This is a genomic window from Phocaeicola vulgatus ATCC 8482 (genome assembly GCF_000012825.1).
Lineage (GTDB): Bacteria > Bacteroidota > Bacteroidia > Bacteroidales > Bacteroidaceae > Phocaeicola > Phocaeicola vulgatus.
Genome location: NC_009614.1, coordinates 2,018,495 through 2,075,048 on the forward strand (window position 1 = coordinate 2,018,495; position 56,554 = coordinate 2,075,048).

A 56,554-nucleotide genomic window follows, 5' to 3' on the forward strand; every position below is an offset into this window, starting at 1 on the left:
TCCGCTCGAAAGATCTGTTTAATTCACCGGTGTATTATCTGAAACAGAATGATGTGGTGTATGTACAGCCCAACAAGGTACGTGCCGGACAAAGCACCATTAATGAGAACAGTGTAAAATCGGTATCGTTGTGGATCAGTATCGGTTCGCTCCTATCCTCGCTGGGTGTTTTGCTGTTCAAGTAATGTATTGAATTTTATTTTATAAGATATTAAAGAGAGCCAAAATGATAAAGAATAGAACGAACACAGGCAAACCTACCGATGATTTTATACGGATACAAGATTTATGGGGTATGTTTATCCCGAAATGGTATTGGTTTGCCACTTCCTTGTTCGTTGCGTTGGCAACGGCATCATTATATTTGTTGAGTACTCCTAATGTCTATACCCGGACGGCTGCCATTTTAATTAAGGATGACTCCAAGAACAATTCTCCGGCAAGTGCAATGAATGAGTTTGCAGATATGGGTATTTTTAAATCAAACACCAATATCAACAACGAACTGCTCACCTTGAAATCCCCTACGCTGATGACAGAGGTGGTGAAGCGTTTGGGGCTAAATGAGATATATACTATTCGTAGGGGCTTAAAAAGAATAGAATTATATAAATCAAGCCCGATATTGGTGACTTATCTTTTTGATAATAAAAAAAGTGTAAGTTTTGATATAGAAGTTGGTGCACAAAACAAGTTTTATCTTTCAAACTTTATCGTTGCTGGAGAAGAAACTGGGGAACGGTTTGAAGGAATTATAGGAGATTCCATTCAAACATCAGCAGGAACATTGGCCATCAGCTTAACTTCTCAATATGAGAATTTTTTTACAGGCAGCACTATTCAATATAGTAAAGAACCGGCTGATATGGTGGCAGACAGCTATACGCAAAAATTGTGGGCTGAATTAGGCAATGAAGATGCCACCATTATTAATTTGAGCATTGATGATGCTTCTGTGCAAAAGGCAGAAGATATTTTGAATACACTGATTGAGGTTTATAACGAGAAATGGATCCAGGACAAGAACCAGATAGCAGTAAGTACCTCACGGTTTATCGGTGAACGTTTGGGCGTGATTGAAAACGAATTGGGTCATGTGGATGAGAATATCTCCAACTACAAGAGTGAACATCTGTTGCCGGACGTACAAGCCGCTTCCAGTCTGTATATGAGCCAGTCTGCTGAGAATAAAAAAGAAATTCAGACACTCACCAACCAGCTTGCGACGGCTCAATTTATTCGCCGCGAATTGGGGGGGAAAGAGATGAACCAGCCTTTGCCAACCAACTCCGGTATAGCCAACGTAAATATCGAAAGTCAAATCGGAGAATACAACAAGATGGTGTTGGATCGCAACCGGCTGATAGCCAACAGTAGCGAGAAAAACCCGTTGGTGAAAGATTTAGGGAACTCAATGCAGAGTATGAAACGTACGATTCTTCAATCGGTTGATAATCTGATCGTATCGTTAAATACTCAGATACGCAGTATTCGCCAACAGGAAGCAACAACAACTCAACAGTTGGCTTCTAATCCGAGTCAGGCCAAATACTTGTTATCGGTAGAACGTCAACAAAAAGTAAAGGAAGAGTTATACCTATATTTGCTCCAGAAGCGTGAAGAGAATGAACTGTCACAAGCGTTTACCGCTTATAATACGCGAATGATTACAGCTCCACGTGGCAGTGCTTTACCAACGGCACCAAATAAGAAAAACATTTTATTGGTGGCTCTTGCTCTCGGGCTTTTAGTACCGGCAGTTATTATCTTTATGCAAGAAAACATGAACACCAAGGTTCGGGGTAAGAAAGATTTGGAGAATTTGAGTGTGCCCTATTTGGGTGAAATACCGTTATATTTCCGAAACAAAAAAAAGAAGAATAAATTTTCGGAATATGCAATTGTGGTGGAAGAGGGTAACCGGAATATTATCAACGAAGCTTTTCGTGTGCTTCGCTCCAACGTGGACTTTATGAAAAGCAAGAATACCGAGCAGAAAGTATTTATAGAAACCTCTTTTAATCCGGGTAGTGGAAAAAGTTTTCTGTCCATGAACATCGCCATGAGTTTTGCCATTAAGGGAAAAAAAGTATTGGTGATAGACGGGGACTTGCGACATGGAACGGTTTCGGCTTATGTAGGGTCGCCTAAGAAAGGTTTAAGTGACTACTTGGGAAACAAGGAAGTCGTTTGGAACGAGTTGCTTGTGATAGACAAAAAGTATCCTAATCTGCATATAATTCCAGTAGGAACCATTCCTCCTAATCCGACGGAATTGTTGGAGGATGGAAGTCTGGCAACCTTGATGCAAGACTTACGCGATGAGTATGACTATATCTTTATTGATTGCCCGCCGATTGATATTGTGGCAGATACACAAATAATCGAGCAATATGCCGACCGGACACTCTTTGTGGTACGGGCGGGATTATTGGACCGCTCACTGTTACCTGAATTGGAAAGTATTTATCAAGAAAAGCGGTTCAAAAACCTTTCGGTGATATTGAATGGTACGGAAAGTACAGGTGGACGCTATGGTTACCGCTATGGTTACCACAATGGGTATGACTCTTATTACGGCAACACAAAATAGAGGGGTATTCCAAAATAAACAAGGAAACTGTTTGCTATTATTCCCAACAGTCAACAGAAATGTGTTTTTTCCGACAGAAAAAAGTATTAGCGGAAAGCGGTTTTTTCCGTGGTTTCACTGATTGCCACAGCCATCTTCTTCCCGGGGTAGATGATGGGGTGAAAACGTTGGAAGAGTCGTTGGCGATATTGGAAGAAATGGAACGTTTAGGCGTTCGTAAGGTTTGGCTTACCCCCCATATAATGGAAGACATACCCAATGAAACAGTGGATCTGCAACAGAAGTTCCAAGAATTAAAGCAAATGTATCATGGAAAGATCGAATTGGCTTTGGCAGCGGAATATATGATGGATAACCTTTTTGAGGAACGGTTGGAAAAGGATGACTTGTTACCCTTTGAGGAAGGAAAACATTATCTGTTAGTGGAAACCTCTTATTTCAATCCACCAATGGGATTACTGTCTATTTTGCAACGCATCCAAAAGAAAGGTTATCATCCTTTGTTGGCCCATCCGGAACGATATGAGTATATGCAAATGATGGATTATAAAACGTTAAAAAAGAACCAAATTTCTTTTCAATTAAATATACCGTCATTAGTCGGAATGTATGGTAAGCACATAGAGAAGAAAGCGAAGATATTATTAAAAGCAGGAATGTATGATTTAGGAGGAAATGATGTTCACTCCCTTATTTTTTATGTGACAACTTGTAAGCAAAAAATAGACAATCTGTCTTTCTTGAAAAATGTGTGTAAAATATAGCGTATTTACATTCGGGAAGACTTTGCCCTAATATGTGTTTTTTTATGTAAATGAATGATTTAATATTTAATACAAAGATAAATGAAAGCATGTTTCATGGGCTTGGGTTACATCGGACTACCTACAGCCATTATTGCCGCAAAGCACGGCATTCAAATAACAGGAGTTGACATTAATCCTCATGTAGTGAAAATGACCAATGCGGGACATTTGCACATCATTGAACCCGGCATGGAGGAAATGTTACAGGAAGTAGTGAAAGCTGGCATGTTGAAGGCTTCGGTTACACCGGAAGTCAGCGATGCATACTTCATGGTGGTCCCAACCCCGTTCAAGGGAAACCACGAGCCGGATGTGAGTTACGTGGAAGCGGCTACACGTGCCGTATTGCCGTTACTGAAAGAAGGGGATCTTTATGTAATAGAATCCACTTCACCTGTAGGAACTACAGAGGCTATGGCACGCATCATTTTTGGTGAACGTCCGGAATTGGAAAGTAAGATTTTCATAGCCTATTGCCCGGAGCGTGTATTGCCAGGTAATGTGATCTATGAATTGGTACACAACGATCGGGTCATCGGTGGTTTGAATCCTGAATCTACCGAAAAGGCAATAGCATTCTATTCGCAATTTGTGCAGGGCACACTTCACAAGACTAACTGCCGTACAGCGGAAATGTGTAAGCTGACGGAGAACTCCAGTCGCGATGTACAGATAGCTTTTGCCAATGAACTTTCGCTTATCTGCGACAAGGCTGGTATCAATGTTTGGGAACTTATTAACCTTGCCAACAAGCATCCGCGTGTAAATATCCTGCAACCCGGTTGCGGTGTAGGAGGTCATTGTATTGCGGTAGATCCATACTTTATCACTGCTGATTTCCCGGCAGAAAGCAAGTTAATCAGCGATGCACGTGATATTAACAACTACAAGAGTTTCTGGTGTGCTGAAAAGGTGAAGAACGCCATGTTGAAGTTTGAGTTGAAGAATCATCGTAAACCAGTTATAGCCATGATGGGATTGGCATTCAAACCAAATATTGACGATTTGCGTGAAAGTCCGGCGAAGTATATTACCACGAAAGTGATGCAGAGCTGCAACAATGCCGACATTTTGGTCGTAGAACCGAATGTAAAAGAGCACAACGTGTTTAAGCTGACTAACTACTGCGAAGCCTACGACAAGGCAGACATCGTGGTGTTCCTTACGGCTCACAACGAGTTTAAAGAGCTATCTTGGAGGAAGGATAAAATGATATTGGACTTTTGTGGAATATTCAAGAAATAATGGATATTTCTAAATAAGTGCAAATACAATTATCACCGAAACTAATGAAAATTGCACATAAAATAGTTCAAGTACCGGAAATGAAATTTTTATTAAGACCTTTTATACACAATGTAAAAAGGAATAATCAAAATATACATGAGATTTTCCAGGAAAAATCTCATGTATATTTTCGGAGTTTGATAAGATTTTGCCACAAAACAATATCTTTTGCAGCGTATTTACCAATATATTATTGGGGGCGGTTCGTAAAAAAATATCAAAAGCGTTTCGATATAATAATCACCAGTGCCTGATACAAGAATTATGCATCCAAATTAAAATATATACTCGAAAAAATAGGAATTTATGTTTATCCGAAGATTTGAAGTGTTAGCTGGAAATAAGACTTGTGAAGAAACATACAGGAAACGTCATATCGACATAGAATATATCTTACATATATGAAGACTATCCATCATGTCTGTGTGATTTTGGTTACGTTGACGGTACGGTATCGCATTTAGAATTGATGAAAAAAATTCGGTTGGGCAAAATTGGAAGAATCGAATTCCCTATCAGTCACGAAATAACACATTTTTTCGAAAACATAGAATCAACGTATTGGCTAATACAAATGAATGGATCTTGCAAGATATGAACTACTATATAACTTCCTATTCAGACTTTCACGACGATGACACAAAGCCAAGGATGTTTGAATAGAAAGAGGGTAAGGCGATATTAATGCATAGTGAGTATGAGGAGAAGTGGAATATTATTCCTGTATAAAATTCTTTTAGATAATCCTATTATTAGGTGATTTTAGGTTTCAAGATATGAAAGGGTTGAGTTTTATTAAGTCATCTTCAGGCAGAACTCAAAAGGCACAAAAGAATATTTTGGGGATGTTGCTCATAAAAATTTGCAACATCATTATTAATTTGGCTTATGTTCCATTGTTGATTAATAGTTTGAATCAAGATAGATATGGAATATGGTTGACAATTACTACAATTGTTTCTTGGATTGCATTTTTTGACATTGGGTTAGGTAATGGTCTGAGAAATAAATTGGCGGAATCAATTGCTTGTAAAGATGAAATAAATGCTCGAAAATATGTGAGTACTACTTATGGTGCAATGGGAATCTTATGTTTCTTGTTCTTTATCATAGAGGCCTGCATTGTTCCATTTTGCAATTGGAATAGTCTGCTAAACGCTCATTCGATTCCTAATGGTGAACTTACATTATTAATGTTATGGGTTCTTTCAAGTTTAGCATTTCAAATGCTACTAAAACTTCTAAATTCTGTATTGTACGCTTTACAAAAGCCGGCATTATCCTCATTGATATTGATGCTTAGTCAATTGTTCGCTTTCATTGGAATTTTTATTTATACAAATGTTTGCAATGAAGTTTCTCTTTTGAAATTGGGAATGATTATATCAATGGCTCCAGTCGTTGTATTGATGATTTTTTCATTGATACTGTTTAGAAAAATGATACCCCAATATATGCCAACCCCCTCTTTCTTTGAGCGTTCTAAAATAAAAGAGATTGTTATTCTTGGGAGTAAATTCTTTTGGATTCAATTGACGACTTTATTATTATTTCAGTCAAACAACTTGATAATCGCCCATACTTGTGGAAATACTTCTGTGGCTGAGTATAATATTGCCTACAAATACATTGGTTTGATAGAGATGGCCTTTATGATTATCATGACTCCTTTTTGGTCTGCTGCCACTGATGCTTATGCGAGAAAGGATTATCAATGGATTAAAGGAATATTAAAAAAACTACAATTCATTTCATATATAATGATTGCCGCTGGAGGAGTTTTGATTTTATTATCAGATTTTGTATACAAATGGTGGTTATCATCAACTATCAAACCCGATAAATCATTAATGTTTCTTCTATTATTGTATTTCTGCATCCAATTATCATGGGCTAGATATGGGAGCATAATCAATGGTATTGGGTGTGTAAAGCTCCAATTCTATATTACAATGATAGAGGCTTTTGTGCATATTCCATTGGCTTTATTGCTTGGTACTTATTGGGGTGTAAAAGGAGTAATTATTTCACTTATTATATCAACATTTGCCAATACTATTTGGCCTAAGATACAGATCAAAAATATTTTTTTAGGAAAACGAAGTATATGGGTAAAGTAAATTCTATTACAAAGCTAGAAATAGCGATATTTGTTTTTCTCACTATGATGATATCAGGAGCATCGTCCATTGCTAGTAATGATTTTATTAGAATTATAGTTGTGGGATTATTAGCTCTTTATAGCTTTATAAATCATAAGAATTTATATAATAATATTCTTTTTTATTTATTAAGTGGATGGATTTTAATAAACCTAATATCCTCATTATATTTTGGTAAAAATATAGATTTTTTTCCTTTTATAGGGAAAATTGTTTTGATCTATCTTGCATATTTATGTTTATCTTGTTGCAAGGATAACTTTTGGGATAAATATGAGCAATTTTTGTATAAACTGGCGTTAATTTCTACAATATTTTATATCTTATCCTTGTTCTTTCCCAGTATGTTTAATAGCCTTACTTCTGTATTCCGTCCTTTTACCGCTGATATTTTTTATCAGAAGGAGTCTCAGAAATACTATTTCTATGCTTTCTTTTTTACATATATGGGTAATGGAAACTTCAGGAATAGTGGTTTTATGTGGGAACCGGGTGCATATGCGATGATTTTAAATATCTTGATTGCATATAATATATGTCGACAAGGTTTTCAATTGAATAGACACATTAAGGTATATACTATAATCCTTTTAACTACATTTTCCACAGCAGGATATTTGGCATTTTTTATCATTTTGCTACTGTTTCTTTTGAAAGGACAAAATATTTATATAAAAGCACTTATTCTTATCTGTACTGCTTTTTCAATAGGTTGGTTGATGAATGCAGACTTCCTTCTTCCAAAAATCGAAGAATTTATATCCTCCGCACAAAAGGGAATAGTACACCATCAAGGTTACAGGAAACTATATGAAGCCAATAGAATCCTTTCTTTCAAATTGTTGACGGATAAATTTTTGATGTTTCCAATAGGTTGGGGTTGCGTCCAAGATACAACTTCATATATGGCTTTGAAACATATTGTTACTGTTAATGGCTTGGGAAACACATTAGTGACATGGGGTATTTTCGCATTCTCTTTTTTTATGTACTCGATTGGTAATTTTTTCTATCAATATAGGCAGTCAATTATTATTGTTACACTTTCATTATTAGTAGTATGTATTAGTTTTTTTAGTAATCCTATAGAAAATAACATACTACTCTATTTGTTAATTTTATCTCCTTATATCGTAGAATTTAATTGATAAAACATGAATATTGGCATTATTTGTAAATACCCTATTCCGTATGGAATGGCAGCCACAACACGTATCTTCTCATATTCTAAGGGCTTATTAGAATGTGGTGATAAAGTTGATGTATGGTCAATTGCACCTAATAATTTTAACGCGAATAATAATAATGAAGGCGTTTTTAATGGTATATCATATTTTTATTCATTCAGAAGCAAACGATTTAGTAATAAGCTATTCCATGCATATGAAATGATTTATTCTCTTTTTATCTTAGGTGTAAAATTACATAAAAGAGATAAAATTAGAAGATATGACGTGTTTATTATAAGCTCAGATAGTCTCATTTGCCTGCTGTATATGAGGGTATTAAATATATTATTTAAGAGAAAACTTATTTTTATTTTTGATGAGTATCCAACACCTATTAGAGGTAAATTAAAGAATAAAATACCATTTTGGAAAGAAGTGATTTATCGTGTTATTTTAAGTAAATATTCAGGATATATTTCCATGACCGAAAATTTATTGAAATATTATAAAAAAATCACAGACAATCCAGGTATTATAATTTCATCCATTACCGATGTCAATCGATTCCATAATATAATAAAAAAGCCTATAAATAAAACTAAGAAATTAATTTATATGGGAAATATGGAATTATCAAAAGATAATGTAGACAATATTTTGTACGCTTTATCTATCTTGCTAAGAGATAATTATGATGTTCATTTGTATCTTTTTGGAAAACCAAATTTAAAAGATAAATCTATATTGGAAAGGATTATTGAGCAAGAGGGATTAGCAAACAACACAAGTTTTAGATTTGCTCAATATAATGATGTTCCAAAGATTCTATCAGAAGCAGACATTTTAGTTTCCTCCCAACCTGTGACTGTTCGTGCAGACGGAGGATTCCCAACTAAATTGGGAGAATATTTAATGTCGGGTACTCCTGTATTATCAACCAATGTTGGAGAAACATCAAAATACTTTAAGGATGGCGAACATATGTATTTTGCAAAACCAGAATCGCCATTGGATTATGCTAACAAGCTCAAATATATCATAGATAATTATGAGAAAGCATTAGCTGTTGCTAAAAAAGGGAAAATGCTAATAGAGCAATCGTATTCTCATATATCTGCTGGAGAAAAGATGCATAAATTTTTAAAATCATTATAAATAGTATGTCAGTATTCAAAGACAAAGTCCTGTTAATTACAGGCGGTACGGGTTCCTTTGGGAATGCTGTGCTACGTCGTTTTCTTGACAGCGACATCAAGGAAATCAGAATTTTCAGTCGTGATGAGAAGAAGCAGGACGATATGCGTCACCGCTTGCAGAATTCTAAGGTGAAGTTCTATATCGGTAATGTCCGCAACAAGACTTCTGTAGATATTGCTATGCGTGGTGTTGACTACGTTTTTGCCGCCGCCGCTCTCAAGCAGGTGCCGAGTTGTGAGTTTTTCCCTATGGAGGCTACTCGCACTAATGTTCTCGGTACTGGAAACGTTCTTCTTTCTGCTATCGAGCATGGGGTAAAAAATGTTGTGGTCCTTTCTACTGATAAGGCAGCTTATCCTATCAATGCTATGGGTATCAGCAAAGCACTTATGGAGAAGGTTGCGATTGCTAAGGGTCGTGAACTTGGCGAGGGTGCGGCTACTACCATTTGTTGTACTCGTTATGGTAACGTTATGGCAAGCCGCGGTTCTGTTATCCCTTTGTGGGTTGAGCAGATGATAGAGGGTAATCCTATTACTATCACTGATCCGAATATGACCCGCTTTATGATGACTCTTGATGATGCTGTTGACTTGGTTATATACGCGTTTACCCATGGTCATAATGGTGATCTTTTTGTCCAAAAGGCTCCTGCCGCTACTTTGGAGACTCTTGCTACCGCACTGAAGGAAATATATTCTAAGGTTGATCCGAAATATGGAGATACTGAGGTTCGCGTTATTGGTACTCGCCACGGTGAGAAACTTTATGAGACTCTTGTCACTCGCGAGGAGATGGCTAAGGCTATTGATATGGGCAATTATTACCGTATTCCTTGTGATAACCGTGACTTAAATTATGACAAGTTCTTCTCTGAGGGTGATGAGGTGGTTTCTCGTATTGAGGATTATCATAGCCACAATACTCAGCGCCTTGATGTTGAGGGTATGAAGAAGCAGTTGATGCGTCTGCGCTTTATTCAGGAGGATTTGGGCTTGATTGAGAAGGCAAAGGCGCGCGAAATCCGTTCCGAATAGCCGGTGTGTGAAAACCGGCAATCTACTGCGTTGCCATCGACTTCGCAAAGTATTTTTTTGGGGGGGGGAACAATTATTCAAAGTGTTCCCGCTATTGAGAAATCACCAATAGGAAATCTTTTACACACAGGAAGACATTATCTTTCTTTTCCATCATAATTAAATTTTATCTCAATGAAAATATTAGTTACCGGAGCCAAGGGCTTTGTCGGTCGAAATCTTGTTTCGCAACTTTACAATATCCGCGATGGCAAAGCTCGCAATTACGGCATTGACAGTGAGGACTTGGCCGTTTATGAATATGATATTGACAGTGACCCTGCCGACCTTGAGGAATATTGCAAGAATGCAGACTTTGTTTTCAATCTTGCCGGTGTTAACCGCCCGAAGGACAATTCTGAGTTTCTGAAGGGCAATTTCGGCTTTGCGTCGGTGCTTCTTGACACTTTGAAGAAGTATGGAAACACTTGCCCTGTTATGATTTCATCATCTATTCAGGCGGTTCTTGACAATCCTTACGGTGAGTCGAAGCGTGCTGGCGAGCAGTTGATGTTTGAATATTCGGCGGAAACTGGAGCGAAAGTGCTTGTCTACCGCTTCCCGAACGTTTTCGGAAAGTGGTGTCGTCCAAACTATAATAGTGCCATTGCAACTTTCTGCAACAATATAGCGAATGATCTTCCTATTAGCGTCAATGACCCGAGCATTGTTATGAATCTTGTTTATATAGACGACGTTGTTGATGAGATGATAGCGGCACTTAACGGCAACGAGCATTGCAATGAAAACTTCTGTGAAGTTCCAGTCACTCATACCCGCACACTTGGCGAGATTGTTGAGATTATCCGCTCGTTTAAGGATATGCCAGCAAATCTCGGCGTTGCAGATATGGGCGACGGTTTGGCTAAGAAACTCTATTCAACATACCTTACTTATCTGCCGAAGGAGCGTTTTGCGTATCCTTTGAAAATGAACGTCGACGAGCGCGGCAGTTTTACTGAATTTATCAGGACAGCCGATCGTGGTCAGGTTGCGGTGAATATATCCAAACCGGGTATTACCAAAGGTGAGCACTGGCACCATACAAAGGTGGAGAAATTCGTTGTAGTCAGCGGTCACGGCCTTATTCAGATGCGTAAGGTCGATTCAGACGAGGTCGTCAATTTTGAGGTTTCCGGCGATAAAATCGAGGTTGTTGAGACTATCCCGGGATACACTCATAACATTGTAAACCTTTCAGAAACAGAGAATCTTGTAACTCTGATTTGGTGTAACGAGTGCTTTGACCCGAACCGCCCAGATACTTATTTCGATAAAGTAGTAAAATAGCAGGTTATGTTGGTTATCGACAAAGAATTGCTTGACGGGGTAACGGCACAGGCAAAGGCGAGTCCCCGTTTGCGGATGAACTACAATCTGCATGACAGTCTTGAGGCAAAGGCGCAGAGACTGATGAACGCTATGGAACCCGGAACCGATTTGCCGATTCACCGCCATACCCATACTGCAGAAACGTATTTCGTTCTACGCGGTAGAATCAACGTGCTGTTTTACGGTGAAGATGGTCAGTTGGAAGAAAGCCGTGAACTTGACCCCTTGAAAGGATGTTACGGCGTTCAGATTCCTATCGGTCAATGGCATACGATTGAGGTCCTTGAAAGCGGAACGGTAATCTTTGAAGTTAAGGATGGACCGTACACACCACTTACTCCTAAAAATACAATGACAAAATAAAATATTATGGAATTAAAAACTGACTATTCAGATATAAAATTTGCGGAAAACGGCAAGTTGAAACTTTTGATAATTGTAGGAACAAGACCTGAAATTATCCGCCTTGCAGCCGTTATCAGTAAGTGCCGCATCTATTTCGACACAATCCTTGCTCATACAGGCCAGAACTATGACTATAACTTGAACGGCATCTTTTTCAAAGACCTGAAGTTGAAAGAACCAGAAGTGTATATGGATGCCGTTGGCGATGACCTCGGTTCAACAATGGGAAATATCATAAGTGCTTCCTATAAACTCATGTCGCAGGTAAAGCCCGATGCTGTACTTGTTCTTGGCGATACAAACTCATGCCTGTCAGTTATCGGAGCAAAGCGTCTGCACATACCTATCTTCCACATGGAAGCAGGTAATAGATGCAAGGATGAGAACCTTCCGGAAGAGACAAACCGCCGTATCGTCGATATCATCAGTGACGTCAACCTTGCCTATAGCGAGCATGCTCGCCGCTATCTTGCAGAATGCGGATTGCCGAAGGAGAGGACATACGTTACCGGTTCACCAATGGCGGAAGTCCTTCATAATAATCTTGAAGAGATTGAGGCAAGCGACATTCATAACCGTCTCGGCCTTGAAAAGGGCAAATATATCCTTCTTAGCGCCCACCGTGAGGAGAATATCGACTCAGAAAAGAACTTCACTTCATTGTTCCGGGCAATCAATGCGATGGCAGAGAAGTACGATATGCCGGTGCTTTATAGTTGCCACCCAAGAAGCCGCAAACGCCTTGCCGCAAACGGATTCCAATTAGACAAAAGAGTAATTCAGCACGAGCCTCTCGGATTTCATGATTATAACTGTCTCCAGATGAACGCATTTGCCGTTGTCAGCGACAGTGGAACATTGCCAGAGGAGAGTTCATTCTTCACATCAGTAGGCCATTCGTTCCCGGCAATCTGCATCCGCACGAGCACAGAGCGTCCGGAAGCCCTCGACAAGGCATGCTTCATATTGGCAGGCATTGACGAAAAATCATTGCTTCAGGCGGTTGATACAGCCGTAGAGATGAACAAGAATCAAGATAACGGCATTCCAGTGCCAAACTATGTTGATGAGAACGTATCAACAAAGACCGTTAAACTCATCCAAAGTTACACCGGCGTTGTCAATAAAATGATATGGAGAAAATAATTAAGAATTTTACCTAAATCATCAATAAATAATGAAAGTTCTTTATTCTCATCATGGCATGAAAGGAAAAAATGGATGGGGACGAACCTTTTATATGGCACAAGGATTAGCAGATTTAGGACATGATGTGACCTTATTAACAATCAATCCTAAATGTTCATTCTTTAAGATAAATACTATTATCTATCAAGGTGTTAAAATAAAAGTACTACCAGACTTTTTTCCTGCCAAAATGAAATCCTCAGGTTTTGCTATTTGGAGTACTTTATTTGGATTGATATACTCGATGTTCCATAAATTTGAAATATGTATAGCAGATTGTGGACATAGATTTACTTCCTTACCTTGTAAATTAAATAGATTTATTTATCATTCTGTTTATATTTCTGAGTGGTGGGATTTCTTTGGTAAAGGAGGTTATATTAAAAAGAAAAGTAGATTGTTTAGGTTAACATACGGTAGACTGGAATGCTATAATGAACTCAACGATAAAAGAAAAGCTGATGCTATAGTCGTATTATCTACTTTTATGAAAGATAGGGCTGTTGAAAATGGAATTGACTCAGAAAAAATTTTTATTGTTCCTGGTGGGTCTATAGTGAAAGATGTAAAGCCGTTATATCCATCCTATTCATCTGTTGAAAAACGAAAAATAAATATAGCATACATTGGCATTAATAATCACGAAATTGATTTGATAGCTCCGTTTATAGAAGCATTGAAATGTGAAAATGTTAAAAACAGTTACAGGTTGATTCTATATGGGAATACTATCTCAAACGAAAAGTGGAATCAATTAGGATTGTCTGAAATTGCTGAATATAGAGGATGGTTAGATTATTCTAAAGATGTTTCTACCTTAAAAGATATAGATGTGTTTTTGCAATTATTAGATGACAACAATGTTTCTAAAGCTGGATGGCCTAATAAATTAGGTGATTATTTAGCATTTGGGAAGCCCGTTATATTGTCACCTTATGGTGATATAATTGATTTTGTAAAAAATGAAAAAGGTTTTTTTATAGTAGAATACAATAAATACTCGATATTAAAAATTTTACAAGAAATTAAAGATATACCTTATAGCGATTTAAAGACCATGGGGTACGCTAATAGGCAATTAGCGGAAAAAATCTCATGGAAAAATAGAGCAAAAAATATAGAATATATATGCAATAAAATTAGATTTAATAATGAAACTGTCAAGAATTAAAAAACTTGTCTTCCTTCATTTACAGCATTTGCCAATGAAGTCAAGGGGTTGGAGACCAACGCTTTGTAAATGGGGGGGGTAAACATCAAATGCCCTAAAAAGACCTTCATCGGAGAGGACGTTATTTTCGACACAAATTATCCCGAAGATATTGTCATTGAAGAGGGCGTGCGCCTGACTGTCGGCGTCCGGATTGTAACGCATTTCATGAACCCGAAGACAGGCAGTTATGACCGCGGTCAAGTGCATGTTGGCAAAGGAGCCTACATTGGCATGGGAACAATGGTTGTCAAGCCGGTCACAATCGGAGAAGGGGCAATCGTAGGCGCCGGGGCAATAGTGACGAAAGATATACCGTCAAACGAAGTATGGGCAGGAAACCCCGCCCGCTTTATCAGAAAACGATAAAATTATGCCAAACGCAATATTTTTTTACAGAATACAGAGGTGGTTATACTTACACCACATTCCATTTTTACCTAAATTAATTCAACTATTAATTTTTCTGATTTACAACACTAAAATTACTGCTGATTCAAAAATCGGTAAAGGATCTTATTTTGTTTGTAAAGGAATTAGCACTGTACTAATCCCAGGAACGGAAATTGGAGAAAACTGCGTATTAGGTTTACGATTCTCAACAGTAAGAAAATTTCCATATAAAAACGTTCCTAAAATTGGCAATAACGTTTTTATCGGTCCAAACGTTGTAATCTGTGGACCAGTAGAAATTGGTGATAACTGTATTGTTGCAGCTAATTCGTTTGTTGATAAATCATTAAGGGGGGGGTAATTGTTGCAGGCTCTCCTGCTAAAATAATCGGATATACTAAAGACTTAAACTATAATATTTCTTCAAATCAAAAAGATTTAGATGGAATAGCACCATATCTGCAACCAAAAGAGTAAATCAAAAGTTGCAATCGGATATAGTTTTAAAAGGATAAAACTATGTTGAATGCAATCTCTTTTTATCGGGTATCAAGGTGGCTGTACTTGCACCACATTCCTGTACTGCCAAAATTGATAACATTGCTTATTTTCCTAATTTACAACAGCAAGATTCCATACCAGGCAAAGATTGGCAGAGGGTCAACTTTTGGATACGGAGGTATGGGTGTTGTTATCCATTCTAAATCAATTATAGGGGTAAACTGCACTATATGTCAGCAAGTTTCCATAGGGGGGTAATTCAAGATTTCCGGAAGTACCAGTGATAGGTAATAATGTTTATATTGCGAAAGGTTCTATCGTTATGGGTGGTATAACAATCGGAAACAATGTTACAATAGGAGCAAACGCAGTCGTAACCAAACCAATTCCCGATAATGCTATCGTTGCAGGCGTACCCACCAAAATTCTAAGGACTAAAGAATAACATAATATGCATAAAGTTATCAACTCTTTTCGCTTGCTGAAGGAGTATTGCGAGAATGAGGGGTTCAAGGGTTGGGATCCCTATGACGGACTTAACTCGAAGGTTTTTCAGGCGTTGCCGTTCCTGAAGAAGTCGGCAATCTGCCGCCTGGTTGTTATCCAAGGATTTAAGCGCTGCCCAGTCAATCTCCGCAGGCTTGCGCTTGTCCCCAAGGAATATAATGCCAAGGGCATCGGGCTTTTCCTTTCCGGTTACTGCAACCTATATAATGCGGTTAAGGCAAACCCCAAACTTGCGGAAAGCCTCGGCTCTCCCGATTCCCTGAAATCACGGATTAACGAACTGGCTGAACTGTTGATCTCTCTACAATCAAAAGGTTACAGCGGTGCTTGCTGGGGATATAACTTTGACTGGCAGGCTCGCAGACTTTTCCTTTTCCCAAAGTTTACTCCAACCGTTGTTGCGAGCAATTTCTGTGCAACCGCTCTTATGGAAGCATACGAAATTACCAGAGAGAAAAGGTTTCTTGAAATCGCTCTCAGTGCGGCACATTTCGTTATCAACGACCTTCACCGCACGGAATATAAGGACGGATTCCTATTCTCTTACAGCCCGTTGCAGGGAAACGACACTGTCTTTAACGCCTCACTGCTCGGCTCAAGGCTGCTTAGTTTTTGCTACAAGTACACAGGCAACGAGGAATACTGCGAACTTGCAGAGCAAAGCATAAAGGCATGCTGCTCAGGTCAAAAGCCAAACGGTGCATGGGTATATGGCATGCTACCCGTTCAGAGTTGGGTTGACAGTTTTCATACAGGCTATAACCTTGATGCGCTTATTGCATATCAGGAGCTGACAGGCGACAATAAGTATCGCAAATATATTGAGAAGGGCTTTGAATATTATATTCAAAACTTCTTTGAAGCCAACGGAATGCCAAAATACTACGACAACCGCACTTATCCCATCGACATTCACTGCCCGGGGCAGTTGCTCGTAACGCTCGCAAGGTTGCACAAGATCGAAGAATACAAGGAAATTGCAGAAAAGGTCATTGATTGGACTATCCGCAATATGCAAGACCGGAAAGGCTATTTCTACTACCAGTTAAAGCCGGGGATAAGTTCAAAAATATCATATATGCGTTGGAGCAATGCGTTTATATTTAATGCTATGAGCCATTATTTACTTGCCGAATAATATTTTAATCTTATGGATAAAGTTTCATTAAACGGGGTCGAAATATTCCCTTTCGACTCCGAACAGCAACTATTGCATTATGTGGACACGCATAAGGGCATATTGGTAGCGATCAATGCAGAAAAGATATTGCATGCCACGGAACAGACACGTGCCATTATCAATCGAAATATTGGGTATTGTGATGGAGCCGGTGCACAAATGGCTTTAAAGCAGAAAGGTTATAAAGATGCCTGTAAGATTCCCGGATGTGAACTATGGCTAAAGATTATTACTCGCTTTTACAAGGAAAAGACATTCTATCTGGTTGGTGGAAAACCGCAAATCGTAAATGAGACCGTAGAGAAACTGTGTTCTGAATATCAGGATATCCGAATAGTGGGTTATCGTAACGGCTATATCAAGACGGATGAAGAGAAACGACGATTGATAGACGATATTGTGGAGAAGAAACCGGATGTGGTATTCGTGGCTATGGGGTCGCCAAAGCAGGAATTGCTGATGGAGGAGATACAGCAACGGCATCGCGCTATCTTCCAAGGATTGGGTGGCAGTTTCGATGTCTATACAGGTCATGTGCAGCGCGCACCGAAATGGTGGGTGGAGCATAATCTGGAATTTGCTTATCGCTTGATAAAAGAACCCAAAAGAATTAAACGTCAGATCCACTTGGTGAAGTATGCTTGGTGGCTGATGAAGAAAAAATTATAAACAGAGGAAATATGAAGAAAGTGATGTTGGTCTTCGGCACCCGTCCGGAGGCAATCAAGATGGCTCCGCTGGTGAAAGAATTCCAGAAACAGCCAAAACGGGTAGAGACTGTGGTGTGCGTAACCGGACAGCATCGGGAAATGCTGGATCAGGTGTTGAAGATATTCGACATCAAACCGGATTATGATTTGAATATCATGAAGCAGGGACAGGATCTGTATGATGTGACCGCTCGTGTGCTGACCGGTATGCGTGATGTACTGAAAGAGGTAAAGCCCGATGTGGTATTGGTACATGGGGATACTACCACTTCTACAGCTGCAGCTTTGGCTGCTTTTTATCAACAGATACCGGTGGGACATGTGGAAGCTGGTTTGCGTACACATAATATTTATAGCCCATGGCCGGAGGAGATGAATCGGTTGTTGACGGGGCGTCTGGCGACCTATCATTTTTCTCCCACTCCGTTAAGTCGTAATAATCTGATTAAAGAGAGCGTTGATGACCGCAATATCATTATAACTGGTAACACAGTGATTGATGCACTTTATTGGGTAGTGGATAAAATCAAGAACAACAAGGAGCTAGATAATGAATTGGAAGATATATTGAGCAAAGCGGGTTATGATGTAAACCGCTTGAACAATGGCAAGAAGCTGGTATTGATTACAGGGCATCGTCGTGAGAATTTTGGTGACGGATTTATCAATATGTGTACAGCTATTAAAGATTTGACGGTTAAATATCCAGATTTGGATTTTGTTTATCCTATGCACTTGAATCCTAATGTACGCAAGCCGATTCATGAGGTGTTCGGGGAGAATCTGTCCGGCTTAAAAAATATGTTCTTCATTGAACCATTGGAGTATTTGAGTTTTGTGTATCTAATGGAGAAGAGCAGCATCGTATTGACAGATAGCGGTGGCATTCAAGAGGAAGCTCCGGGACTGGGTAAACCGGTATTGGTGATGCGTGATACCACGGAGCGACCAGAAGCATTAGATGCCGGAACGGTGAAACTGGTAGGTACGGACTATAATAAGATTGTAAACGAAGTATCATCTTTGATTGATGATAAAGCAGCTTATGAAAAAATGAGTAAGGCTGTAAATCCGTACGGTGACGGATTAGCCTGCGGACGTATTGTAAATGCATTGTTATATAGGATATAAGCTGAGCTATGAAGCTGATACTGAAAAATATTTTTACAAATCGAAATACTTGTTATTACTTATGGTTTGCATTACCAAGAGCTAATAAACTTAAAGTGAAAGTTTTTTCTGGAGTTGAACTTCATTATCGGGACTTGTTTCATGGTAAGATATACGAATTGTTGCAAAACCTAACATCGGGTATAAAATGAAGAATGATAAACGAAAAAAAGAAATTTTTCGGTGGATATTCCTCGGAGGACTTTTGTTGTTTGTGACTTTTCCTGTTTTTACGCAGTAAATACAAGAATGAGTGGATTGATTTATGTGCCGAGCACGGACATAGATGATGGAGGAAAAACTCGCATAGGTGGTCACTTTTTCAGAAAAGAGTTCCTGCCCGATGTCAGCTTGAATTCGTTAGGAAAGTGGATGTATCATACAGGCAATCATTTTTTGAGCATCATTCCTTTTTCATAGATTGAGCTGGAATTATTTGTACTATACAGAAAAAATTAAAAGACAGCAATATAGATAATATGGATTTTGATCACAAGAATTGATATTTATCTAAAAGAATCAGGCCTATCAAAGAAAACGAATGATGATCATGTATTGCTATTGGAAGTAATGATCACATTACGACGAGTGACAAGGTGAAAAGAGATGATTGGCCGGATAGTAGAAGAACCATATTGGGGAACTATTATGTTGCTGCCACTAAATATACGAAAAAAAAACATATCATAGGTTTCTATGTCACCTACCGAAAATGAAAACGTGATTACAATTAAATGGAATGGAGTGGCAGACTGTATGACTTATCAGTCCTCTTTGCAAAACGGGAAATATTCTTCGGAAGGTATATGCTTTTACATCAACCTACTGTAAAATACTAATCAAGAAAATAATAAGGATGCCTACAGTCGTTGTCCGTTTTGAGACTTGTAAGAAAGCCATAGGGTACGGTACGGTTTATTACCGTATCTACAAAGGACATAACCGACGTATGGAATTTTCTTCCCACCTTCACCTACCAACTTCTTCTTGGGATGAAACCACAAAGACAATCCGGGGAGAGCATCCCAAAGCCTGTCTCTTTCGTGCTCAGATGGAAGCGGATCTTCGGCTTTTGAACCGGATTATAACGGAAGATGTTACCGGTCGACTGACAATGGGCGATATGATAGCCATCTTTAAACATCAAAGGACAATAATCAAATGAACTTTTGACTTGTAAGTCAATAGGATGGTACCGTCTTTGACAGATTGCTATCACCGTCTAGGTTTTCAGGTAACAGAATCCGAAGATGGATTACGGATAGGCTTCAAACCGGGAATGGCACATGCTATCGTGAAGGAGATTTGGAACGAGCAGCCTTTGACCCGTTCGGATGTTGAAAGGTTTTATGAAAAGCTTTCTTCACTGAACAAAGGATATCGAAATCTCTATTTCAGGATCGTGGCGCACGGTGGATTCCTGCCGGAGGCATTGGACTTTGAACTGCACGGGCTGACCGTTTCGGATGAAAGCTATATTGAAAGCCTCTTGTCCGGAAGACATGTGGAGCTTTATCCGCATAACGAAGCGGCTTACAGGGCGATCATGCGGGGATTCAAACAACACCGTATCGGTACGGTCGTGCAGGCTACCGGAACAGGGAAATCCTATTTGCTGGCACGCTATATCGCAGATCATGCAAAGGAAAATATATTGGTCTTTGCTCCGAACATCACGATTCTGGATGAGATCCGGAAAGCCGTCGGATTCTCCATTCCGCAAGTGACGTACCGGACATTCCAGTCACTGATTCGTAACCGGGAGGACAATGGGTTGTTACGGGCAGATCATATTCTTATTGATGAATTCCATCATTTCGGGGCGGAAATTTGGGGAAGTGCCTTGCAGGAAGTGATAGAAAACAATCCCTGTGCCTATGTCCTGGGAACATCGGCAACGCCAATCCGTCCGGAAGGAATGATCGATACGGTGGATCTTTATTTCGAAGGAAATTTGTTTTATGAACTTACCTTGCCGCAAGCTTGGTATTACAATATCTTACCAGTGCCGATCCTGGTACAAAGTGCTTACGGGCTGGACAACGAACTGGATCGGCTGCAAAGAAAGCTGGAACGCAGCGGTTGTTCAGTCCGCCGGAGAGAGCGCATCCAAAAGAAACTGGACCTGGCGCGGGTCGATTTCAAAGGTGCTTTGGGCGCGTCGTCGGTGATCCGGAAGTTCCTACCCGAAAGCGTACGCAAACTGCTGGTTTTCTGTCGCGACCTGGCCGATCTCAGACAGATGGTGCCGGAAGTGTGCGACTGGCTCACACAGGCAGGCCGATCGATTACGCCATTTGAAATCCATCATGCGCAAAGCGAGCAGGAGAATCAGCGGCTGTTGGCCGCTTTCCGAGAAGAGTCGGACCGGTTACACGTACTCTTTTCCGTCAATATGCTGATCGAAGGATTGCATGTCGAGGGAGTGGATGCCGTCTTGTTCCTGCGGCGCACCGAATCTTACATTGTCACCCTGCAACAGCTGGGGCGCTGTCTGGATGCCGGAAGCGGGAAACAGCCGGTCGTCTTGGATTTCGTGAATAACCTGTCGGGTAAATCGGTCTACGACGTGATGGCGTGCCACTGGGAGCGACTCTCTTATCTTCCATCGCCCCACGGATTTGAAAGAACAACCTCGTTCCTCGCTACCGGCTATTTGTCGGATATCCGGCTCCGCATCGAAGAGATCCTGGCCGAGCTGGAACCATGGCAGATTATGTACGAGCGGCTGGTCGAGTTCCACCGGGAAGAGAACGACTGGCCTTCAGTGACGGAAGGGAAACTGGGCCTTTGGTGCAACACGCAACGCATCGCCTACAAACGAGGCTGTCTTGCCAAGGAACGGTGCGACCAGCTTGATGCAATCGGTTTTGAGTGGAATCAGCTCGACTCCAAATGGATGAGGGAATACCATGCATTGAAAGTCTTCTTTGATACCTGCGGACGCTGGCCCAAACGTGAAGACGGCCCGCTTGCGACCTGGTGTTATACCCAGCGGGAAAGACGGAAGGATGGACGTTTGAGCAAAGAGCGCATCCGGGCTTTGAATGAGATCGGCTTTGTCTGGAATCAGAACCTCCAAGGGGAATGGATGAAGAACTACGAGGAGCTGAAGTCTTTTGTCAGAAAATATCGGCGTTTCCCTAAATCGACGGAAGGGAATTTGGGCGGATGGTGCCATACACAACGGAAAATGCGTAAACAGGGAAAGTTACCCAATGACCGCCGGCTCCTGTTGGATAAAATAGGATTTGTCTGGTCGGCGGAACAGGTCTGGCAAGGCAACTTCGAACAATTGTGCCTGTTCCATAACCTGCAAGGACGATGGCCGGGATGCCGTGAAGGAGCATTGGGACGCTGGTGTACCATTCAAAGACGGGATTACCGCAAGGGGAACATGTCAGACGAGCGAAAAGCACAATTGGAAAGAATCGGTTTCCCTCTTGCCTGATATGGAATATATTCGATTCTATCCGTTATGAAAGTTGTCTATTCAATTATAATCAACATTGGAACAGTGTCTGTCATTACCCGGATTTGGAACTGCCAGCATACGGGTGGAACCAACTGATAAAACCGGAATAAGACCAATCTCATAAAGTAAATCGTTATTGATTCATCCCAATATGGAAGCCCTTGTCTGAAGCCGGTTATCGGAGAAGACAGGGGCTTCTTCTATATTTTATAAATGAATTATAGATAACTATTACACTGGCTTAACGAATCCGTTACAAATCCTTGGTGGTTTAAAGTGAGTGTTTACGTAAAATGAAAATATTTATGGTAGCAAGGAAAGTTTCATTACAGCATAAGGTTCTTTTAGGGTATATGATATTGATCATGGCTGTTTGCGGCATGGTTTCCATCTTGTTATACGAACGGAGCCGCATGCGTGAGATAAAAACGGAAACATCGGAGATACGCAGGATACGCCATGACATCAGTACGGCGCATCGCTATATCACGGAGCTTGCCACCTATGGAGAGTCCGTCATTGTCTGGGAGGATACCGATTTTCGTGAGTATCGCAGAAAACGCTTGCAAACGGACAGCTTGTTACAAATATTGAAAGTGAGTTGTGGCACGTTCGTCCTGCCAAAGCAGATAGACTCCCTATGTCATTTATTGGAAGCTAAGGAGATACATCTGCTCCGCATTATGGAGACCATTACCAGACAGGGGGAAGCGGACAGCCTGCTCGCAAATCGTCTGCCTATTGTTATCAGGGAAGCGGTTCGTACCCGGACAGTCACCCAAAAGAAAAAAGGGATTGCCGGTTGGTTCGGAGGGAAAAGGAGCGTACAGGTCTTCGAGCCATCGAAAGGACTGCAAGATTTGAATGAGAAGCTGATCGCCATGCAAGAGGAACGTGAACGCCGGATAGACATGTATACCGACAGTCTGCGCATACAGAATAAGGCCTTGAACCGGAAGTTGCAAATACTCATCACCCATCTTGACGGGCAAGCGCAGGCGGCGTTCATCAGTCGTGAGGAAAAAATCACGGAAGCCGGAGATTTTTCTTTCAAACTGTTTGTCTTGGTAATCGTCTCTGCTTCCTCCTTGCTATTCATCTCGTTCCTGATCATACGGCATGACATCAGGAAAGAAAGGGAAGGGCGGGCACAGCTCCAAAGGATAAACCGTGAGAACGAGGAACTGCTCGGTATGCGTAAACAGATCATCCTGACCATCTCGCACGATATACGAGGACCATTGGGTAATATCAACAACTGCGTGGAACTGGCCTCGGAAACCCGTGAAAAGAAAAAACGGGAAGGCTATCTGGAGAACATCCGCCATTCCTGCCGCCATATACTGAATCTGGTGAACAACCTGATGGATGTTTATAAGATCAATGAGACCAAGGATACCCGTAACGAGGTTCCTTTCCGTCTAAACAACTTGCTTGACAACATATCGAAGGAATATGCCCGCAAAGCGGGTGGCCGGGCCTTGCTGTTCGAGCACCGGCATAAGAATGTCGGTGATATTACAGTGAGAGGAGACGCAGACAAATTGGAACAAATATTGGACAATCTGCTGACAAACGCCATCAAGTTCACCCTGTCGGGTACGATCCGTTTCCATACCGAGTACATGGCGGGAAGATTATATGTGGAGGTCGGTGATACCGGTATCGGTATGGACGAGGAGACATTGGAACGTGTCTTCCGTCCGTTCGAGCGTGCGGCGCAGGAGATAAACTCGGAAGGTTTCGGTCTTGGGCTTTTTATCACGAAAGCTCTTGTAAAGGTACTGGACGGAAGCATTGAAGTAGAGAGCCGACCAGGTAAAGGTACAACATTCCGCCTGTCGTTTCCCCTTTCGGAAACGACAGGAGAACCGGAAACAGAGGAGCTTCCGGTACAATCTGCGACAATACTTCCCAAACATGTACTGGTAGTGGATGATGACAGCATCCTTCTGAAAATAACGGAAGACATGCTCGGGCGCAACGGGGTGGAATGCACGACCTGTCAAAATGCAAAAGAAGCCATTCTAGCACTCGACCGCTTGGATTATGATTTGGTATTGACAGATATACAGATGCCCGTGACCGATGGTTTCGGCTTGTTGAGATTACTGCGTAACTCGGATATCGGAAATTCCCGTACCGTTCCGGTCGCTGTCATGACGGCACGGGGGGACGGGGACTCGGGCGTGTATATGAAGTCCGGTTTTTGCGGTTGCATACATAAGCCTTTCTCTTCAAAAGGACTGCTGGCCTTTATCTCCTCCGTTACGGAGGGCAGAAGTGCAGGCATGTCTCCGTTCGACTATTCCCGCCTGATGGAAAGTACGGACGACCGTCGTCATATGTTCGGTCTTGTCGCAAAAGAGTCAGAAAAGGATCTTGCCGAACTGGAGGAGGCTTTAAGAGAAAACGATCGGGAAGCCATGCGGAGGATCGTACATCGGATGGCTCCGGTCTGGGAGTTGTTAGGGGCCAACGATGTACTGTTCGGTTATCGGAAGCTCCTGCATGACAAGACCTCGAGCGACGAGACGGTCAGAGAGTACACGATGAGAATTATGAAACAGATACGGTTACTGATAGACGAAGTAAATAATGAATTAAGAAAGAAAAATGACGGGGATGAAAAAGACTTTATTGATCGTGGAGGACAACCTGATTCTTTGCGATATTCTTGAGAGATGGCTACAGAAAGCCGGTTACAGGGTATTGACGGCCATAGATGAGCCTTCGGCACGCCGGAAAATCAAGGGGAATAACGTGGCGCTGGTACTGACGGATGTCCGCCTTCCCGAAGGGGATGGCATCAGTTTACTGGAATGGAGCATCTCCCAAGGGTTACATATCCCTTTTGTGGTGATGACCGAACATGCCTCCATTGCAGATGCGGTGCGTGCCGTCAAATTGGGCGCAAAGGACTACTTGCCCAAGCCTGTCCACGAGGAGTTACTGATGGAACTGTTACGGGGATTGATCGGTCTGCCAGTTTCCGTTCCCCCGAAGAAATCATTAATGAAAAGGCTTAGCGGGGCGGTCCGGGAGACCGAGCGGATAGCTTGTCGTGTGGCTCCTTTGAATTGTTCCGTCATGATCCTTGGACCGAACGGTAGCGGAAAAGAATCTGTCGCACAGCTGATCCAACAGCATAGCGGGCGTAAGGACAAGCCTTTTGTGGCGGTGAACTGTGGTTGTATCCGGGGGGAACTTGCCGCATCTGAGTTCTTCGGTCACGTGCAGGGGGCATTTACCGATGCGAAAAAGGATACTGCCGGCTATTTTGAGACGGCCAAGGGCGGTACGCTCTTCCTTGACGAGATCGGAAACATGCCTCCCGAAATGCAGACACTGCTGCTCAGGGTATTACAGGAAAGAGTGTATTGTCCAGTGGGCAGCCGCAAAGAACTTGAAGCCGATGTACGGATATTGTCGGCCACCAACGAGGATATGGAGCGTGCCATACGGGAGGGACGTTTCCGGGAGGATCTGTACTACCGTCTCGCCGAGTTTGAGATACGCCAGCCCTCTCTCTCCGAATGCCCGGAAGATATATTGCCACTGGCTGACTTCTTTCGTGAGCAACATTCAGAAGAGATACGTGTGGAGACCTCCGGTTTTACCGAACAAGCCAAAATCTCCATGCTTTCCCACTCATGGCCGGGCAATGTGCGTGAACTTGACAACCGGATAAGACGTGCTGTCCTGTTGGCGGTATCTCCATTGTTAACCCATAAAGATCTGAATCTTAATGCGACCATCTGTAGGACAGGCGAAAAATGTAAAAAAGGCTTGATGGAAGAAGCAGAAGAGAAAGAACTAATAAGGAAGATTCTGGAAGAATGTGGAGGTAAGATCAGTCGTGTGGCGAGAATGTTGGGGATGAGCCGTCCGACGCTATACAAGAAAATGGAAAGGTATGGGTTGAGATAGCATCTTCATCCGTTTCGTTTATACATAAGCCGGCAGATTCCGTTGGAGAAAGTTTTGCAGCCAAGAAGTTTCCAGCGGGCAGACCGGAATTCTCCCGTCAAGGGGATTCCACCACCATAAGAAAGAGGCAGCAGAAAAAGTACTGTCTCATCCACCAGATTATACCGAAAAAGTCCATCGGCATATTCCGCACTTCCTCCATCTCCCACTCCTGCCAGATAAATACAATCCTTGTCATGCTTTTCCTTTACATTCAGCAAGTCCATCAAACCGTAATGGGGGTAGATGTGGAATGTGGCCTGTCGCTGCCAGCGTGGGAAACCATACCGTTTGTTTTCCCTCACCCATCGCATAAGCATCTCGTCTTCATGCGGAAGGAACCCGTCCAAAGTGAGTGCCATGATAACTTGAATTTTTGCCATACCTCTTGTTAAAAAAGCATGAAACCCATGCTTATTTCGAACAGAGGCTCTGACAAAGCCCAACACAGAAACCCGCATGGGCTCATGCTATAAGGTATAGCATAAGCCTCACGCAATAGCCTCTGTGTTTTTGAATTTGTCAGATTCCTGTTCGAGACGTCTTGCGACTTATGTATAATAATGGCGGTCCCAATTGTCGAGACCGGCCTTATTTCTCTATTTCAAGTTTCAAATATACGGCATCTTTTTCAATAATCCGATCAGTCGGGGTATAATTTCTTCAATTACCCCTCCACTTGTCATGATTTGTCGGGGTCCTTTCCTTTTTCATCTTCCAGACCTAGTCGTTTACGGAGTTCAGGGTCATTTTTGATACGCCGCATCTCCTCATTGATAATAGCCTGCGCATCCGCCTTGATCTGGTCGTAATTGCGTTGTATCTGTTGCATCATGATGTCGTTACCGTTCCTGTCCTTGAAGTCGTTGATGACCGGGATTTTCTGATAAGCCTTTTCTTCTGCGCTGATCTTGGTATGGTCCACGACAATTTCGGCATGAAATATTTTTTGCTCTATCCTCTCATCAAAATTATCCGCCACAGCCCCGACAAACGTGCCTTGTGAGAGGTTGGCGATCTTTGATGCGGGAATGAGCGAGTCTAGCTGTGTGTTGATGGAGGTGGATACGTCCTGACGGTTGATGGATACGGACTGACGTTGCTGAAGCACCTTGCCGAAGCGCTCTGAAAGCGTTTTTGCGGTTTCACCGACCACCTGTCCGCTGAAAATATTCCCCACCGTGTTCTGGATGACCTTGGATTCTTTTTCTCCGTAGTCACGTGTCAATTGACTGAAATCCTGAAAACCCAGAAGCACACCCACCTTGTTGCTTCTCGCCGTCGCGATCAGGTTGTCAAGCCCACGGAAATAGATGGTGGGAAGCTCGTCAATGATAACGGCGCATTTAAGCTGTTTTTTCTTGTTGATAAGCTTGACGATACGGGAATTATATAATCCGAGCGCTGCCGAATAAATGTTCTGCCTGTCCGGATTGTTGCCCACGCAGAGCAGTTTGGGCTCTTTCGGATTGTTGATATCCAATGAAAAATCATTACCGGTCATCACCCAGTAGAGTTGTGGGGAGATCATGCGCGTAAGGGGTATTTTAGCCGAGGCTATCTGGCCTTGGAGCTGGTCCTGGGCATTTCCCTTCCATGCGTCCATGAAGGGAGAAAGATAGTTTTCCAGCTCCGGATAAGAGGTCAGAATGGTGAACAGGTCTGAGTAGGGTTTGTTGAGCAGTTCTACCGCATGGGGAAACGTACAGTAAATACCGTTTTTGTAAATCTTTAAATACCAGATTATTGCCGCAAGCAGAATGATAGGAGACTCCACGAAGAAGTCCCCCTGCTTTTCGATCCAGGTGCGATTGAGGTTGAGCATTATCGTATAGCTTGCCTCGTACGCATCGGAAATGTCCGTCATGAATTCCGGATTAATGGGATTGCACCGGTGAGACCTGCGCGGATCGTCGAAATTGATGACATAGAACCGGGGCTTTACCTCGTACTTGTCCATATTCTTCAACAAAGAATTATAGGCGATGGTGGACAGGTCATCAAACTTGTAATCATAGATGTAAATCGCAAAGCCTTTGGCTATAAGCTGGCGTATGTAACTGTTGACTATCGCATAGGATTTGCCGCTGCCCGGTGTCCCGATAACCATGCAGGCACGGAAAATATTGACAATATTGACAAATCCGTTATTCCAGCGTTTTTTATAATAGAATCTCGTCGGGAGGTTTACCGAATATTCATTCTCCATCAGTCGGGTTTCCTGCATGAAACTCTCATTTTCCATATTGAACACATCTTCCATGAGGTTGTGCCTGTAAAGGCGGCTCATCCATAATCCCGACATCAACAGGGCGAGATAGCCTGCCGTAAGAGTAAAAATATAGAATGCGGTATTTGCCATGTGTGGCAATGGCAGTTTAAGAAGCCACCAGTTCAGAAAAAACAATGCGCATCCTGCCACCAACACCGCATAAATTTTAGGCCAGGTTATTTTTTCACCTTTGACCCCATGCGTACCCAGGCAGGAAACGGCCAACAGAAGCACTGCCAACAGTTTGCTCCAGAGAATACAGTTGAAAATTCCGGTCGTGTTGTTGAAGTTTACCAGAATCCGGTCTATCACCTCAAGGTTCAGGTGCCATGCGGTGATACTCGGATAGCAGTACACATAGACGTGTACCACCAAAAGAAAAATACTCACGGCCCTGCCGAATTCCATTATCTTAGCGAGAGCCCTCAAATCATCTTCCTGCTGCATAAGAATTGTATATAAATGGGTTGATACTTGTTTTGTCTAAATGCCACGCTTGCGTCCGGTCTTCTTTTTTTTCTTCATGCGGCGTGCAAAGGCTTCCTCCTCGTAATCCCGCGGATTGGTTTCCAAGGAAAAAATGCCTGCCGCCAGTTCGAGCGTGCTAGAGGATTCGTGACGGTGATGCTGCCAAAGTTCTGTAGCGGAATGTCCGCCCCGTTCCTTTTCGGGTATGTTTTCCAACCATTTGAAATAGTCGTTGAACACATTGGCAGAAAACACCTTGCCCATGCGTGAGCCGTTGAACACCTCCCGATGGTTGTGATCAATAAAGGTGACACCATAGATACGTCCCCGCTCATTCTTGCGGAAAACCACATCAATACGCCTTTGCCCGAGCAGTTCCACAAACCGTTTCTGTGAATCCGCCTGCCGCAAGGCACGAACGATGTCCGCCTGTATGGAGGGGGCCCATTTCCCATCTTTGAGAGCTTTCAGATTTATCAGCATCCGCTTTTCCAACTGTTCATTTCCGAAGCGTTTCCCAAATCGGGAACTTTTGAACGGTGGGCTGACAACCTTGCCGGTATCATCCGTGACCGAATATACAATACTGGTATATGGGGTACCGTTGTATTCTCCCCTGACCTGTTTCGCCTCGATGTTGAGCGTGGAAAGCAGCGCATTGTATTCCCCGAAGGTTTGGAAACGGTAGCTTTCCAATACGGCTTTAAGGGTATTACCTACCTGATGGCGGACATCTCCCAAGGAAGCGTCCACCTTTCTTAGTTCCGCTTTTGGATTCCGCTTTTCCGCATCCGCTCCGTTTCGCAGACCGAAATCCACTTCCAGCTCCCGACAGGCGGTCATGGAACGCCGATGCTCGTAGGCATCGCTGATCTTTTTCCCCTGTTCATCCACACAGACACTGACAATATGGATATGGGTATTGTGTGTATCGGCATGTTTGTAGGTGATGTAAGGCTGATTCCCATACCCCATCTTCTGCATATAACGTTCCGCCAGTTCTGCCAGCCGCCCGTCGGTCAGCCGGTCTTCCGGTGCTGGGGAAAGGGAAATGTGCAGGACGGGCTTCTCCGTATTGCGGTTTGCCAGCAGGTAATTCTCAAAAGAGAGCAATGCCAAGCGCATGTCCTCGCTTGGCAATCCGAGCCGGTCGGAAATCATACGGTTACCGGAAAGAATCTCAGCCGTTCCGGCTGCTACCTTCTCGTAGTTATAAGCAAGCGCTCCGTAAAGACTCATGCCATGGCTTATTTTTGCAACCATTTCCGCTCGTATTCCTGGGTTAGCGCCATGACCTTTTTGCAGATGAGCATCAGCTCAAGACTCAATCTTTCCAACTTATAGAGCAATGCCATCGCCCGTTTCTCCCCGAAATTGTTCTTCAAGGCACGGACGACCTGGTTGTAGTTGTTGCCGACAGCCTGGAACTGTTTGTGGAATTCTGTCAGCCTGATGTAATAGTCCATCGTCGCCTTGTCTATTTTCACGACCTTTATCTGTCCCGAGAAGATGGATTTCTTGATGAACAGCGTGAGGTTGCCGGCTCCTGAATCCGCCAGCAACTTTTCAAATCTTGTGTTCTCCTCGGCGTTCAGGCGGAAACTGTACTTGTGGTCCGCCGGATCATTTTTAGGCTTTCTGCCCGTCCTTGTCCCTGTTGTTTTCTCCATACACATGAGATTTTTGGTTTGTACTTTTTTCTCTTCCAGAATCCGCGACTTTGGAGCGGATTCCCCCGCCCCTCTGGGCGGGCAAGTTGGTTCTTGTCGGACAAAAGACTTTTTGTCGGACAAGGACACAACTTGCTCTGTTCGCTTGAACAGAGAATCCTCCTTCGTCGGATTGCTGCGCGACGTTCACGGAACGCTGTGGTCCGACGAAGTCAGTTCTTTTCCATCGTCTGATTCCGATTTTGCAAAATTAGACAGTGATAACCGATTGGTAAACAGCGTTTGATATGACATTTGATGACATCTGACGACATTTGATGTCAGGTAGGGGAAATGTTGGTGGAAGTTTCAAAAATAGCCGCTACTTTTGGCACAGTGCATGAGGGCATACATTGAAACATTGTCCTGTAAGGGGTATTGCTTGCCTGCCACAGGTGGTGCATGGTGTGAATGCGGCATCATCCATATATGTGCAATGCCATATATGCTGCACGACAATCCTGCATGACGGAATACATTGCATCCGTGCAATGCAGTATGGGATACATTGAACCCCATATTGCATGAATGCAATGCACCTTATATGGCAATGCCCATCGGCAACCGGTATTACACTGGTGCAATATGGTATGCAATGTATTCATGCAAACCGGCAAACAATGCGTCATTGCCATATACCAACGGATGCATTGCCGTGTGATGAAACAAAAAAATCCGGACAGATATGAAACAAATTATACACTCTAAATTCAAGCCTATGAAGAGAGATCCTTTATTTGTCGCTTTGAGCAACCAGAAAGGCGGTGTGGGAAAATCCACGTTCACCGTATTGCTCGCCAGTTATTTCCATTACCTGAACGGATATAACGTACTTGTGGTGGATTGTGATTATCCACAGCACAGCATCAGTGCCATGCGGGACTGGGAAGTGGGGAACATTGAAAAGAACGTGCATCTGCAAAACCTGCTGGTGGAACAGTTCGGAACAAGCGGCAGGAAAGCCTACAGCATCCTGAACTCCACCCCGGAGGAAGCCAGGGAGACGGCCGGCCGCTTTCTCGAAAAGTCGGAGCTGGACTATGACCTTGTCCTTTTTGACCTCCCCGGAACCGTGAATGTGCCCGGTGTCTTCCAATCCGTGATCAATATGGACTATGTATTCACTCCGATTACACAGGAAAGGATGGTAATGCGGAGCAGCATGTCTTTTGTCCTTGCCATCAGGGAATACATGCACCGGCATGCGGACGTACCCTTGCGTGGCATCCATATGTTCTGGAATCGGATGGACAAACGGGTGTCCAAAGGCCTGTATAACGGCTATACTGAAATTTTCCGCTCTCTGAAACTACCGGTGCTGGAGACCGTCATTCCCAGTGCGGAACGCTACAACAAAGATTCCGGGATGAAGGGGCCTCTGTTCCGCAGCACCTTGTTCCCTCCATCTTCCTCCGCACTGAAAGGCAGCAACCTGGACTTGCTAGTATCGGAGATGGAAACCATACTGAAACTTAAATAGATAATATTATGACTACCAAGAGAAGAATGGATTACCGGGTGGACGAGGATGCCTTGAAGCGCATGATGGCAGGGGATGTCACGGCATTGGAGGAAACAGTTCCACCGGCTGAGGCTCTGGGAAAAGAGGCCGTCCCTTTCCGGGAGACGCAAGATAAAAAGGCTTCTGCCAGTCCTTCTAAAAAGCAAACGAGGAAATTTCCGGATGAAGTAACCGGTACCAATGAATACCGGCTACGTTTTCTGGAAGCAAAGCTGGCGGGTACAAGAAGGCAGACCTATGTTAACGATACATTATACAGGACTGTTGCCAAAGTATTGCCGGTCATTGCTCCGGATATGTCCGTCCCGATGTTTTTAAACAGTGTCCTGTCAGACCATCTGGAAAGGTATCAGGACATCATCAACGAGATATATAACCAGGAAGCTACACAAAAACCGATAGAATGGAAGAAATAGTTTATTTATCGATACGGCTCGGCTGTACCGCTTATCTATTATATAAGGTATGGGAGCAGAAGAAGAGAATAGGTAAGATATGTGACCTGCTTTATACTCCCCGTAAGAAACCGGAAATGGAGAAGGACCACCACCGGAATCCGGAAAATGCGGCAGATGTGATGGGTGCCACTCGTTTTGTCTATCTGGATGAGAATGCCGGAAAGACCGTTGCCCCTTACATGAGCCAGCAATTGGAAATGGGAAGCGACCTTATCGGCAAGGATGAGGATATTCCGGAAGATGAAGTGGAATGCAAACTGCCTTTGGAGGAGATGAGAATGCTGAAAGACGAACAGGAAAAACTGGACAGCCGTTCTCCCGAGACGGAAGCCATTGTTCCGGCAGTTACTCCTGCCGACTTGCTCAATGTAGGTGACGTGCTGTTCAATTTGGATGGTGCCGGTTCAGATGAAAACAAATCATACCGGGCCGCCATGACACTGCGTGCCATCCGGGAAACGGACATGTTCGAGTTGTTCTCCTCCCAGATGGAGAACAAGAAACTGATAGAGGAGCTGATGGAAAGGTATGTGGATGAGGAAGGGAATGCTCTGCCTTTAAAAAAAGAGAGGAACGTTTCCAAACCTGTCGCAGACTGGAGGAAGCTGGTCTGAAAAGGCAATGTCTGTCATGCCCGGAAAATCCTGTACGCGTTGAAGTGTACGGGATTTTTTTATCATGTGCAACAGGGGTATCCTGAATTTGACCGGCTTTGCCGCCCATATCCTTCTCCATTCACTTTACATAAAGCCGTACGATGGATGACATTTGATGACATCTGGTGACATATGATGACACCTCTGAATCACAGCGTATTATTCCCTTTTATCTTCGCCGTCGAATTCAAATTTATGTCTTACCCAAACGATTCGACAATGAAGAAAAGAATCCTTTTTTCAGTGATGTGCGCGGCGATTGCCGCCGGTGCTTTCGCGCAGGGCCAAGGCCAGGGCCTTGCCGGTATCAACGAGGCGACCAGCCTCATGACCTCGTATTTCGATCCCGCCACCAAACTGTGCTATGCCATCGGTGCGGTGCTCGGCCTGGTGGGCGGCATCAAGACCTACGGCAAGTTCTCCAGCGGTGATCCCGACACCTCGAAAACCGCCGCCAGCTGGTTCTTTGCCTGCATCTTTCTGATTGTAGCCGCCACCATCCTGCGTTCCTTCTTCCTCTAAGCGGTATGGAGTATCCTGTAAATAAGGGGGCGGGCAATCCCGTCGAGTTCAAGGGGCTCAAGTCACAATACCTGTTCGTCTTTGCGGGCGGTATGGTGACGGTGCTTCTGGCGGTGGTCATCCTCTACCTGGCAGGCGTGGACCAATGGATATGCATCCCTTTCGGGACCGTATCCGGCGGTCTGCTGGCATGGGCGGTGTTCCGGTTGAACGCCCGCTACGGCGAACACGGTCTTATGAAGCTGCTGGCGGAGAAACGCCATCCGCGCTACCTGATCCACCGCAAGAGAGTTTTCAGATTATTTGCAAAAAGAAAAAAACGACAATCATGAGAAATGTATTGAAAGCGGAAACGCTGGAACGCAAGTTCCCCCTGCTCTCGGTGGAGAACGGCTGCATCGTGAGCAAGGACGCCGACCTGACCGTGGCCTTCGAGGTGGAGCTTCCCGAGCTGTACACGGTGACGGCAGAAGAGTATGAGGCCATGCACTCCACCTGGATAAAAGCCGCCAGGGTTCTGCCCGAACACAGCATCGTCTGCAAGCAGGACTGGTTCACCAAGGAGAGCTACCGTCCCCAAAACGGCGGGGAGGAACAGAGCTTCCTCTCGCGCAGCTATGAGCGGCACTTCAACGAAAGGCCGTACCTGAACCACCGCTGTTTCCTGTATCTGACAAAGACCACCCGTGAGCGCAACCGCCGGCAAAGCGACTTCAGCACCCTCTGCCGGGGATTCCTGCTGCCCAGGGAGATTACCGACAAGGACATGGCGGCCCGTTTCCTGGAAGCGGTGGAGCAGTTCGAGCATATCGTGAACGACTCCGGCCATATCCGGCTGCGCCGCCTGGAAACGGAGGAGATTACCGGCACGAGGGAACGTCCCGGGCTGGTGGAGAAATACCTCTCCCTCTCGATGGAGGACGAAACCGCCGTACTGCAGGACATCTGCCTCAAGCCCGGACGGATGCGTATCGGGGACAAGCGGCTCTGCCTGCACACACTTTCGGATACGGAAGACCTGCCGGGCAAGCTCTCCACCGACATGCGCTACGAGCGTATGTCCACCGACAGGAGTGACTGCCGTCTATCCTTCGCCGCACCCGTGGGGCTGCTACTCTCCTGCAACCACATCTACTCGCAGTACGTGTTCATCGACAATGCGCAGAAAATCCTGCAGATGATGGAGAAGAACTCGCGCAACATGCTCTCTCTGTCACAGTACAGCCGGAGCAATGCCGTGAACCAGGAATGGACGGAGATGTATTTGGACGAGGCGCATACCAAGGGAGTGCTTCCCGTCAGATGCCACTGCAATGTAATCGCCTGGGCGGAGGATGCGGAGGAGTTCCGCCGTATTAGGAACGACACGGGCAGCCAGCTTGCCATGATGGAATGCACTCCCCGGTACAACACCGTCGACACCCCGGTGCTTTACTGGGCGGGTATTCCGGGCAATGCGGGCGACTTTCCTGCCGAAGAGTCATTCTACACGTTCCTGGAGCAGGCGGTCTGCCTCTTTGCCGGGGAGACCAATTACAGAAGTTCGCCCAGTCCGTTCGGCATCCGCATGGCGGACCGGCAGAACGGCATTCCGGTGCACGTGGACATTTCCGACCTTCCGATGAAGCGCGGCATCATCACCAACCGCAATAAATTTATCCTGGGACCAAGCGGCAGCGGCAAGTCCTTTTTCACCAACCATCTGGTGCGTAACTATTACGAGCAGGGAGCGCATATCCTGCTGGTGGACACGGGCAACAGCTATCAGGGATTGTGCCGGATGATCCATGAGCGCACACGTGGCGGGGATGGCATCTACATCACGTATGAGGAGGACAATCCGATATCCTTCAACCCGTTCTACACCGATTCCGGACAGTTCGATGTGGAAAAGCGCGAGAGCATCAAGACTCTGATACTGACCTTGTGGAAACGGGAGGACGAGGCGCCGAAACGTTCGGAAGAGGTGGCGCTCTCGGGAGCGGTGAACGCCTATATCCGTAAAATTACCGAGAATCGGGAGGCAAGGCCGGACTTCAACGGCTTCTACGAGTTCGTTGACGGCGACTACCGCCGGATGATAGCGGAAAAGAAGGTACGCGAGAAGGATTTCGACATCGACGGCTTCCTGAACGTGCTGGAGCCTTTCTACAAGGGTGGCGACTACGACTTCCTGCTGAACTCCGACAGGGAACTGGACCTGACAAACAGGCGGTTCATCGTGTTCGAGCTGGACAACATCAGCGGCAACAAGGTGCTGCTGCCTGTGGTGACGCTGATCATCATGGAGACCTTCATCGCCAAGATGCGCCGTCTGAAAGGAATCCGCAAGGTAATATTGATAGAGGAATGTTGGAAAGCCCTTATGTCCGCCAACATGAGCGGCTATATCCAATATTTGTTCAAGACCGTCCGGAAATATTTCGGTGAGGCCGTGGTGGTGACCCAGGAGGTGGACGACATCATCAGCTCCCCGATTGTGAAGGAGGCCATCATCAACAACTCCGACTGCAAGATCCTTCTGGACCAGCGGAAATACATGAACAAGTTTGAGCATATCCAGCGGCTGCTCGGCCTGACGGAGAAAGAGAAAAGCCAGATACTCTCCATCAACCAGGCGAACCATCCCGGACGTTTTTACCGTGAAGTCTGGATAGGGCTTGGCGGCACCCGTTCGGCGGTCTATGCTACGGAAGTGAGCGCGGAAGAGTATTTCACGTTCACGACGGAAGAGTCCGAGAAACTGGAAGTGCAACGGCTTGCCGAGGAGCTGGACGGCAACCTGGAACTTGCCATCCGCCGGATGGCAGAGAGAAAACGAGAGGAACAAAGACAAGTATCAATCCCAAAAAGAGAACAATGAGAAACAAATCCCTTATGAGACTGGCGGTGTGCCTGATCGGTATGGCCGCCATGGTATTGCAAGGCTGCTCGGAGAGCGGCACCGACCGTGACAAGCTCTGCGGCTCGTGGAGCAGCGTGGAAGGCAAGCCGGACGTGCTGGTATATAAGGAAGGGGAAGCCTACAAGGTGACGGTGTTCGCCCGCAGCGGAAAGATGCGCCGTCTTAGGCCTCAGACCTACCTGCTGGTTGAGGAGAACGGGAATCTGTTCATCAACACGGGGCACCGCATCGACATCTCCTACAACGAGGCCGCCGACGTGCTGACCTTTTCCCCGAACGGTGACTATGTGCGGAAGGAGGAACGCCCATGAAAGCGAAGTCACTCCTGATCGGAACGGTACTCGCCCTGTGCGGCACCGGCGCCAATGCCCAGTGGGTGGTGACCGATCCCGGTAATCTTGCCCAAAGCATCATCAACATGTCGGACAACATCGCCCATACCTCGAAAACGGCGGTCAATACGGCCGACAGCTTTGCGGAGACGGTGAAGATTTACGAGCAGGCCAAGAAGTATTACGACCAGTTAAAGGCGGTAAACGACCTGATACAGGACGCCCGCAAGGTGCGTGACATCATCCTGATGGTGGGCGACGTGTCCGACATCTATGTAACGAACTTCGGCAAGATGATGAACGACGGGAACTTCTCGCCCCGCGAGCTGGACGCCATCGCCTTCGGCTACACCCGCCTGCTGGAGGAGAGCAACGGCGTGCTGCAGGATCTCAGGCAGGTCATCAACGTGAGCACGCTCTCCATGACCGACAAGGACCGCATGGACGTGGTGGACCACTGCTACTATGAGATGCGCCGCTACCGCAACCTGGTGAGCTACTACACGAGCAAGAACATCGCCGTGAGCTATCTCCGTGCCAGAAAGAAGAACGACCTGGACCGGGTGATGCGGCTTTACGGGAATGAAACCTCCAAATACTGGTAGCCATGATGCCGTTGTCGATAGATTTTGCCAACCTGCATACCATACTGGCGACCCTGTATGACGATATGCTGCCCCTTTGCAAGGACATGATGGACGTAGGAAAGGGACTTGCCGGGCTGGGTGCCCTGTTCTATGTCGCCGTCCGCGTGTGGCAGTCGATGGCCCGTGCCGAACCGATAGATGTCTATCCCCTGCTGCGTCCCTTCGCCATTGGCATCTGCATCCTGCTTTTCCCCACGCTGGTACTCGGCACGCTGAACACCGTGCTCAGCCCGATAGTACAGGGTACGCACAAGATGCTTGAGGGGCAGACGCTGGATATGGAACAGTACAGGGCGCAGAAAGAGGAACTGGAAAGGGAGGCCATGCTGCGCAATCCCGAAACCGCCTACCTGGTGAGCGACGAGGAATTCGACCGTCAGCTGGACGAGCTGGGCTGGTCAACCATAGATACCGCCTCTCGCCTGGGCATGTACGTGGAGGTGGGGATGTACAATCTGGAGAAGAAAATCCGTGACGCCTTCCGCAGCCTGCTGGAACTGATATTTGCGGCGGCATCGCTGCTGATAGATACCGTGAGGACCTTTTTCCTTGTCGTGCTCTCCATTCTGGGACCGGTAGCGTTCGCCTTCAGCGTATGGGACGGATTCCAGTCCACGCTCGGGCAGTGGTTCACGAGGTACATATCCGTCTACCTTTGGCTTCCGGTCAGCGACCTGTTCAGCACCCTGCTCGCCAAGCTCCAGGTGCTGATGCTCCAAAATGACATTCTGGAATTACAGAACAACCCCGACTACTCGATAGACAACTCAAATAGCGTCTATATCATATTTATGCTGATAGGGATTATCGGGTACTTCACCGTCCCGACGGTGGCGGGCTGGATCGTACAGGCGGGCGGAGCCGGAAACTTCAGCCGTAACCTGAACCGCACGGCCACGAAAGCGGGCGGTTTCGCTGCCGGGGCGGGCGGTGCCGTACTGGGGAATATCGGGGGAAGACTGCGGGGCAAATAGGCTCTATGGCAACCCGTTTCCGTGAGTCGGGCAACTTGGATTACCGGGTTGGGCGACTTGTCGGAAGGAGCCGCCCGGTCATACCGGAAACATTTATTTATTCATTCAAACCAATCATTCGCTAAATGGAATTCAAGTCATTGACCAACATTGAGAGCAGCTTCAGGCGCATCCGGTTGATGCTGGCTGTCTTTACCGGCTGTTGTGCGCTCGTCACCAGCTATGCGTTGTGGAGCTCGTACCGTTTCGCCGAGAAGCAACGGGAAAAGATCTATGTGCTGGATAAGGGCAAGTCGCTGATGCTCGCCCTCTCGCAGGATCTTTCACAGAACCGCCCCGCCGAGGCGCGGGAACACGTCCGGCGTTTTCACGAGCTGTTCTTCTCGCTCTCCCCGCAGAAGGACGCGATCGAGCACAATATAGGCCGTGCTTTGCAGCTGGCGGACAAGAGCGCCTATCACTACTATGTGGACTTTGCCGAAAAGGGATATTACAACCGGCTGATTTCGGGCAACATCAACCAGGTGGTACACGTGGACAGCGTGGTGTGCGACTTTGCCGTCTATCCCTACAAGGCGCATACATACGCCCGACAGCTGATCATCCGTGAGAGCAACGTGACCGAGCGAAGCCTTGTCACCTCCTGTTCGCTCCAGAATACGGGGCGTTCGGACGACAATCCCAACGGGTTCATCATCGAGCAGTTCACCATACTGGAGAACAGGGATATAAGGAGTGTGGAACGATGAGAGGGAAACCTGCCGTCTTAAAACGTGCGGACAGCCGTATCCGGCTGTTCTGCCGCCGGCTGACCGGAAAGCAGCGCATTGTCTTGACAAGTGTCGTCTCGCTTCTGTTTACGGCAGCCTGTCTGTACTCGGTTGTCTCTTCCGTGTCCCGTTTGGGGGAACGGAAGGGCGACATGAAAACCGGGCATATCCGGCCCGTCATGTTACGGCCGGAAACAACAACCATTCATTCAAACATCCAGAAACATGAAAATGGACTTTCAGAAAATCAGGGAACGGCTGGGGCTGTCAAGTGACAAGCCGCTGACTCCCGAAGAGAAGCGCCGACGCGCGAGATATATTGTCTATCCGCTCTTCTGCCTGCTGTGTGCCGGATTCCTTTTGTTGGTATTCAGCCCGTCGGAAAAGGAGAAGTCGGAAAAGGAAAAGGGCAAGGGATTTAATGTGGAGATGCCCTCGCCGAAAGATTCGGAAATGGAGGGCAACAAGGTAAGCGCCTACGAGCAGGAAGCACTGGCAAAAAAGGAAAAATGGCGCAGGGGAACCTTCCAGGAAATGTCCGAACTGCTCAACAAGGACAGTCAGGATACTGCCGGCCTTACCGCAGGAAAAGCCAACACGGAACTTCCGCCGGAACCGGAAACGGAGAAATCCCCCGGCTTTGTCCATTCCTCTGCGGAAGCCTACCGGAATATGAACCGTTCGCTAGGTGCTGTATATACCCGGAATGAAAACCAACAAAATGCCGATCTGCTCCGCCGTATAGAGGAACTGGAAAAAGAAAAGAGACCGGCGGAAGGACAGCCGGAAGGACAGACCCTGGAAGAAAAGATGGCACTGCTGGAAAAGTCTTACGAGCTGGCCGCCCGGTACAACGGGAAGCAGCCGGATGCCCCGGCTGCCGTGAATGGCCGGAGCGACCGGAAAGACAGGACAGCCGTCCGCCCGGTGAAACAGGTACGGAATCAGGTGGTGTCATCGCTTGCACAACCTATGGGCAATGAGGATTTCATCGCCGAATTTGCGGGAGAGAGGAATACCGGTTTCCATACCCCTATAGGCAGGACACTCCCTTCCGGCAGGAATACCATCGCCGCCTGTGTACACGGTACGCAGACCGTATCGGACGGGCAGGTGTTGCGCATCCGGTTGCTGGAGCCGATGGCGGTGGACGACCGGCTCATTCCCCAAGGGACGGTATTGACCGGCGGTACACGCATCCAGGGGGAGCGGATGGACATCCTTGTAGAGACGGTGGAATACAAGGGCACGCTGTTTCCGGTGGAACTGGAGGTATATGATGCCGACGGACAGCGGGGAATCCTCGTGCCGAACTCGATGGAGTATGATGCGGCGCGTGAGATAGCCGCGGGTATGGGCACCTCAATGGGGAGCAGCATCAACATCTCGACGGATGCCGGGGCGCAGATTGCCTCGGACGTGGGCAAGGGGGTAATACAGGGCGTGTCGCAATATGTGGAAAAGAAAATGCGTGCGGTGAAAATCACCCTGAAAGCCGGACACCGGCTGTTGCTGCACTCTCCCGAAAAATGAAAAGAGAAAAGAAACCAACCATTTATTCACCAACCAATCAAGAACGCACATGAAGAAGATTCTGATGATGTTTGCCCTGATTATGGGCGCAGTGACTGCATACGCGCAGCAAAGCAGCGGGGATTATTACGAGGGATTGAGCCGCAAGATCGGCTTCAGCCAAATGATTCCCCCGCATGGTCTGGAAATCACGTATGACAAGACCGTACATATAATTTTCCCCTCTCCCGTAAGATACGTGGATTTGGGTTCCCCCAACCTGATAGCGGGCAAGGCGGACGGTGCGGAAAACGTCATCCGTGTGAAGGCGACCCGGAAACATTTCCGCAGTGAAACCAATATGAGCGTGATAACCGAGGACGGGAACTTTTACACATTCAACGTCAAGTATGCCGACGAGCCGTTGCTGCTGAACGTAGAGATGTGTGACTTCATCCATGACGGGGAGTCGGTTAACCATCCGAACAATGCGATGGAAATCTACTTGCAGGAACTCGCCGGGGAGTCTCCCCGTCTAGTACGGCTGATCATGAAATCCGTGTATATGCAGGACAAACGCAAGGTCAAGCACGTCGGCAGCAAGCGGTTCGGGGTTCAATACCTGCTCAAGGGGCTTTACGCACACGGCGAGCTGCTCTATTTCCATACCGAGGTGAAGAACGCCACGCACGTGCCTTTCGATGTGGACTTCGTAACTTTCAAGATTGTAGACAAGAAAATCGTGAAGCGTACCGCCATGCAGGAGCAGGTCATCTATCCGCTGCGTGCCTTCAACTATGTGACCCGTGTGGACGGGAAGAAGAACGAGCGGACGGTGTTCGCCCTGCCCAAGTTCACCATCCCCGACGGCAAGAAGCTGGTCGTGGAGATGTACGAGAAACAGGGTGGCCGCCATCAGTCGTTTGAGGTAGAGAACGAAGACCTTGTACGCGCCGGGACTGTCAATGAACTGAAAGTAAGATGAGTGCCATGAAAAGATACTTCATCTTTATTATCCTCCTGCTTGCCCTCTTTACGGGGCAGGCGGAAGCCCAGCGCCAGCTGCCGGGGATGAAAGCCATCCGCTTTACCGCTGAAATGGCCGACGGCTTTTACAGCCGGGCAGACCGCCATGATGCGGGCTACGCCTTTTCGCTGGCTGTTGCCACTTACACAAAGAAAGGGAACCAGTGGGTGTTTGGCTGTGAGATGCTACAACGTAATAACCCTTACCGGAACACGTATGTCCCACTGTCGCAGTATACAGGGGAAGGCGGTTATTATCATACAATCCTTTCCACATCCGGCAAGTCTTTCTTTCTGAACCTCGGCGCTTCCGCCTTGTTGGGCTACGAGGCCGTGAACAACGGAAACCGCCTGTTGGATGACGGAGCTGCCTTGCGCAAGTGTGAGTCCTTCATCTATGGAGGCGCGGTGACACTGGAAGCGGAGGGATACCTGTCGGACAGGATAACCCTGCTGATACGCCTGCGTGAGCGTTTCATGTGGGGCGGCGCATCCGGCCGCTGCCATTTCCAGTATGGAGCCGGAATCAAATACATTTTCTAACCTTAAAAAGAACAGAAGCCCATGAAAAGAAGAATCCTTGATATGATGATGGCTGCCTGCTGCATGGCGGTTTCCTTCCTTGGTCTTGCCGCTTGTGACAATGAACTGGACATTCAGCAGGAATACCCGTTCACGGTGGAGTCCATGCCGGTGGCGGATGAGATAGCCGGTGATGAGACGGTGGAAATCCGTCTGGAAATCAAGCCGTCTGGAAATTTTATCGGAACGGTCTATACACTGAGGTATTTTCAGCCCGACGGAAAGGGCAGTCTGAAGATGGAGGACGGCACGGTGCTGAAGCCCAATGACCGTTACCTGTTGAACGAATGGAAATTCCGGCTCTACTATACCTCGCAGAGCGACAAGGAGGCGCAGACCATTGACCTCTATTTTGAGGACAACTGGGGAAACTTGCAACAGTTGACGTATGATTTCAATGGAAAGGAAGCGGAGGAAGACAATAATAATACGGAGGCCGCATGAAAAGAATACCGGTTATTATGATTTTTCTGTCACTTGTTCTGTATGGCAAGGCGGAAAATCCCCCGTCTGACAAGGATAAGGCGGTAGCCTGTATCAAGCGGTGGGAAGGCTGGCACCGGGGGAAAATGCCTTACATCGGTTTTGGACACCGCCTGCTCCCCCATGAGAAGCTGACCGAGAACCTGAGCGAGGCGCAGGCGGACTCACTTTTGAGATGCGACCTTGAACGGTGCCTGAAGGTATTCCGTAAATATGGAAAAGACTCGCTGCTTTTAAGTCTGTTAGGCTTTAATGTGGGCTGTTACCGTCTGATTGGGAACGGGAAGATACCCAAAAGCAGACTGATTCAAAAACTGGAAAGTGGCGACCGGGATATTTATAAGGAATATATATCATTCCGCTGTTATCGGGGGAAAGTCATTCCAAGCATAGAGAGGAGAAGAAAAGAGGAGTTTGAGCTGTTCTATATACCTTAGATTGAAATTATGCAAAGCCGTGAACGGATGCCGGTCATCACCGTTCACGGCTTTTGTCTTAGCCACTCTTAATTTACCTTTACCCGGTTCATCAGCTGCCCCGATATTTCGTGCAGCTCCCGGCAGCGTTCCGGCTGCTGTTCCCTCGCAAAGGCGGTGATTCCCTGTGTCAGTTTCCAGAGCGTGGCCCCGCCTGTCACTCCGTCGTCAGGATTGTTGTTCATCAGCAACTTCTCGACCTCGCGTCCTTCGTTTTTCAACAAGGCTCCTTTCTGCACCAGATTCTTCAGTTCCTTGTCGAAATCCACGTCTATTTCCGATGCTCCTTGAATTTCGATGGCCTTCTGCATGATGGTGTCTTTGCTGTACAGTCCTTTGGTCAGGTCGGAAACAGCCGATACGGTGGTCTGCGTGTCCAGTTCGTAGGTCTTTTGGGAGAGGGACAGGGATTCCGGCAGTCGGCCTCCAAGGTGTATCTGCCGCATGACGGACTCCCTGACCATCCCGTTCAGGCACGCCCCGTTGAGCAGGAACGACCGCATGTCCACCGAGCCGTTGCCATAGTCGGATGTGGAGAAGCGTGCTCCTGCGAAGATGATGACCGTCCCGTTCTTACGGGTGGGTATCTCTATCGGAGTGGGCAGGATCGTTTCGCACCATACTTTCGTGTCGTTCATATAGGCGTCGGACACGACCGCCCCCTGTCCTCCCGCCTCACGGATGAAAGCGGTCAGGATGTCCACCGAGTTGAGCCGGCGGTAGGAGTCCGACAACACGCCACGGACCTCCATACCTACCGCACGTATCAGTACCCGTGTACGCTCGGTCCATCCCGAATGTTCGTTCAGGATGGTGGCACACAACTGTTTCTGCCAGGCATCTCCGGCGGAAAGCTCGCGCAGGTATTTGGCGGGAATGCCCATCTTCTCCGAAATCTGGCTTATGGCGTTGCCGTGCAGGTTGAAGTTCCCTTCGGGCATTGCCATCTGTACCCTTCCTTCCGCTTTGAAAGAGATAACGGGGCGTTCCTTGCTACGTTGGCTTACCCCGATGGGAGCGATGAAATCCTGCGCGATCCGCCCCTCACTGAGCAGACGGTTGATGGTGTCCATGACACCACCTTGCCTGCCTTCTATCATTCGCCGTACCTTGTTGATGACTACCTGGTTGAGTCCCTGCTGTTTCTGTACCGGTGCAGTGGCCGGCATGACTGTTGCTTCCATATTTTTTGTTTTTAAAGTTGATAAATTACAATTTGTTCTTATGGCTTGTCTTGCTTGTTTTAGTAAATTCAGATCTGTACTCTTTTGACAGACGGATATAATCCTTTTCGCTATATCCGGCCGGTCCGAACAATTCATAATATCCGGGGAAGGGTTTTCTTTCCGTTTCCGGTATATGCGTGCTGGTTTCCTTATGGCAACAGATGATGTGCCGGACAAACCGGTAGCACTTGCAAAGATCCGCCAGGACGGTGTACTCGTTGTCCGTATGAGGTTCATAATATCCACAGGAGAGATTGACGCAGGATACTTCCAGCCCGTTCCTTTTCAATGCCGCCACATCCGTAGCCAGCCCCTGTGCAGGCTTGTAACCGTACTTCCGGGGATCTACCGCTGAAATGAACTCATTGGAGCATAGCCTCATTCCGTTGATTTGTGTTACCATATCCCCGTTCCCTTTCCGGTCGCACTGGATGACGAAACGGCAGTCGGAAAAGAAGGACATGTCGGCATGGCCGCTGCCTATGCATCCTATCTCCTCCTGTACGAAGAAGGCACATTTCACCGCCTTGAAATCCTCCAGGCATTTCAGGCAGATCCAGATGCCGTTCTTGTCATCCGCGCCGATTCCGGTCATCCGTTTACGCTTGTGATCATAACCGACAATCATCGAGTCCGCCACAAGATGGGCCGCATAGGAGCCTGTCTTGCGCCGGTGTACCTCGTCCATGTGCGCCACGACACAGGGGTAGCTTTCCCGGTTGCCTTTGACCGCGTAGATGTTTCCGTACCGGTCTTGCCGGAAAGGAATCCCCATCCGCCTGAGTTCCCCGATGATGAACCCGGCTATCTTCCCCTCCTTACCGGAGGGGGAGGAGATGTTGTAAAGAGCCATTAATTTTTCCATGATACTGACTTTTTAGGAGATGAACAACTTTTCGATTTGCAGGTACCGTCTGAACTCCGGTACGGGACGTCCCTTCTTGAAGAGGAAGGACGGATATTTCTTTCCCTTGTATTCCACCGACGTGCCTTTCAATACTTTTCCGAATACGGTGGATATATAGAACATATCTTGACAATTCTTGCAGAATGCCATATCCGGAAAGGGATGTATCTTTCCGCATTTGGGACATACATATTTTCTCCTGTTTGCGCACCCTTCCGTGCTCCGGCAGGAGGCTATGCTTGTGTCGCCCTCCGTATTTCTAAGTTCCAGATTGCCTTCCGTCAGATGAAGACTGTAGAACGTGTCGAGGTAAGGCACCCCTTTCTTGTGCCACCTACAGGCGGGCACTTTCACCGTCAATGAAACCTGTATATTGTCTCCGACCGCCCATTCCTGCCCCTCAATGGGATTCAGTACGGTGAAATCCGTTGTATGTGTATAATCGTTGTATCTGCGTCGCAACAGGATGCCCGCCTCCTGCGCCTGCTTGCGGATCAGTTCAGCGACGAATGCGTGTGAGAAATAGATGCGGTCCAGCAGGGAGGCGGCAATCGGTGTATTTATTGATTTCCACAATGTTACCTCGTTCCATACAACAGCCCGTCCGAGTATGTTGTTGCTCTCGTCCCTTGCCACAAGGATTTTAGCGCCGGCGAAGTTGGTATAGAAGTCAGCGGCGTTGCGTGCCTTGTCCTCATATCTCATACAGGAACTGTGCAGGCTGGATGTGTCACTGTCGGCGATGGGGCTGTAGTTGCTTTCCAGATAGGCTTCCATGAAGTCGTTCATGCTTTCATGCAGCCTGACCGTGACTTTGCTGTCCAATGAGAGGGCGCTACAGAAATAATTGATTTCGTCGGGTGAGTACTTGGGCAGGTTCTTGAACAGTTCAACAAACGTGGAGGGTTCCAGAACTGTACGATTCTCCGGGAACCAGGGTGCCTGCGGGTTGTTCCGGTCCGGGAAACTGGGATGGGCCAAATCCTTGCTGCAGGCCGTGAACACGATCCGGATTTTCTTGAACGTGCCCGCTTCCGTCCGCTTGCGCTTGGTGGAGAAGCAGTTATAGGTACCGCGTATGATCTCTTCCACCGGTACGTTCTTTTTTACTTCCAAAAGGATGTCTTTGGCTATCACACTCCCGTTTTCCGCCGCATGCATCAGGCGGGATTTCAATTCATTGCTAACATTCAGTTTCATAATCATTCGGTTTATTGTTTATAAATTCTGCCATGTTTATATGGCAATTGTTTCTTGTCCGGCTGCATTTGGCGCAATTTCTCTTTCCGCTTTCTGAGCAGGTCAACGGACATGTTCCTGCTTGTCCGATATTCCTCCTCGCTCATCCGGCGAATGGAAGGAATGCCCGTCTGAGTCAGTGTATGGTTTACCATCCAGCCGTCCATGAAGTTTTCGGGGAAGAGGCTGTCATGGTGGATGACCTCACCTATGCAGCCATGTACGAGCATGTTGCAAACGGTCATCAGGCAACAGGTACGGTTGACATCTTCTGCAACCAGATAATTACCCAGGTGGCGTACATGATATGCCAGCAGCAGCCTTCCGCTTCCGCATGTCGGGTCACAGATACGTTTTCCTGTCGCTGTCTCCCCCGAATCGGTACATAAGACCATCAGGTCGCAGATATCCGGCGGAGTGAAGAACTGTCCGTTCACCTGCCGACCGCTTTTGGAGGATATTGCCATGAAGAGGTCACCGAACGCATCAAACCATCCGCCGGATTGCAATTCCCGCTGCATGAGCCGTATCCATCCGGTAAGCATTTCCATAAAATGCCTGTTCTGCTGCCGTTTGTATTTCCAGTCCATAAGGGGCGGTGCGCCGGGAGAGAACCCGTGAACGATATAGCGCAGGAAATCGTTGAAAACGGATATCGGATCGTAGCCGTTCGAATAGGCGAAATCACAGATCGTTTTCTCAAGCGGACGTATCGCCTGCGGTGTGTTGTATGGTGCCATATTACTCTGATTTTTTATAGATTGTTACTATATGTCTTTTATGGTCAGTCTGTATCCTGACGGGAGAAATGCCAAGGAAAGAGAGATGGGTGTCCGCTTTCAGCATGTTCCATTCCCATGCGGGAAGTTCCTTCCATTCCATACGGTATGCCCAGAGTATGAACAGACCGGGACGGAATCCGTTGAAAAGCTTTCCGTGCAGAATCCCGACCAGCCGTTCCAGTTCTTCCCGCGAGTAAAGGGTGAATGCCTCATTCCGATAGACAAAGGCATCAGCCGGTTCAATATCCGGCTGACACTCGATGAGGTATCTCGTCCATTCTTTTGTGGTGTACTTTCCGTACAGAGGATCGGGTTCCGTGTATTTCCATGCCCTGACGAATGTGTGGAAGAGGACGGCACCGTTCCTGTGCCTTCCGGTATGCCCCCACATCCGGAACTGTTTGCTGCGTATGCCATCGGGAATCAGCAATTCCGGACCGGTTGTAACCCAAGGGCCTCCTTCGGTACTGTAACCGGTACACTTTTCATTTTCATGGCAAAAAGGTGTCTGTGGGAGAAGGCAGATATGAACTTCCCGGTCATCGCCCCTTTCAATGTGTGCCTGCGGATAATAGTCACCGCCACGGGTGATATAAGTGACAACATCTCCTGCAGTCGGTAAACCGACTCTTTCCCTGTCCTCCCGCATCCTTGAAATCAGCCGGTTCACCTTCTCCACGTCACACGCCTTTATGGAGCAGGCACACCCTTCATGCCTGTTGAGAAGAGTCAGACTTTCCAGGTCATAAAAATTAGCGTACTTCATATTGAGATCGTTTTTGTTGGTACAATTTGACCTGACGGGCAACCATGTCGCAGAACTTCTGTCCGTTCTCCTTCTCACTTCTGAAACAGGCAATCATGTCCCAGAGATTCTGCTTGAAGCAGCCAGTCCATTTTTCGTAACAGTGACTTCCATAGACCTTTCCGAACGTTTCCTCGAAAAGTGCGGGAGTCGGCCCTTCATCCCCATGGTGGTTGTATTGCCACAGGGAGACAGGCAGTAGCCGGTTATAATCCAGTGTTTCCATATCTGTTCTTTTTTAAGTAAAACATCGGCCTACATGGGTAGGCATTTTTATTTCTTGATGTCTTTTCAGTCTGTTTTCCGGGGATTGCGGCAAGGCTTGGCGAAAGAAAATACCGCAGCGAAGCGAGGATGATTTTCTTTCAGCCAACCCAGCCCCTGAAAGGGGCCGCCTTGCACAATCAGCCCGGGAAACAGCTATCTTTACAGCAAGAAATGAAAAAGCAGACCTCGGATTCTCTGTTCTGAAGTCTGCTTCTCGGTCATTGTCGGGTCTCATGTTTTTCAGGTATGTATCTGCCATCCGTGGAACGGCTGCAATGTTACGGCAAACGATCTGTCAGGTATTCCATGATAGAGCAGGCCGCCCACGATACCTGTCCTTCCGTCGGGATAGCGCTGTGTGAAGCCGAACGAGTACGGGGCATGGTCATAGTAGAGTGAGATTTCGCAGGGATAATCAGGGTTTTCTTCCCAGCTTTTCAACCGTTCCAGACATTTTTGGAGCGAGGTGTCACCGATGGATTCGGCATAACGCCTTACATTCTCGAAATGTTCTTCATTCAGGATTTTCATGACTTTTGTATTTTTATCTGTTAAACACGTCCGGCTCCGGGAGCCGGTATTTTTATTTCTCGCCTGCCTGACAGTCCCGTGGCCGTACCCGCAAGGTTTGGCGAAAGAAAATACCGCAGCGAAGCGAGGATGATTTTCTTTCAGCCAACCCCGAAGGGGCCTGACCTTATACGGGTACACAGGACACGGGACTACCTTTGCAGGGTGGGAAATAAAATATACGGTTGTTTTTTGTTGTGGGATTTTGTGTGGATTCCTTAGATAATCTTCCTGATTTGTTCGCCATTGCCGGACAAATGCTGTATTTTTGCAATTTCTAATTTCAGGATTATGGAAAACTATCTAAAGAAAGCGACGGATGCTTTCCTTGTGGAGCGTCCGTATGGTATGCGTGTGGATTACAGGAAGAAAGGGTTCGTGCTGTTTAACCGCAACCTGAACGTATTGGGCAATGTGGAGCATGCCCGTCTGGAAGAGCTGCCTCTGGAGCGGTTCAATGTGGAGGAAATTCCGTTGGAGGGTGAAATAGTGGAAGAACATGCAGGATTTACCGATGTATTCTTCTACACCGATTTGACCAACCCTTATGCCGGATATGTGCTGAACCTACAAAAGCTTAAAGCCTATAACCGGTTGATGTTTCCGCTGGCAATGGCGCTGAACCGTGAGTTGTGAGGTCGGAAGATGGTAGCGGTAACAGCTGCATGGAACAAGCCGTTACCGTCCCGGATTTTATTGTTTGCCCTCTTTTTCTGTTATGAACGCAAGATAGGCGGGCACGGCCTTATGGCATCCGGTAAAGTTCGGTGTCCGGCGGCCCTTGATTTTCCGGAAACTGATGGTTCCGTTCCTGTCAATGCCTCTTACATGCCTGTTGAATGTCCCTTTGGTTCTGATATGGATGTCAAAACCATCCCTTCCGGTGATTTCAAGGAACATTCCTCCCGTGATCCGTTCCCCGTCCAGGAATTTCTGTTTCTGTTCATCGAGCAGCAGTTGATGTTGCTCTTCCCGCGCTCTGCGCTCTTCCGCCTCTTTCTCTTCCCGCTCCCTGCGTTTCTGTTCCTGCTTCCTTTTGTATGCCTCACGGGCTTGCAGCAAGGGTGCGGTGTCGAGTCCGAGGGCATTGAACACACGGATGGAGATCAATCTGACGAAGGCTCCTCTTTCCGCGCCCTGAAGCGTATCCGCGATCCAGTTCCTGCAATAGGCGGCGGCTTCCTCCCTGCGGCCTTCTCCTTTGAGGAACCGGCGTGAATACTGCCCGCTGGAAAAATAAACGTTTTCAATCCGGCAGACCACATGGAAACAGTCATCGTCCTCATTCCCATATTCGTTCTTTCTCGACAGGGAGAGATATACATTCTCTGCGTACGGCTCCAGTTCCATATAAGGAGCCACGACGGTATTCCCGTCAGACTTGTACTTGAATACTTTTGCTTTCATACTATCGTTCAGTTTGTTGGTTGTTGCATATTACATCTATAATCTCTTTTCCGCTTCTTTCACCCTTCAGGAAGGCAAGGAAGCGCCTCAAAAAGAGCCGGGCACAGTCAGTTCCCAGCTGGGAGCTTTCACCCTCTTTGGTAGCGCATACCGCAAAACGCCCCAGTCCGAAACTGTCCTGTTGCGGTACGATGTGGTAAGACAAGTCCTCGCTTGCGTTGATGTGCAACCCACGACGGAAAACATAGAAAGTTTTCGGGATTCTTCTGTCGGTATCGATTTCCATACGCTTGTAACCGTGATGTTCCAATAACCGGACCAGTTCCCTGTTTGTCGGAATTGTATGTCCGATCCAGTCCGGCCAGCTTATATTTTCTAGTATGTGTCCGTAATTGTCATATAATATATTGAACTGATCCTGGTATTCATCGTAAAATTCCCCGTTCCCGTTGCACATTTCCTCCAACGCGATGCCGTTTTTACGGACAAGGGCAAGGTCGCCCAGTCCACACGCGATTTCATTGAGCAGCGTGCGTTCCTCGTCCCTGTCTTTTGCCGTTCCGTAAATTCTAAGCAGGGAATACCGGTGTAGCGCCGAACGGGATGGCATATCCAGTTTTTCCCATATCTCATCGTTTCCTATAGCTTGTTTGGTGTTTTCCGGAAGTCCGTACCACCACTTGTCCAAATTGTTTGTATCCATAATTTCTGAATCAGATTGTTTTCAAATTCTGTTTTGAGTACCATGCCTGATACGCGGCGGCATACTCCTGACGTTCCCGCTCCAGGGAATCTCTCATCTTCGGGGTGTACCCGAGCAGGCGGATGTATCCTCCGTTATAACCGGTGAGTTCGCACCTTATTCCGGCTTCCTCCAGTTTGTCGATGCGTTTTTGGGCCATTTTTGCGCTTGAATATTCCTTCGGCCAAAAATAGAGTTCGCCCCGTGAGCCGAAACAGTCTTCCCCCAGAATTATTTCCCCGGCATACTTCCGGCTTTCGATGAAGCCGAAACGCGCTTTGCCCAATGCCCGGCGCATTGCCTTGTGTGCCGGACCTTCCGGATGCTTGAATACCTCCGGTTTGTCTTTGCTGTCGAGTCTGGGCGGTTCCACCTTGTACGGCTGTTTGTAACTTCCGATTCCAAGTGTCAGGTAAAAGTTGGTGTGAAAATAGTCCGTCATGGGGTCGCTGTCGTCGAAATTGTACGACATGATGAAATCGCAGATATTCATCATTACATCCTTTGCCCTGTCCGTCAAGTATTTGTCTGAATCGATATGATAGTGGTTGACATCGCCTTGAACTTTTCCAGACTCTTTGGTGAACGCCTCGAAATCCGCTTTCATCAACCGGATATGGATGGAGTGGCAATTCTCCCGTCTGACAGAGAACTTGTATCCCGGATAGGTCTCCTTGAGCCATGCCCGTACCAGTGCCACGATTTCCGGCGCATGCTGCCCCTTGTAATTGCGGCCTTTCCAGCGGTATTCGTTATACACATACTCGGTGTATTCCTTTGCCGTGGCTCCCGAATAGTCATATTCATATCCGGTTGAAGTCGCGGGAATATCCGGTTTGTCTTTCCAAGCCTCAAAAAGCCTTCCAAACTCGGTGTTCACCTGTTGCATGATCGCAGTGTCGCCACCCTTGTCCGGGTGGTGCTCCAATGCCAGCCGGCGGTATTCTTTCTTCAAGTCCGCCAGAGAGTGTATGTTCTGAAAATAAGTCATAGCCATGAGTTTTTTATGCCCCTGCGAGGCGGTTGATAAAATATTCCCGGTAGTCAAGGTCAAGACCGAGGTTGAGACAGGCCATTTCCATGTCATCTTCCCTCAAATCATCTGCCTCCTGCAATTCGCGCAGATACCGGATTTCGGAGTCCAGGTACTCCCGTGCTTCCGTTTGACTGCAACCGCATGAGCTGCTGATCAGACTGATAATGTTTCCTTGCATACTGTTTGATTTTTGGGGTTACTGTTCCTTTTTCTGAAGCGTCGTCCGTCATATATCGAGACGGCCCGTTCCACCAGAATCCTGCGGTTGTCTTCCGAGAGTTCCAGGTAGAACCGTTCCGCCGCGCCGAATGTGCCCTTGCCTGTCGCCACGCACCATTTTTCCCAGAAATGCGGGTACATGCCGCCATACACGGCTTTGCATTCCTCCTCGCTCCAGGCGTTCCACATGTAGTAGAAGAAACTGGAGACGGTATTTTCCGCTTGATATTTCATGGTTCTTCTATTTGTGATTCTACATTGTTTGTTTCTCTCAGTTGATGCCACACAGCCTCATACATCTCATGAAGCCAGTCTATGTTCTTTGCGCCGAGTTCAAACGGGCTGTGACACTGCACCTCGTCACCGCTTTCTTTCTCTTCGGCAAGGACGGTCAGGCTGTCCGCCGTTACCCGGAGTCCTGTCACCCTGCATTCATATAGTTCTCCGTTCTTGCCAAACCATATCACCCAGACCGGATCATAATCCTCTTCCGGAAGACGAATTTCTTTCACGCAGTGAGTATGGAGCAACTGCCGTATCGCGTCGATGATGTCCCCCCGCAGTTCCTTGATCCTGCCGCTGAAATCAACGGCTTCTGACGGTAAACTTCCTTTTCCGCCTCTTTCCTGCAAGGAGAGAATCCGCGTGTCGGGATGGATACAGAAATCCCAGTCCAACACTTCATCGTCATCGCGTGTCGTGTGGATATCGCCGCCCAAAACAAGACCGCAATCGTCATTTACCATTCTTTTTGCTTCATCGCGGTCTTCTGCCGCTACCGTGTAAGTGCCCTCGAAGGAATACCTTACTCTTATGTCATATCTTTTCATGATTCTTTCCATTTGATTGTTGATACCAGATTCATTGCCCGGAAGGATTACCGGATATTCAATATTGCGCTAAAGGCATGTGGGTCAAGCCTGTAAAACGTCGGAAGGTTAAGTGTGACCATCGGGTAGCTTACCCAGCCGCTCTGACGTCTATAACCTGTATCCTCAGCCAATTTGTTGGACAGAAGGAACTCCATGGCATCAGGATTGTTGTTGATGTCCACGAATGCCCTGTCAGGCAGTGAGAATGCCGCCTTATCTTCTAAGTTGACCGTCAGGACCGTGTATATCTCATGGGTCACGGGATCTTTCAGAGACAATGCCGGCCAGCCGTTATGGTACATTTCAATCACGATTGAGAGACGGCTTTCCTGATACAGGAAAGTCTCTTCCATGGACGGATGGTCGCATTTGACAATTTCAAAATCATCCTCCCCTTTGGTAAATGTCACCATCGGATAGGATACATCGACAAAACATTCCTCTTCCCGGTAACAGATATGTTCTTTTCCCTTTGAACGGATTATAGCTAATTGGGTGTTCATATTCGTAACTGGTTTTAAAATTATTGACTTGCAAGTTAATTGGCCGGCATTCATCTGCCTGTTTCTTTAAACGTGTGATTGTCACCGCCTGCGGACATTTGGGAGAGTTGCTGTTTCACCGCCTTGATTTTCCCAATCAGTTCGTCCTCCCTTCGGAATGAGGGGGTACATTTGGTACGCCTCATCCCGGCTCCCCAGGGGATGTCGCCGCATACTTTTCTCAGGCGTGCCTTTTCGCTTTCCAGGGCCGACTCCAGACGGGCCAGCCTGCGTCGCAACGATTCTTCGGTCACAGTTCTCATGATCTCATTGTTTTTTTTGTATGGTGACGGGTAGGAAAGACAGTCACCATACCGTCGTTATGTGTCACGTTATATTTTAGCTTTTTCCCTTTTGATGCCTCTCAGGACGTACAACAGGTGCAGGAACAGCTCCCTGTCGTAAATCCGGAAGAAGAACGGCTCGCCTGTTTCCCTGACCGTTCCGGTAAACGACACGGACTCCCGGTTCACGGGATATTGGAGGAAGTTGCCATTTGCCAGCAGGGTGTGCTTTTTCTTCATCACTTCGCCTAGGAACTTGTCCATATCGTCGTTTTCCTCATAGCCGGAGAAGTAGAGGAAATGATGACGGCGCAGGCTTCGCAGGATTTTGGCGGTTTCCAGCCTTACATCCCTGCCTGACGATTCGTCCGTTCCTCTCATCAGGTTGCAGATGAACTTCTTCTCGCCATTTATGTCAAGAAACAGATAAGGAACTATAATTATAGAAGCATGCCGTGCGTGGCCGGAGATGACCATCGGCTTTTCTTTCAGGATGTCTCCTTTGAAGGTAATGTTCCGGTAATGGTTGTCCATCTGCCGTTCCAGCTCCTTTCTTGGCGTGGTAACGGAGCGGAGTCCCGTGAAGTAGCGTCCGCCCGCCCGGAAGCAGAACCGGTAGATGTCCGCATGATAAGGCTCTCCCAGGAAAAAGAAATTCCGGGTATGGCGGATGGGGGGCAAGACATCCATGTAGTCGAAATATCTTTCTTCCGTAATCTCACTGAACGGGGCGCAGAGGGATTGCAGGTGGATGCGTATCATCTTGCGGACGGTATTTCCGGACACGGCTGTGAGGTACGGGTTCTTTTCCCTGTCCCTCAGTTCCTCCAGTGTCTCATGATGGTAGTCGCCGTGTATTCCGTCAGACATGGTGGTCACGCAGCTGCCGTCAAAACTGCGTGAATCGACTACGAATTTCAGTTTGTCGTTATTCATGGTTCAGATGTTTTGAAGGTTCAACACTCTCTTGGCGGCACTGAGGGCATTGGAGGTGAGCTGCCGTTGCCATGCCTTGTTTCTGGGTGACCAGCGGAATCCGGAGGATTTCAGTTCCTTTCGTCTGTTGTCTTCGGGAATCCTGTCAAACAGGATCTGAAGGCGGTCTTCCCCATAGTTCCATACAAGTGTCCCGCCCTCGAACGGCACTTCCTTGTTTTCCCGGCTTTGCACCGCTTTCAGCCTTTCGCGCATCCGTTCCGCAAGTTCCGGCAATTGGAAGAATTTGTTTCTCGGGGTGATGACGGGTTTCCTTAGCCTTGCGTTATATTCGGAAATGAAGTCCACGGCCCTGCGGACGATTTCCACTTCCCCGTGATTGGCGAAGGTGGATACCTTGTTCAGGATGCTGCTGACGAACAGGGCACGGTTATAACCCCGGCATTGTCCGGTGTCAATCCCGTGGATGGTGTCGGCGCTGCTCTTGATGTCGCGTTTGAGCGTCTGCCATGCCTTTTCCAGTTTTTCTTCCTCCGGTCGTGCGGCTTCCTTTTTTCGTCTGACGGCTTCAAGAACCTTTTGCCGCCAATTGCGGAACTCCTCGTAGCGGTTCTGATAGCTTCTGTTCGTATTCTCCTGCCTGTGGTAATCAAATCCGCCTCGTCCCGTCACCATCGGGTTGGCGCAGCGTGAGAGGGCCGAGAGCTGGGCGGATAGCTTTTTCCGGTAGGCGGCGATGTATGTATCCCGTTCCTCTTCCTGCATGAGTTGCAGGTCGTTGTGCAGCTCCTCCCCGTAAATCATGATGTCCGTCTCGCCACGAATCTCCGGGTCGAAGGAACTCCAGGCGTATGCGTCGCAAGCCTGTTTCCACATATCCTCCAGATAGCCAGGATGTTTGAACGCTACGGCTTCCCAGTCTTTGAAGTCCCTGGAATGCAATTCATTCCGATCTTCCGGATTTCCGTACAGGTGTACATAGTTGCCCGTTCCATGATGCTCCTTTCTGAAATGGAACGGTACGGGAGGATGGTCCGTACCCTTTTCCCGGATCATCGTGACCCGGTGCGCATTCT

The 56,554-nt window shown here is 46.7% G+C and carries 61 protein-coding genes (2 of these 61 cut by a window edge); 40 read left to right on the forward strand and 21 right to left on the reverse strand.

Annotation, left to right across the window (positions count from 1 at the left end):
- From BVU_RS07775 to BVU_RS07885, 23 genes are all read left to right on the forward strand, one after another.
- Positions 1–185: the final stretch of a polysaccharide biosynthesis/export family protein gene (locus BVU_RS07775; protein WP_005636845.1), read on the forward strand. 610 nt of this gene lie to the left of the window's left edge; 185 of the gene's 795 nt are visible here — the last part of the coding sequence; its start codon lies off the left edge, out of view; the stop codon is at positions 183–185.
- A 41-nt stretch (positions 186–226) separates the two neighbouring features.
- Complete coding sequence (locus BVU_RS07780; RefSeq protein ID WP_005636847.1) at positions 227–2,593, forward strand: GumC family protein; 2,367 nt, start codon at positions 227–229, stop codon at positions 2,591–2,593.
- A 59-nt stretch (positions 2,594–2,652) separates the two neighbouring features.
- Entirely contained in the window at positions 2,653–3,357 is a 705-nt protein-coding gene (locus tag BVU_RS07785; RefSeq protein ID WP_005636849.1) for a tyrosine-protein phosphatase, read from the forward strand.
- Between the two features lie 81 nt (positions 3,358–3,438).
- Positions 3,439–4,644 carry a UDP-N-acetyl-D-mannosamine dehydrogenase gene (gene wecC / locus BVU_RS07790; RefSeq protein ID WP_005636852.1) on the forward strand — a complete coding sequence of 402 codons (1,206 nt, stop codon included), beginning with the start codon at positions 3,439–3,441 and terminating at the stop codon, positions 4,642–4,644.
- Positions 4,645–5,462: 818 nt separating this feature from the next.
- Positions 5,463–6,806: a lipopolysaccharide biosynthesis protein gene (locus BVU_RS07800; RefSeq protein WP_005636855.1), complete on the forward strand. Its 1,344-nt coding sequence runs from the start codon at positions 5,463–5,465 to the stop codon at positions 6,804–6,806.
- Positions 6,794–7,996, forward strand: a complete 1,203-nt coding sequence (locus BVU_RS07805; protein WP_005636858.1) for a hypothetical protein — start codon at positions 6,794–6,796, stop codon at positions 7,994–7,996. Before BVU_RS07800 ends, BVU_RS07805 begins: the two co-directional genes overlap by 13 nt.
- A 6-nt stretch (positions 7,997–8,002) precedes the next feature.
- A complete protein-coding gene (locus BVU_RS07810) occupies positions 8,003–9,172 on the forward strand; it encodes a glycosyltransferase (RefSeq protein ID WP_005636860.1) in 1,170 nt (389 codons plus the stop codon).
- Between the two features lie 5 nt (positions 9,173–9,177).
- On the forward strand, positions 9,178–10,251 hold the full coding sequence (locus BVU_RS07815) for a polysaccharide biosynthesis protein (protein WP_005636862.1): 1,074 nt from the start codon (positions 9,178–9,180) through the stop codon (positions 10,249–10,251).
- Between the two features lie 174 nt (positions 10,252–10,425).
- Positions 10,426–11,580 carry a capsular polysaccharide biosynthesis protein CapF gene (locus tag BVU_RS07820; RefSeq protein ID WP_005656928.1) on the forward strand — a complete coding sequence of 385 codons (1,155 nt, stop codon included), beginning with the start codon at positions 10,426–10,428 and terminating at the stop codon, positions 11,578–11,580.
- A 6-nt stretch (positions 11,581–11,586) separates the two neighbouring features.
- Entirely contained in the window at positions 11,587–11,985 is a 399-nt protein-coding gene (locus tag BVU_RS07825) for a WbuC family cupin fold metalloprotein (protein ID WP_005636866.1), read from the forward strand.
- 6 nt (positions 11,986–11,991) lie between these two features.
- Positions 11,992–13,173: a non-hydrolyzing UDP-N-acetylglucosamine 2-epimerase gene (gene wecB / locus BVU_RS07830; RefSeq protein WP_005636869.1), complete on the forward strand. Its 1,182-nt coding sequence runs from the start codon at positions 11,992–11,994 to the stop codon at positions 13,171–13,173.
- Positions 13,174–13,204: 31 nt separating this feature from the next.
- Complete coding sequence (locus BVU_RS07835; protein ID WP_005636871.1) at positions 13,205–14,386, forward strand: glycosyltransferase; 1,182 nt, start codon at positions 13,205–13,207, stop codon at positions 14,384–14,386.
- A 69-nt stretch (positions 14,387–14,455) separates the two neighbouring features.
- Positions 14,456–14,794 (forward strand): acyltransferase, encoded by a 339-nt coding sequence (locus BVU_RS07840; protein ID WP_005656926.1) that lies wholly within the window; start codon positions 14,456–14,458, stop codon positions 14,792–14,794.
- A 4-nt stretch (positions 14,795–14,798) separates the two neighbouring features.
- On the forward strand, positions 14,799–15,179 hold the full coding sequence (locus BVU_RS07845; RefSeq protein ID WP_011964865.1) for a serine O-acetyltransferase: 381 nt from the start codon (positions 14,799–14,801) through the stop codon (positions 15,177–15,179).
- Between the two features lie 462 nt (positions 15,180–15,641).
- Positions 15,642–15,764 carry a hexapeptide transferase family protein gene (locus tag BVU_RS22710; RefSeq protein ID WP_005840881.1) on the forward strand — a complete coding sequence of 41 codons (123 nt, stop codon included), beginning with the start codon at positions 15,642–15,644 and terminating at the stop codon, positions 15,762–15,764.
- Between the two features lie 6 nt (positions 15,765–15,770).
- Positions 15,771–16,964, forward strand: a complete 1,194-nt coding sequence (locus BVU_RS07855) for a glycoside hydrolase family 88 protein (RefSeq protein WP_005636881.1) — start codon at positions 15,771–15,773, stop codon at positions 16,962–16,964.
- A gap of 12 nt (positions 16,965–16,976) precedes the next feature.
- Positions 16,977–17,675 carry a WecB/TagA/CpsF family glycosyltransferase gene (locus BVU_RS07860; protein ID WP_005656920.1) on the forward strand — a complete coding sequence of 233 codons (699 nt, stop codon included), beginning with the start codon at positions 16,977–16,979 and terminating at the stop codon, positions 17,673–17,675.
- Positions 17,676–17,686: 11 nt separating this feature from the next.
- The gene (wecB, locus tag BVU_RS07865) at positions 17,687–18,847 is read left to right on the forward strand and encodes a non-hydrolyzing UDP-N-acetylglucosamine 2-epimerase (RefSeq protein WP_007219053.1); all 1,161 of its coding nucleotides are present in this window, start codon (positions 17,687–17,689) and stop codon (positions 18,845–18,847) included.
- A 288-nt stretch (positions 18,848–19,135) separates the two neighbouring features.
- A complete protein-coding gene (locus BVU_RS22510; protein ID WP_005636888.1) occupies positions 19,136–19,306 on the forward strand; it encodes a hypothetical protein in 171 nt (56 codons plus the stop codon).
- A gap of 436 nt (positions 19,307–19,742) precedes the next feature.
- Positions 19,743–20,051 (forward strand): Arm DNA-binding domain-containing protein, encoded by a 309-nt coding sequence (locus BVU_RS07870; RefSeq protein ID WP_005636892.1) that lies wholly within the window; start codon positions 19,743–19,745, stop codon positions 20,049–20,051.
- Positions 20,052–20,075: 24 nt separating this feature from the next.
- On the forward strand, positions 20,076–22,337 hold the full coding sequence (locus BVU_RS07875; protein WP_005636894.1) for a Helicase associated domain protein: 2,262 nt from the start codon (positions 20,076–20,078) through the stop codon (positions 22,335–22,337).
- 329 nt (positions 22,338–22,666) lie between these two features.
- Entirely contained in the window at positions 22,667–25,042 is a 2,376-nt protein-coding gene (locus BVU_RS07880; protein WP_005840888.1) for a hybrid sensor histidine kinase/response regulator, read from the forward strand.
- Positions 24,987–26,291, forward strand: coding sequence for a sigma-54-dependent transcriptional regulator (locus BVU_RS07885; RefSeq protein WP_005636898.1), 1,305 nt, complete (start codon positions 24,987–24,989; stop codon positions 26,289–26,291). The genes BVU_RS07880 and BVU_RS07885 overlap by 56 nt, the downstream gene beginning before the upstream one ends.
- 5 nt (positions 26,292–26,296) lie before the next feature.
- On the opposite strand, the gene BVU_RS07890 is transcribed toward BVU_RS07885, so the two are convergent.
- The 4 genes from BVU_RS07890 to mobA all read right to left on the reverse strand — a co-directional run bounded on the left by BVU_RS07890 (position 26,297) and on the right by mobA (position 30,740).
- The gene (locus tag BVU_RS07890; RefSeq protein WP_005636900.1) at positions 26,297–26,791 is read right to left on the reverse strand and encodes a hypothetical protein; all 495 of its coding nucleotides are present in this window, start codon (positions 26,789–26,791) and stop codon (positions 26,297–26,299) included.
- 221 nt (positions 26,792–27,012) lie between these two features.
- Entirely contained in the window at positions 27,013–29,049 is a 2,037-nt protein-coding gene (gene mobC, locus BVU_RS07895; protein ID WP_005636903.1) for a conjugal transfer protein MobC, read from the reverse strand.
- 36 nt (positions 29,050–29,085) lie between these two features.
- Positions 29,086–30,333 carry a conjugal transfer protein MobB gene (gene mobB / locus BVU_RS07900; protein ID WP_005636905.1) on the reverse strand — a complete coding sequence of 416 codons (1,248 nt, stop codon included), beginning with the start codon at positions 30,331–30,333 and terminating at the stop codon, positions 29,086–29,088.
- A complete protein-coding gene (gene mobA, locus BVU_RS07905; RefSeq protein WP_005840900.1) occupies positions 30,318–30,740 on the reverse strand; it encodes a conjugal transfer protein MobA in 423 nt (140 codons plus the stop codon). Before mobA ends, mobB begins: the two co-directional genes overlap by 16 nt.
- Before the next feature lie 724 nt (positions 30,741–31,464).
- On the opposite strand from mobA, the gene BVU_RS07920 reads away from it, so the two are divergent.
- From BVU_RS07920 to BVU_RS07995, 16 genes are all read left to right on the forward strand, one after another.
- Entirely contained in the window at positions 31,465–32,259 is a 795-nt protein-coding gene (locus BVU_RS07920; RefSeq protein ID WP_007219057.1) for a ParA family protein, read from the forward strand.
- A gap of 8 nt (positions 32,260–32,267) precedes the next feature.
- Complete coding sequence (locus tag BVU_RS07925; protein WP_007219058.1) at positions 32,268–32,717, forward strand: DUF3408 domain-containing protein; 450 nt, start codon at positions 32,268–32,270, stop codon at positions 32,715–32,717.
- The gene (locus BVU_RS07930; RefSeq protein WP_005789990.1) at positions 32,705–33,373 is read left to right on the forward strand and encodes a DUF4122 family protein; all 669 of its coding nucleotides are present in this window, start codon (positions 32,705–32,707) and stop codon (positions 33,371–33,373) included. Before BVU_RS07925 ends, BVU_RS07930 begins: the two co-directional genes overlap by 13 nt.
- 261 nt (positions 33,374–33,634) lie before the next feature.
- Complete coding sequence (locus tag BVU_RS07935) at positions 33,635–33,937, forward strand: DUF4134 domain-containing protein (RefSeq protein ID WP_011965218.1); 303 nt, start codon at positions 33,635–33,637, stop codon at positions 33,935–33,937.
- Between the two features lie 5 nt (positions 33,938–33,942).
- The gene (locus BVU_RS07940) at positions 33,943–34,269 is read left to right on the forward strand and encodes a DUF4133 domain-containing protein (RefSeq protein ID WP_005789987.1); all 327 of its coding nucleotides are present in this window, start codon (positions 33,943–33,945) and stop codon (positions 34,267–34,269) included.
- Positions 34,266–36,800 (forward strand): TraG family conjugative transposon ATPase, encoded by a 2,535-nt coding sequence (locus BVU_RS07945; RefSeq protein ID WP_007219059.1) that lies wholly within the window; start codon positions 34,266–34,268, stop codon positions 36,798–36,800. The genes BVU_RS07940 and BVU_RS07945 overlap by 4 nt, the downstream gene beginning before the upstream one ends.
- Positions 36,797–37,153, forward strand: coding sequence for a DUF3876 domain-containing protein (locus BVU_RS07950; protein ID WP_005636939.1), 357 nt, complete (start codon positions 36,797–36,799; stop codon positions 37,151–37,153). The genes BVU_RS07945 and BVU_RS07950 overlap by 4 nt, the downstream gene beginning before the upstream one ends.
- Complete coding sequence (locus tag BVU_RS07955) at positions 37,150–37,779, forward strand: DUF4141 domain-containing protein (protein WP_005789982.1); 630 nt, start codon at positions 37,150–37,152, stop codon at positions 37,777–37,779. The genes BVU_RS07950 and BVU_RS07955 overlap by 4 nt, the downstream gene beginning before the upstream one ends.
- 2 nt (positions 37,780–37,781) lie before the next feature.
- On the forward strand, positions 37,782–38,795 hold the full coding sequence (gene traJ, locus BVU_RS07960; RefSeq protein ID WP_005789980.1) for a conjugative transposon protein TraJ: 1,014 nt from the start codon (positions 37,782–37,784) through the stop codon (positions 38,793–38,795).
- Positions 38,796–38,920: 125 nt separating this feature from the next.
- Positions 38,921–39,544: a conjugative transposon protein TraK gene (gene traK / locus BVU_RS07965; protein WP_011965219.1), complete on the forward strand. Its 624-nt coding sequence runs from the start codon at positions 38,921–38,923 to the stop codon at positions 39,542–39,544.
- Positions 39,541–39,840 carry a TraL conjugative transposon family protein gene (locus tag BVU_RS07970; protein ID WP_011965220.1) on the forward strand — a complete coding sequence of 100 codons (300 nt, stop codon included), beginning with the start codon at positions 39,541–39,543 and terminating at the stop codon, positions 39,838–39,840. The genes traK and BVU_RS07970 overlap by 4 nt, the downstream gene beginning before the upstream one ends.
- On the forward strand, positions 39,791–41,098 hold the full coding sequence (gene traM / locus BVU_RS07975) for a conjugative transposon protein TraM (protein WP_011965221.1): 1,308 nt from the start codon (positions 39,791–39,793) through the stop codon (positions 41,096–41,098). The genes BVU_RS07970 and traM overlap by 50 nt, the downstream gene beginning before the upstream one ends.
- Positions 41,099–41,147: 49 nt before the next feature.
- On the forward strand, positions 41,148–42,062 hold the full coding sequence (traN, locus tag BVU_RS07980) for a conjugative transposon protein TraN (protein ID WP_011965222.1): 915 nt from the start codon (positions 41,148–41,150) through the stop codon (positions 42,060–42,062).
- On the forward strand, positions 42,059–42,646 hold the full coding sequence (locus tag BVU_RS07985) for a conjugal transfer protein TraO (RefSeq protein WP_041174424.1): 588 nt from the start codon (positions 42,059–42,061) through the stop codon (positions 42,644–42,646). Before traN ends, BVU_RS07985 begins: the two co-directional genes overlap by 4 nt.
- 21 nt (positions 42,647–42,667) lie before the next feature.
- Positions 42,668–43,129 (forward strand): DUF3872 domain-containing protein, encoded by a 462-nt coding sequence (locus tag BVU_RS07990; RefSeq protein WP_011965224.1) that lies wholly within the window; start codon positions 42,668–42,670, stop codon positions 43,127–43,129.
- Complete coding sequence (locus tag BVU_RS07995; protein WP_011965225.1) at positions 43,126–43,605, forward strand: glycoside hydrolase family protein; 480 nt, start codon at positions 43,126–43,128, stop codon at positions 43,603–43,605. The genes BVU_RS07990 and BVU_RS07995 overlap by 4 nt, the downstream gene beginning before the upstream one ends.
- A gap of 68 nt (positions 43,606–43,673) precedes the next feature.
- Here BVU_RS07995 and BVU_RS08000 read toward each other — a convergent pair whose 3' ends face one another.
- The 7 genes from BVU_RS08000 to BVU_RS08030 form a co-directional block, all read right to left on the reverse strand.
- Positions 43,674–44,828: a hypothetical protein gene (locus BVU_RS08000; RefSeq protein ID WP_011965226.1), complete on the reverse strand. Its 1,155-nt coding sequence runs from the start codon at positions 44,826–44,828 to the stop codon at positions 43,674–43,676.
- Between the two features lie 25 nt (positions 44,829–44,853).
- Positions 44,854–45,735 (reverse strand): hypothetical protein, encoded by an 882-nt coding sequence (locus tag BVU_RS08005; RefSeq protein WP_011965227.1) that lies wholly within the window; start codon positions 45,733–45,735, stop codon positions 44,854–44,856.
- A gap of 12 nt (positions 45,736–45,747) precedes the next feature.
- Complete coding sequence (locus BVU_RS08010) at positions 45,748–46,983, reverse strand: hypothetical protein (RefSeq protein ID WP_032934307.1); 1,236 nt, start codon at positions 46,981–46,983, stop codon at positions 45,748–45,750.
- A 5-nt stretch (positions 46,984–46,988) separates the two neighbouring features.
- On the reverse strand, positions 46,989–47,756 hold the full coding sequence (locus tag BVU_RS08015) for an N-6 DNA methylase (RefSeq protein ID WP_011965228.1): 768 nt from the start codon (positions 47,754–47,756) through the stop codon (positions 46,989–46,991).
- 1 nt (position 47,757) lies between these two features.
- A complete protein-coding gene (locus tag BVU_RS08020; protein ID WP_011965229.1) occupies positions 47,758–48,564 on the reverse strand; it encodes a DUF4121 family protein in 807 nt (268 codons plus the stop codon).
- On the reverse strand, positions 48,551–48,829 hold the full coding sequence (locus BVU_RS08025; protein ID WP_041174425.1) for a hypothetical protein: 279 nt from the start codon (positions 48,827–48,829) through the stop codon (positions 48,551–48,553). Before BVU_RS08025 ends, BVU_RS08020 begins: the two co-directional genes overlap by 14 nt.
- A 281-nt stretch (positions 48,830–49,110) precedes the next feature.
- A complete protein-coding gene (locus BVU_RS08030; RefSeq protein WP_005789949.1) occupies positions 49,111–49,401 on the reverse strand; it encodes a DUF4120 domain-containing protein in 291 nt (96 codons plus the stop codon).
- A gap of 330 nt (positions 49,402–49,731) precedes the next feature.
- Between BVU_RS08030 and BVU_RS08035 the strand changes: the two genes are divergently transcribed.
- The gene (locus BVU_RS08035; protein WP_011965231.1) at positions 49,732–50,076 is read left to right on the forward strand and encodes a hypothetical protein; all 345 of its coding nucleotides are present in this window, start codon (positions 49,732–49,734) and stop codon (positions 50,074–50,076) included.
- A gap of 57 nt (positions 50,077–50,133) precedes the next feature.
- Here the strand turns inward: BVU_RS08035 and BVU_RS08040 are convergent, their stop codons facing one another.
- The 10 genes from BVU_RS08040 to BVU_RS08085 form a co-directional block, all read right to left on the reverse strand.
- Positions 50,134–50,847 (reverse strand): hypothetical protein, encoded by a 714-nt coding sequence (locus BVU_RS08040; RefSeq protein WP_011965232.1) that lies wholly within the window; start codon positions 50,845–50,847, stop codon positions 50,134–50,136.
- A gap of 1 nt (position 50,848) precedes the next feature.
- Entirely contained in the window at positions 50,849–51,550 is a 702-nt protein-coding gene (locus BVU_RS08045) for a hypothetical protein (protein WP_011965233.1), read from the reverse strand.
- A gap of 10 nt (positions 51,551–51,560) precedes the next feature.
- Positions 51,561–52,580, reverse strand: a complete 1,020-nt coding sequence (locus tag BVU_RS08050; RefSeq protein WP_011965234.1) for an LPD29 domain-containing protein — start codon at positions 52,578–52,580, stop codon at positions 51,561–51,563.
- A 13-nt stretch (positions 52,581–52,593) separates the two neighbouring features.
- Positions 52,594–52,803, reverse strand: coding sequence for a hypothetical protein (locus BVU_RS08055; RefSeq protein WP_041174426.1), 210 nt, complete (start codon positions 52,801–52,803; stop codon positions 52,594–52,596).
- Entirely contained in the window at positions 52,779–53,078 is a 300-nt protein-coding gene (locus BVU_RS08060; protein ID WP_041174427.1) for a hypothetical protein, read from the reverse strand. The genes BVU_RS08055 and BVU_RS08060 overlap by 25 nt, the downstream gene beginning before the upstream one ends.
- The gene (locus tag BVU_RS08065) at positions 53,075–53,674 is read right to left on the reverse strand and encodes a hypothetical protein (RefSeq protein WP_011965236.1); all 600 of its coding nucleotides are present in this window, start codon (positions 53,672–53,674) and stop codon (positions 53,075–53,077) included. The genes BVU_RS08060 and BVU_RS08065 overlap by 4 nt, the downstream gene beginning before the upstream one ends.
- A gap of 47 nt (positions 53,675–53,721) precedes the next feature.
- Positions 53,722–54,219, reverse strand: a complete 498-nt coding sequence (locus tag BVU_RS08070) for a DUF4313 domain-containing protein (protein ID WP_011965237.1) — start codon at positions 54,217–54,219, stop codon at positions 53,722–53,724.
- A 50-nt stretch (positions 54,220–54,269) separates the two neighbouring features.
- Entirely contained in the window at positions 54,270–54,521 is a 252-nt protein-coding gene (locus tag BVU_RS08075; RefSeq protein WP_041174428.1) for a hypothetical protein, read from the reverse strand.
- 69 nt (positions 54,522–54,590) lie between these two features.
- Positions 54,591–55,478, reverse strand: a complete 888-nt coding sequence (locus BVU_RS08080) for a hypothetical protein (RefSeq protein WP_011965239.1) — start codon at positions 55,476–55,478, stop codon at positions 54,591–54,593.
- Positions 55,479–55,481: 3 nt separating this feature from the next.
- Positions 55,482–56,554 carry the 3' portion of a hypothetical protein gene (locus tag BVU_RS08085; RefSeq protein ID WP_007851204.1) on the reverse strand. The gene runs 70 nt beyond the window's last position, so only the last 1,073 of its 1,143 coding nucleotides appear in the window; its start codon lies off the right edge, out of view — the gene reads right to left on this strand; it ends in the stop codon at positions 55,482–55,484.

What these genes read in the sequence shown, in the direction of transcription:
- BVU_RS07860 (WP_005656920.1), top strand. Translation starts at nt 16,977, where the DNA reads ATGGATAAAGTTTCATTAAACGGGGTCGAAATATTCCCTTTCGACTCC.
- BVU_RS08075 (WP_041174428.1), bottom strand. Translation starts at nt 54,521, where the DNA reads ATGAGAACTGTGACCGAAGAATCGTTGCGACGCAGGCTGGCCCGTCTG.
- BVU_RS07810 (WP_005636860.1), top strand. Translation starts at nt 8,003, where the DNA reads ATGAATATTGGCATTATTTGTAAATACCCTATTCCGTATGGAATGGCA.
- BVU_RS08000 (WP_011965226.1), bottom strand. Translation starts at nt 44,828, where the DNA reads ATGGAAGCAACAGTCATGCCGGCCACTGCACCGGTACAGAAACAGCAG.
- BVU_RS07920 (WP_007219057.1), top strand. Translation starts at nt 31,465, where the DNA reads ATGAAACAAATTATACACTCTAAATTCAAGCCTATGAAGAGAGATCCT.
- BVU_RS08040 (WP_011965232.1), bottom strand. Translation starts at nt 50,847, where the DNA reads ATGAAAGCAAAAGTATTCAAGTACAAGTCTGACGGGAATACCGTCGTG.
- BVU_RS07940 (WP_005789987.1), top strand. Translation starts at nt 33,943, where the DNA reads ATGGAGTATCCTGTAAATAAGGGGGCGGGCAATCCCGTCGAGTTCAAG.
- traN (WP_011965222.1), top strand. Translation starts at nt 41,148, where the DNA reads ATGAAGAAGATTCTGATGATGTTTGCCCTGATTATGGGCGCAGTGACT.
- traM (WP_011965221.1), top strand. Translation starts at nt 39,791, where the DNA reads ATGAAAATGGACTTTCAGAAAATCAGGGAACGGCTGGGGCTGTCAAGT.
- BVU_RS08055 (WP_041174426.1), bottom strand. Translation starts at nt 52,803, where the DNA reads ATGCAAGGAAACATTATCAGTCTGATCAGCAGCTCATGCGGTTGCAGT.
- wecC (WP_005636852.1), top strand. Translation starts at nt 3,439, where the DNA reads ATGAAAGCATGTTTCATGGGCTTGGGTTACATCGGACTACCTACAGCC.
- BVU_RS08025 (WP_041174425.1), bottom strand. Translation starts at nt 48,829, where the DNA reads ATGGAAACACTGGATTATAACCGGCTACTGCCTGTCTCCCTGTGGCAA.
- BVU_RS07875 (WP_005636894.1), top strand. Translation starts at nt 20,076, where the DNA reads ATGGTACCGTCTTTGACAGATTGCTATCACCGTCTAGGTTTTCAGGTA.
- traK (WP_011965219.1), top strand. Translation starts at nt 38,921, where the DNA reads ATGGAATTCAAGTCATTGACCAACATTGAGAGCAGCTTCAGGCGCATC.
- wecB (WP_007219053.1), top strand. Translation starts at nt 17,687, where the DNA reads ATGAAGAAAGTGATGTTGGTCTTCGGCACCCGTCCGGAGGCAATCAAG.
- BVU_RS08015 (WP_011965228.1), bottom strand. Translation starts at nt 47,756, where the DNA reads ATGGCACCATACAACACACCGCAGGCGATACGTCCGCTTGAGAAAACG.
- BVU_RS07890 (WP_005636900.1), bottom strand. Translation starts at nt 26,791, where the DNA reads ATGCGGGTTTCTGTGTTGGGCTTTGTCAGAGCCTCTGTTCGAAATAAG.
- BVU_RS08070 (WP_011965237.1), bottom strand. Translation starts at nt 54,219, where the DNA reads ATGAACACCCAATTAGCTATAATCCGTTCAAAGGGAAAAGAACATATC.
- BVU_RS07955 (WP_005789982.1), top strand. Translation starts at nt 37,150, where the DNA reads ATGAAAGCGAAGTCACTCCTGATCGGAACGGTACTCGCCCTGTGCGGC.
- BVU_RS07945 (WP_007219059.1), top strand. Translation starts at nt 34,266, where the DNA reads ATGAGAAATGTATTGAAAGCGGAAACGCTGGAACGCAAGTTCCCCCTG.
- BVU_RS07825 (WP_005636866.1), top strand. Translation starts at nt 11,587, where the DNA reads ATGTTGGTTATCGACAAAGAATTGCTTGACGGGGTAACGGCACAGGCA.
- BVU_RS07880 (WP_005840888.1), top strand. Translation starts at nt 22,667, where the DNA reads ATGGTAGCAAGGAAAGTTTCATTACAGCATAAGGTTCTTTTAGGGTAT.
- BVU_RS08010 (WP_032934307.1), bottom strand. Translation starts at nt 46,983, where the DNA reads ATGATTATGAAACTGAATGTTAGCAATGAATTGAAATCCCGCCTGATG.
- BVU_RS08080 (WP_011965239.1), bottom strand. Translation starts at nt 55,478, where the DNA reads ATGAATAACGACAAACTGAAATTCGTAGTCGATTCACGCAGTTTTGAC.
- BVU_RS07855 (WP_005636881.1), top strand. Translation starts at nt 15,771, where the DNA reads ATGCATAAAGTTATCAACTCTTTTCGCTTGCTGAAGGAGTATTGCGAG.
- wecB (WP_005636869.1), top strand. Translation starts at nt 11,992, where the DNA reads ATGGAATTAAAAACTGACTATTCAGATATAAAATTTGCGGAAAACGGC.
- BVU_RS08030 (WP_005789949.1), bottom strand. Translation starts at nt 49,401, where the DNA reads ATGAAAATCCTGAATGAAGAACATTTCGAGAATGTAAGGCGTTATGCC.
- BVU_RS08065 (WP_011965236.1), bottom strand. Translation starts at nt 53,674, where the DNA reads ATGAAAAGATATGACATAAGAGTAAGGTATTCCTTCGAGGGCACTTAC.
- BVU_RS07985 (WP_041174424.1), top strand. Translation starts at nt 42,059, where the DNA reads ATGAGTGCCATGAAAAGATACTTCATCTTTATTATCCTCCTGCTTGCC.
- mobB (WP_005636905.1), bottom strand. Translation starts at nt 30,333, where the DNA reads ATGGTTGCAAAAATAAGCCATGGCATGAGTCTTTACGGAGCGCTTGCT.
- BVU_RS07820 (WP_005656928.1), top strand. Translation starts at nt 10,426, where the DNA reads ATGAAAATATTAGTTACCGGAGCCAAGGGCTTTGTCGGTCGAAATCTT.
- BVU_RS07780 (WP_005636847.1), top strand. Translation starts at nt 227, where the DNA reads ATGATAAAGAATAGAACGAACACAGGCAAACCTACCGATGATTTTATA.
- BVU_RS07995 (WP_011965225.1), top strand. Translation starts at nt 43,126, where the DNA reads ATGAAAAGAATACCGGTTATTATGATTTTTCTGTCACTTGTTCTGTAT.
- BVU_RS08005 (WP_011965227.1), bottom strand. Translation starts at nt 45,735, where the DNA reads ATGGAAAAATTAATGGCTCTTTACAACATCTCCTCCCCCTCCGGTAAG.
- BVU_RS07785 (WP_005636849.1), top strand. Translation starts at nt 2,653, where the DNA reads ATGTGTTTTTTCCGACAGAAAAAAGTATTAGCGGAAAGCGGTTTTTTC.
- BVU_RS22510 (WP_005636888.1), top strand. Translation starts at nt 19,136, where the DNA reads ATGAGTGGATTGATTTATGTGCCGAGCACGGACATAGATGATGGAGGA.
- BVU_RS07845 (WP_011964865.1), top strand. Translation starts at nt 14,799, where the DNA reads ATGCCAAACGCAATATTTTTTTACAGAATACAGAGGTGGTTATACTTA.
- mobA (WP_005840900.1), bottom strand. Translation starts at nt 30,740, where the DNA reads ATGGAGAAAACAACAGGGACAAGGACGGGCAGAAAGCCTAAAAATGAT.
- traJ (WP_005789980.1), top strand. Translation starts at nt 37,782, where the DNA reads ATGATGCCGTTGTCGATAGATTTTGCCAACCTGCATACCATACTGGCG.
- BVU_RS07800 (WP_005636855.1), top strand. Translation starts at nt 5,463, where the DNA reads ATGAAAGGGTTGAGTTTTATTAAGTCATCTTCAGGCAGAACTCAAAAG.
- BVU_RS07840 (WP_005656926.1), top strand. Translation starts at nt 14,456, where the DNA reads ATGGGGGGGGTAAACATCAAATGCCCTAAAAAGACCTTCATCGGAGAG.
- BVU_RS07835 (WP_005636871.1), top strand. Translation starts at nt 13,205, where the DNA reads ATGAAAGTTCTTTATTCTCATCATGGCATGAAAGGAAAAAATGGATGG.
- BVU_RS07935 (WP_011965218.1), top strand. Translation starts at nt 33,635, where the DNA reads ATGAAGAAAAGAATCCTTTTTTCAGTGATGTGCGCGGCGATTGCCGCC.
- BVU_RS22710 (WP_005840881.1), top strand. Translation starts at nt 15,642, where the DNA reads ATGGGTGGTATAACAATCGGAAACAATGTTACAATAGGAGCAAACGCA.
- BVU_RS07805 (WP_005636858.1), top strand. Translation starts at nt 6,794, where the DNA reads ATGGGTAAAGTAAATTCTATTACAAAGCTAGAAATAGCGATATTTGTT.
- BVU_RS08045 (WP_011965233.1), bottom strand. Translation starts at nt 51,550, where the DNA reads ATGGATACAAACAATTTGGACAAGTGGTGGTACGGACTTCCGGAAAAC.
- BVU_RS07950 (WP_005636939.1), top strand. Translation starts at nt 36,797, where the DNA reads ATGAGAAACAAATCCCTTATGAGACTGGCGGTGTGCCTGATCGGTATG.
- BVU_RS07925 (WP_007219058.1), top strand. Translation starts at nt 32,268, where the DNA reads ATGACTACCAAGAGAAGAATGGATTACCGGGTGGACGAGGATGCCTTG.
- BVU_RS07885 (WP_005636898.1), top strand. Translation starts at nt 24,987, where the DNA reads ATGAAAAAGACTTTATTGATCGTGGAGGACAACCTGATTCTTTGCGAT.
- BVU_RS08035 (WP_011965231.1), top strand. Translation starts at nt 49,732, where the DNA reads ATGGAAAACTATCTAAAGAAAGCGACGGATGCTTTCCTTGTGGAGCGT.
- BVU_RS07815 (WP_005636862.1), top strand. Translation starts at nt 9,178, where the DNA reads ATGTCAGTATTCAAAGACAAAGTCCTGTTAATTACAGGCGGTACGGGT.
- BVU_RS08060 (WP_041174427.1), bottom strand. Translation starts at nt 53,078, where the DNA reads ATGAAATATCAAGCGGAAAATACCGTCTCCAGTTTCTTCTACTACATG.
- BVU_RS07870 (WP_005636892.1), top strand. Translation starts at nt 19,743, where the DNA reads ATGCCTACAGTCGTTGTCCGTTTTGAGACTTGTAAGAAAGCCATAGGG.
- BVU_RS07930 (WP_005789990.1), top strand. Translation starts at nt 32,705, where the DNA reads ATGGAAGAAATAGTTTATTTATCGATACGGCTCGGCTGTACCGCTTAT.
- BVU_RS08020 (WP_011965229.1), bottom strand. Translation starts at nt 48,564, where the DNA reads ATGAAGTACGCTAATTTTTATGACCTGGAAAGTCTGACTCTTCTCAAC.
- mobC (WP_005636903.1), bottom strand. Translation starts at nt 29,049, where the DNA reads ATGCAGCAGGAAGATGATTTGAGGGCTCTCGCTAAGATAATGGAATTC.
- BVU_RS08050 (WP_011965234.1), bottom strand. Translation starts at nt 52,580, where the DNA reads ATGACTTATTTTCAGAACATACACTCTCTGGCGGACTTGAAGAAAGAA.
- BVU_RS07990 (WP_011965224.1), top strand. Translation starts at nt 42,668, where the DNA reads ATGAAAAGAAGAATCCTTGATATGATGATGGCTGCCTGCTGCATGGCG.
- BVU_RS07970 (WP_011965220.1), top strand. Translation starts at nt 39,541, where the DNA reads ATGAGAGGGAAACCTGCCGTCTTAAAACGTGCGGACAGCCGTATCCGG.